General features: G+C 65.5%; 50 protein-coding genes and 2 pseudogenes (1 of these 52 running past the window's edge). 31 read left to right on the top strand and 21 right to left on the bottom strand.

Features of this window, described 5'->3' with window-relative positions:
* The coding region annotated (locus AC628_RS29020; RefSeq protein ID WP_143201862.1) for a tetratricopeptide repeat protein crosses the window boundary (this coding region is incomplete at its 3' end): on the bottom strand, positions 1-693 show 693 of its 920 nt. 227 nt of the annotated region lie to the left of the window's left edge.
* 185 nt (positions 694-878) lie between these two features.
* Here AC628_RS29020 and AC628_RS29015 point away from each other — a divergent pair.
* From AC628_RS29015 to ahcY, 3 genes are all read left to right on the top strand, one after another.
* Positions 879-2,234 (top strand): hypothetical protein, encoded by a 1,356-nt coding sequence (locus tag AC628_RS29015; RefSeq protein ID WP_074130184.1) that lies wholly within the window; start codon positions 879-881, stop codon positions 2,232-2,234.
* Between the two features lie 60 nt (positions 2,235-2,294).
* Entirely contained in the window at positions 2,295-3,491 is a 1,197-nt protein-coding gene (gene metK / locus AC628_RS29010) for a methionine adenosyltransferase (protein ID WP_074130183.1), read from the top strand.
* A gap of 193 nt (positions 3,492-3,684) precedes the next feature.
* The gene (ahcY, locus tag AC628_RS29005; RefSeq protein ID WP_074130182.1) at positions 3,685-5,112 is read left to right on the top strand and encodes an adenosylhomocysteinase; all 1,428 of its coding nucleotides are present in this window, start codon (positions 3,685-3,687) and stop codon (positions 5,110-5,112) included.
* Positions 5,113-5,458: 346 nt separating this feature from the next.
* On the opposite strand, the gene AC628_RS29000 is transcribed toward ahcY, so the two are convergent.
* The 4 genes and pseudogenes from AC628_RS29000 to AC628_RS28985 form a co-directional block, all read right to left on the bottom strand.
* Positions 5,459-6,253, bottom strand: a complete 795-nt coding sequence (locus AC628_RS29000; RefSeq protein WP_074130188.1) for an IclR family transcriptional regulator — start codon at positions 6,251-6,253, stop codon at positions 5,459-5,461.
* A gap of 29 nt (positions 6,254-6,282) precedes the next feature.
* Positions 6,283-6,962 (bottom strand): annotated as a pseudogene (locus AC628_RS28995) (SDR family NAD(P)-dependent oxidoreductase).
* Positions 6,963-7,033: 71 nt separating this feature from the next.
* Positions 7,034-8,752 (bottom strand): FAD-dependent oxidoreductase, encoded by a 1,719-nt coding sequence (locus AC628_RS28990; RefSeq protein ID WP_210190274.1) that lies wholly within the window; start codon positions 8,750-8,752, stop codon positions 7,034-7,036.
* Between the two features lie 10 nt (positions 8,753-8,762).
* The gene (locus AC628_RS28985) at positions 8,763-9,962 is read right to left on the bottom strand and encodes an ABC transporter substrate-binding protein (RefSeq protein WP_074130180.1); all 1,200 of its coding nucleotides are present in this window, start codon (positions 9,960-9,962) and stop codon (positions 8,763-8,765) included.
* Positions 9,963-10,315: 353 nt separating this feature from the next.
* On the opposite strand from AC628_RS28985, the gene AC628_RS28980 reads away from it, so the two are divergent.
* Positions 10,316-11,245 carry an aspartyl/asparaginyl beta-hydroxylase domain-containing protein gene (locus AC628_RS28980; protein WP_050423163.1) on the top strand — a complete coding sequence of 310 codons (930 nt, stop codon included), beginning with the start codon at positions 10,316-10,318 and terminating at the stop codon, positions 11,243-11,245.
* Positions 11,246-11,336: 91 nt separating this feature from the next.
* Here AC628_RS28980 and AC628_RS44300 read toward each other — a convergent pair whose 3' ends face one another.
* Positions 11,337-11,492 (bottom strand): hypothetical protein, encoded by a 156-nt coding sequence (locus AC628_RS44300; RefSeq protein ID WP_167350189.1) that lies wholly within the window; start codon positions 11,490-11,492, stop codon positions 11,337-11,339.
* Positions 11,493-11,951: 459 nt separating this feature from the next.
* On the opposite strand from AC628_RS44300, the gene AC628_RS28975 reads away from it, so the two are divergent.
* A complete protein-coding gene (locus tag AC628_RS28975; RefSeq protein ID WP_074130179.1) occupies positions 11,952-13,649 on the top strand; it encodes an NAD-dependent malic enzyme in 1,698 nt (565 codons plus the stop codon).
* On the opposite strand, the gene AC628_RS28970 is transcribed toward AC628_RS28975, so the two are convergent.
* Both AC628_RS28970 and AC628_RS28965 read right to left on the bottom strand, forming a co-directional pair.
* A complete protein-coding gene (locus AC628_RS28970) occupies positions 13,646-14,869 on the bottom strand; it encodes an MFS transporter (RefSeq protein ID WP_074130178.1) in 1,224 nt (407 codons plus the stop codon). The two genes, AC628_RS28975 and AC628_RS28970, sit on opposite strands and share 4 nt — an antisense overlap.
* 31 nt (positions 14,870-14,900) lie before the next feature.
* On the bottom strand, positions 14,901-15,359 hold the full coding sequence (locus AC628_RS28965) for a cupin domain-containing protein (RefSeq protein ID WP_074130177.1): 459 nt from the start codon (positions 15,357-15,359) through the stop codon (positions 14,901-14,903).
* An 89-nt stretch (positions 15,360-15,448) separates the two neighbouring features.
* Between AC628_RS28965 and pdxR the strand changes: the two genes are divergently transcribed.
* The 4 genes from pdxR to AC628_RS28950 all read left to right on the top strand — a co-directional run bounded on the left by pdxR (position 15,449) and on the right by AC628_RS28950 (position 18,750).
* A complete protein-coding gene (gene pdxR, locus AC628_RS28960; protein WP_349510137.1) occupies positions 15,449-16,615 on the top strand; it encodes a MocR-like pyridoxine biosynthesis transcription factor PdxR in 1,167 nt (388 codons plus the stop codon).
* Positions 16,616-16,662: 47 nt separating this feature from the next.
* The gene (locus AC628_RS44880) at positions 16,663-16,896 is read left to right on the top strand and encodes a hypothetical protein (RefSeq protein ID WP_210190272.1); all 234 of its coding nucleotides are present in this window, start codon (positions 16,663-16,665) and stop codon (positions 16,894-16,896) included.
* Between the two features lie 117 nt (positions 16,897-17,013).
* Entirely contained in the window at positions 17,014-18,354 is a 1,341-nt protein-coding gene (locus tag AC628_RS28955; protein WP_074130176.1) for an MFS transporter, read from the top strand.
* 24 nt (positions 18,355-18,378) lie between these two features.
* Positions 18,379-18,750: an SPW repeat protein gene (locus AC628_RS28950; RefSeq protein ID WP_074130175.1), complete on the top strand. Its 372-nt coding sequence runs from the start codon at positions 18,379-18,381 to the stop codon at positions 18,748-18,750.
* Between the two features lie 88 nt (positions 18,751-18,838).
* Here AC628_RS28950 and AC628_RS28945 read toward each other — a convergent pair whose 3' ends face one another.
* Entirely contained in the window at positions 18,839-19,111 is a 273-nt protein-coding gene (locus AC628_RS28945) for a hypothetical protein (RefSeq protein ID WP_074130174.1), read from the bottom strand.
* A 203-nt stretch (positions 19,112-19,314) separates the two neighbouring features.
* Between AC628_RS28945 and AC628_RS28940 the strand changes: the two genes are divergently transcribed.
* Together AC628_RS28940 and AC628_RS28935 are read left to right on the top strand one after the other, a co-directional pair.
* The gene (locus AC628_RS28940; RefSeq protein ID WP_074130173.1) at positions 19,315-19,545 is read left to right on the top strand and encodes a hypothetical protein; all 231 of its coding nucleotides are present in this window, start codon (positions 19,315-19,317) and stop codon (positions 19,543-19,545) included.
* Positions 19,546-19,722: 177 nt separating this feature from the next.
* Positions 19,723-20,007 (top strand): hypothetical protein, encoded by a 285-nt coding sequence (locus tag AC628_RS28935; RefSeq protein WP_074130172.1) that lies wholly within the window; start codon positions 19,723-19,725, stop codon positions 20,005-20,007.
* Between the two features lie 62 nt (positions 20,008-20,069).
* Here AC628_RS28935 and AC628_RS28930 read toward each other — a convergent pair whose 3' ends face one another.
* Complete coding sequence (locus AC628_RS28930) at positions 20,070-20,771, bottom strand: fumarylacetoacetate hydrolase family protein (RefSeq protein ID WP_050423170.1); 702 nt, start codon at positions 20,769-20,771, stop codon at positions 20,070-20,072.
* Between the two features lie 153 nt (positions 20,772-20,924).
* Between AC628_RS28930 and AC628_RS28925 the strand changes: the two genes are divergently transcribed.
* Positions 20,925-22,112 carry a dipeptidase gene (locus AC628_RS28925; protein ID WP_074130187.1) on the top strand — a complete coding sequence of 396 codons (1,188 nt, stop codon included), beginning with the start codon at positions 20,925-20,927 and terminating at the stop codon, positions 22,110-22,112.
* Here the strand turns inward: AC628_RS28925 and AC628_RS28920 are convergent, their stop codons facing one another.
* Positions 22,113-23,924 (bottom strand): ABC transporter ATP-binding protein, encoded by a 1,812-nt coding sequence (locus AC628_RS28920; RefSeq protein WP_074130171.1) that lies wholly within the window; start codon positions 23,922-23,924, stop codon positions 22,113-22,115.
* A gap of 108 nt (positions 23,925-24,032) precedes the next feature.
* Complete coding sequence (gene galE / locus AC628_RS28915; RefSeq protein ID WP_074130170.1) at positions 24,033-25,046, bottom strand: UDP-glucose 4-epimerase GalE; 1,014 nt, start codon at positions 25,044-25,046, stop codon at positions 24,033-24,035.
* A gap of 137 nt (positions 25,047-25,183) precedes the next feature.
* Here galE and AC628_RS28910 point away from each other — a divergent pair, with 137 nt between their 5' ends.
* Positions 25,184-26,224: a glycosyltransferase family 4 protein gene (locus tag AC628_RS28910; protein WP_074130186.1), complete on the top strand. Its 1,041-nt coding sequence runs from the start codon at positions 25,184-25,186 to the stop codon at positions 26,222-26,224.
* On the opposite strand, the gene waaF is transcribed toward AC628_RS28910, so the two are convergent.
* On the bottom strand, positions 26,206-27,270 hold the full coding sequence (waaF, locus tag AC628_RS28905; RefSeq protein ID WP_074130169.1) for a lipopolysaccharide heptosyltransferase II: 1,065 nt from the start codon (positions 27,268-27,270) through the stop codon (positions 26,206-26,208). The genes AC628_RS28910 and waaF overlap by 19 nt on opposite strands.
* A 135-nt stretch (positions 27,271-27,405) precedes the next feature.
* Here waaF and rfaD point away from each other — a divergent pair, with 135 nt between their 5' ends.
* From rfaD to AC628_RS28875, 6 genes are all read left to right on the top strand, one after another.
* Entirely contained in the window at positions 27,406-28,386 is a 981-nt protein-coding gene (rfaD, locus tag AC628_RS28900) for an ADP-glyceromanno-heptose 6-epimerase (protein ID WP_074130168.1), read from the top strand.
* A gap of 18 nt (positions 28,387-28,404) precedes the next feature.
* Entirely contained in the window at positions 28,405-29,877 is a 1,473-nt protein-coding gene (gene rfaE1 / locus AC628_RS28895) for a D-glycero-beta-D-manno-heptose-7-phosphate kinase (protein WP_074130167.1), read from the top strand.
* Between the two features lie 8 nt (positions 29,878-29,885).
* Complete coding sequence (locus tag AC628_RS28890; RefSeq protein WP_074130166.1) at positions 29,886-31,166, top strand: O-antigen ligase family protein; 1,281 nt, start codon at positions 29,886-29,888, stop codon at positions 31,164-31,166.
* Between the two features lie 83 nt (positions 31,167-31,249).
* Positions 31,250-33,163: a nucleoside-diphosphate sugar epimerase/dehydratase gene (locus tag AC628_RS28885; RefSeq protein WP_074130165.1), complete on the top strand. Its 1,914-nt coding sequence runs from the start codon at positions 31,250-31,252 to the stop codon at positions 33,161-33,163.
* Between the two features lie 48 nt (positions 33,164-33,211).
* Entirely contained in the window at positions 33,212-34,426 is a 1,215-nt protein-coding gene (locus AC628_RS28880; protein ID WP_074130164.1) for a glycosyltransferase family 4 protein, read from the top strand.
* Positions 34,423-35,364: an NAD-dependent epimerase/dehydratase family protein gene (locus tag AC628_RS28875; RefSeq protein WP_074130163.1), complete on the top strand. Its 942-nt coding sequence runs from the start codon at positions 34,423-34,425 to the stop codon at positions 35,362-35,364. Before AC628_RS28880 ends, AC628_RS28875 begins: the two co-directional genes overlap by 4 nt.
* Before the next feature lie 5 nt (positions 35,365-35,369).
* Here the strand turns inward: AC628_RS28875 and AC628_RS28870 are convergent, their stop codons facing one another.
* On the bottom strand, positions 35,370-36,380 hold the full coding sequence (locus tag AC628_RS28870) for an MraY family glycosyltransferase (protein ID WP_074130162.1): 1,011 nt from the start codon (positions 36,378-36,380) through the stop codon (positions 35,370-35,372).
* 49 nt (positions 36,381-36,429) lie between these two features.
* Positions 36,430-37,398 carry a lysylphosphatidylglycerol synthase transmembrane domain-containing protein gene (locus tag AC628_RS28865; RefSeq protein ID WP_074130161.1) on the bottom strand — a complete coding sequence of 323 codons (969 nt, stop codon included), beginning with the start codon at positions 37,396-37,398 and terminating at the stop codon, positions 36,430-36,432.
* A 351-nt stretch (positions 37,399-37,749) separates the two neighbouring features.
* Between AC628_RS28865 and AC628_RS28860 the strand changes: the two genes are divergently transcribed.
* From AC628_RS28860 to AC628_RS28835, 6 genes are all read left to right on the top strand, one after another.
* Complete coding sequence (locus tag AC628_RS28860; RefSeq protein ID WP_074130160.1) at positions 37,750-39,162, top strand: mannose-1-phosphate guanylyltransferase/mannose-6-phosphate isomerase; 1,413 nt, start codon at positions 37,750-37,752, stop codon at positions 39,160-39,162.
* 249 nt (positions 39,163-39,411) lie between these two features.
* The gene (locus AC628_RS28855; RefSeq protein WP_074130159.1) at positions 39,412-40,428 is read left to right on the top strand and encodes a Gfo/Idh/MocA family protein; all 1,017 of its coding nucleotides are present in this window, start codon (positions 39,412-39,414) and stop codon (positions 40,426-40,428) included.
* A 49-nt stretch (positions 40,429-40,477) separates the two neighbouring features.
* The gene (locus tag AC628_RS28850; RefSeq protein WP_074130158.1) at positions 40,478-41,629 is read left to right on the top strand and encodes a DegT/DnrJ/EryC1/StrS family aminotransferase; all 1,152 of its coding nucleotides are present in this window, start codon (positions 40,478-40,480) and stop codon (positions 41,627-41,629) included.
* 102 nt (positions 41,630-41,731) lie between these two features.
* Positions 41,732-43,261: a murein biosynthesis integral membrane protein MurJ gene (murJ, locus tag AC628_RS28845; protein ID WP_074130157.1), complete on the top strand. Its 1,530-nt coding sequence runs from the start codon at positions 41,732-41,734 to the stop codon at positions 43,259-43,261.
* A 128-nt stretch (positions 43,262-43,389) separates the two neighbouring features.
* On the top strand, positions 43,390-45,699 hold the full coding sequence (locus AC628_RS28840; protein ID WP_074130156.1) for a xanthine dehydrogenase family protein molybdopterin-binding subunit: 2,310 nt from the start codon (positions 43,390-43,392) through the stop codon (positions 45,697-45,699).
* Positions 45,700-45,826: 127 nt separating this feature from the next.
* The gene (locus AC628_RS28835; protein WP_074130155.1) at positions 45,827-46,273 is read left to right on the top strand and encodes a c-type cytochrome; all 447 of its coding nucleotides are present in this window, start codon (positions 45,827-45,829) and stop codon (positions 46,271-46,273) included.
* A 112-nt stretch (positions 46,274-46,385) separates the two neighbouring features.
* Here AC628_RS28835 and AC628_RS28830 read toward each other — a convergent pair whose 3' ends face one another.
* Complete coding sequence (locus AC628_RS28830) at positions 46,386-46,808, bottom strand: CHRD domain-containing protein (protein WP_074130154.1); 423 nt, start codon at positions 46,806-46,808, stop codon at positions 46,386-46,388.
* 165 nt (positions 46,809-46,973) lie between these two features.
* Between AC628_RS28830 and AC628_RS28825 the strand changes: the two genes are divergently transcribed.
* The gene (locus AC628_RS28825; RefSeq protein ID WP_074130153.1) at positions 46,974-47,912 is read left to right on the top strand and encodes a c-type cytochrome; all 939 of its coding nucleotides are present in this window, start codon (positions 46,974-46,976) and stop codon (positions 47,910-47,912) included.
* Between the two features lie 39 nt (positions 47,913-47,951).
* Here the strand turns inward: AC628_RS28825 and AC628_RS28820 are convergent, their stop codons facing one another.
* Both AC628_RS28820 and AC628_RS28815 read right to left on the bottom strand, forming a co-directional pair.
* Positions 47,952-48,305: a DoxX family protein gene (locus tag AC628_RS28820; RefSeq protein WP_143201861.1), complete on the bottom strand. Its 354-nt coding sequence runs from the start codon at positions 48,303-48,305 to the stop codon at positions 47,952-47,954.
* 20 nt (positions 48,306-48,325) lie between these two features.
* Positions 48,326-49,000, bottom strand: coding sequence for a hypothetical protein (locus AC628_RS28815; RefSeq protein ID WP_143201860.1), 675 nt, complete (start codon positions 48,998-49,000; stop codon positions 48,326-48,328).
* 124 nt (positions 49,001-49,124) lie between these two features.
* On the opposite strand from AC628_RS28815, the gene AC628_RS28810 reads away from it, so the two are divergent.
* The gene (locus AC628_RS28810) at positions 49,125-49,730 is read left to right on the top strand and encodes a TetR/AcrR family transcriptional regulator (RefSeq protein WP_074130151.1); all 606 of its coding nucleotides are present in this window, start codon (positions 49,125-49,127) and stop codon (positions 49,728-49,730) included.
* Between the two features lie 144 nt (positions 49,731-49,874).
* On the opposite strand, the gene AC628_RS28805 is transcribed toward AC628_RS28810, so the two are convergent.
* Positions 49,875-50,120, bottom strand: a complete 246-nt coding sequence (locus tag AC628_RS28805) for an Lrp/AsnC ligand binding domain-containing protein (RefSeq protein WP_016845986.1) — start codon at positions 50,118-50,120, stop codon at positions 49,875-49,877.
* A 204-nt stretch (positions 50,121-50,324) separates the two neighbouring features.
* Between AC628_RS28805 and thiD the strand changes: the two genes are divergently transcribed.
* From thiD to AC628_RS28785, 4 genes are all read left to right on the top strand, one after another.
* A complete protein-coding gene (gene thiD / locus AC628_RS28800) occupies positions 50,325-51,122 on the top strand; it encodes a bifunctional hydroxymethylpyrimidine kinase/phosphomethylpyrimidine kinase (protein ID WP_074130150.1) in 798 nt (265 codons plus the stop codon).
* A gap of 299 nt (positions 51,123-51,421) precedes the next feature.
* Positions 51,422-52,234 carry a UDP-2,3-diacylglucosamine diphosphatase gene (locus AC628_RS28795; protein WP_050423189.1) on the top strand — a complete coding sequence of 271 codons (813 nt, stop codon included), beginning with the start codon at positions 51,422-51,424 and terminating at the stop codon, positions 52,232-52,234.
* The gene (locus tag AC628_RS28790) at positions 52,231-53,322 is read left to right on the top strand and encodes a glycosyltransferase family 4 protein (RefSeq protein ID WP_074130149.1); all 1,092 of its coding nucleotides are present in this window, start codon (positions 52,231-52,233) and stop codon (positions 53,320-53,322) included. Before AC628_RS28795 ends, AC628_RS28790 begins: the two co-directional genes overlap by 4 nt.
* A gap of 56 nt (positions 53,323-53,378) precedes the next feature.
* Positions 53,379-54,368, top strand: a complete 990-nt coding sequence (locus AC628_RS28785; RefSeq protein WP_074130148.1) for a threonine ammonia-lyase — start codon at positions 53,379-53,381, stop codon at positions 54,366-54,368.
* Positions 54,369-54,443: 75 nt separating this feature from the next.
* Here AC628_RS28785 and AC628_RS28780 read toward each other — a convergent pair whose 3' ends face one another.
* Together AC628_RS28780 and AC628_RS28775 are read right to left on the bottom strand one after the other, a co-directional pair.
* On the bottom strand, positions 54,444-56,027 hold the full coding sequence (locus tag AC628_RS28780) for a caspase family protein (RefSeq protein ID WP_245321375.1): 1,584 nt from the start codon (positions 56,025-56,027) through the stop codon (positions 54,444-54,446).
* Positions 56,028-56,166: 139 nt separating this feature from the next.
* Positions 56,167-56,840, bottom strand: a pseudogene (locus AC628_RS28775) (hypothetical protein); the annotation flags it as partial.

The raw sequence follows: 56,840 nt of genomic DNA, 5'->3' as shown, positions 1-56,840 counted from the left end.
GACCGGCGCTTTCGCCTTCGCGAGCCGGATTGCTTCCGTCGTGTCCGCGATCGCGCGCGCGATGTCGCCCTTGGCGCGCCAGATCACGGCGCGGCGGATCAGCGGCTGCGGCAGTGACGGATCGATCCTGACCGCCTCGTTGATGTCGGCCAGTGCGCCGTCGAGATCGCCGAGCGCCTGCTTCGACGCGCCGCGGTTCTGATAGGAGAACGCCGATCTTGGATCGGCCTTGATCGCCGCGTCATAGTCGGCAATCGCCTTGGCGTAGTCACCCTTGCCGCGATAGGCGTTGCCGCGGTTGTGATAGATGATGCCGCTCGGCCCCATCCGCAGCGCGTCGTTGAAGTCGGCGATCGCGATGTCGTACTCGCCCTTGTCGTAATAGGCCGAGCCGCGCAGATTGTAGACGGCGGTGCTGGGCTTGAGACGCAGCGCCTCGGTCGCGTCTGCAATCACCTGCGGGTAGTAGCCCTTCTTGTTCCAGCCGACCGCGCGCCAGAAATAGATGGTCGCGAGCTTCTCGCCGGAAAACACCTTCAGCGCGATGATCTTGGTGCAGGCGTCGATCATCTGGTCGGCCGGCGTGGTGTCGGTCGTGCAGAGCGGGCCGAGCTGGGCGCGCGTCTGGGCGAAACCGGGCGCCGGCCACAGGATGGGAAGGAGCAGGCAGGGGATCAGGAGCAGGCGGCGCATCGGTCATCCGGACGTGGCGGCCGTCATCGTGATCGGCGACGGCGAGGTGGCTCTGGGGACGATCATGAATGTTTGGTGATTGGGCGGTAGAGGGGGTTCAACTGGTGGGAAAACGGTGATAAGACGTCGCCGCACACTATCTCTGCCCACTTTTGTCCCACTCGCTGCTGCCCACTCCAGGCGCTATGAAGAACGACGAAATCCTCAGCCAGATCACGGATTTCTGCCGGCGCTCCGACATGGCGGAGACGACGTTCGGCCGCCGTGCCGTCAATGACGGCAAGCTGGTGCACCGGCTGCGCGAGGGCAAGCGCATCACCATCGATACGCTCGATCGCATCAATGGCTTCATCGCGACGTCGACGCCGGGGGGCGTGGCGCCGCCGCGCGGCCTCGTGGTGCCGCCGGAAAAGCGCGATCCGAGGGGGAATTTCCGCTTCTTCGAGAACCGCCAGCGCTATCTGCTGTTCGTGCACACCTGCAGCGAGAAGCGGGTGATCGCCGACCGGGTCGCGCTGGAACTGGCCGCGATCCACCCCCGGCCGCCGGCGCTGCGGGTGTTCGACGCCGGAATGGGTGATGGCACCGTGCTGGCGCGCGTCCTGCGCGCCATGCATGGCCGCTTCCCACATATGCCGTTCTATGTCGCTGGCAAGGAACTGAGCCTGGAGGACGTTCGCCTCACCCTGGACAAGGTCCCCGATCGCCTGTTCGAGCACCCGGCCAGCGTCTTCGTCTTCACCAACATGTACTACGCCGAGGCGCCCTGGCTGACGCCCAAGAACTCCGCGGCGGCCGCCAGCATGATCTGGCACGAGGTGGCCCTGCGGGGAGCTTCCTCCGGTGATTTCGAGGCCCAGATCGCGGAACTCGGTCCATTCCTGGAGCAGAATTGGCGGGCCAACCTCAGCCCCGGCAATGCGATGCCGATCTATGAGCGGCCGGTGGCGCTGGTGCTGTACCGGGACGACCACCGCTTCCTGCTCGATTCCATCATTCCGCGGGCCGGCCGCACCGAAGCCAATTTCGATCTTGTGATCGCCTCCCAGCCCTACCGCGCCAAATCCTCGGTGAATTTCCGCGCCAAGCGGATCATCGCGCCGCTGGCCCGCGCGCTGCGCGGTGGCGGGCGGTTGATAGGAATCCACTCCCACGGCGGCGATCCCGGGCTTGAAATGATTCAAGCCGTCTGGCCCGGAGAAAATCCTTTCGCCGTCAGCCGTCATGAGATACTGCGCGCGGTGAAATACGAGTTGGGCTCGGCGGGTCGCGAGCTGAACTTCAATGCCTATGCCGATAACCGTTCGATCTTCCGATATGATATGGAAGCGCTGCCAAATGAGGTGACCGGCTCGATCGGAACCTCGACCGCCTTCGCCGCGTGGAATGCCGCGGTGTATGTCGCGCAGATCGAAGATGAGCGGTTGACCGAAACGACCGAAAACGGACGAGCTCTCGAGGCCACACGCGAAGTTCTCCGCAAACACAACGGGCTGTGGTTTTACGACGAATCCTACGTCATCTCGCGGCGACGAGACTGACATTCCGGGGACATATTCACCAACCAACGTCGGACTTCGACGAAACAAGGGGTTTGCTTGATGCGCGCGTCTTATCTCTTCACCAGCGAGTCGGTCTCGGAAGGCCATCCGGACAAGGTCTGCGATCGTATCTCGGATGAGATCGTCGATCTGTTCTACCGCGAGGGACCGAAAGCGGGCATCGACCCGTGGCAGATCCGCGCGGCGTGCGAAACGCTCGCGACCACCAACAAGGTGGTGATCGCCGGCGAAACGCGCGGCCCGAGCTCGGTCACCAACGAGCACATCGAGAGCGTCGTGCGCGGCGCAATCAAGGACATCGGCTACGAGCAGGACGGCTTCCACTGGAAGACCTGCGATATCGAGATCCTGCTGCATCCGCAGTCGGCCGATATCGCGCAGGGCGTCGACGCGCTGCAGCCGGGCGAGGTCAAGGAAGAGGGTGCCGGCGACCAGGGCATCATGTTCGGTTACGCCACCAATGAGACGCCCGACCTGATGCCGGCGCCAATCTTCTACGCCCACAAGATCCTGCGCCTGATCTCCGAAGCGCGCCACTCCGGCAAGGAGAAGGTGCTGGGTCCGGACTCCAAGAGCCAGGTCACCGTGCAGTACGAGAACGGCAAGCCGGTCGGCGTCCGCGAGATCGTGGTCTCGCACCAGCATCTGGTCGAGGATCTCTCCTCCAACCAGATCCGCGACATCGTCGAGCCGTATGTGCGCGAGGCGCTGCCGAAGGAGTGGATCAACGGCAAGACGATCTGGCACATCAATCCGACCGGCAAGTTCTTCATCGGCGGTCCCGACGGCGACTCCGGCCTGACCGGCCGCAAGATCATCGTCGACACCTATGGCGGCGCGGCTCCGCATGGCGGCGGCGCGTTCTCCGGCAAGGATCCGACCAAGGTCGATCGCTCGGCCGCTTATGCCGCGCGCTATGTCGCCAAGAACATTGTCGCGGCCGGTCTTGCCGACCGCTGCACGTTGCAGCTCGCCTACGCGATCGGCGTGGCGCGTCCGCTGTCGATCTACATCGACACCCACGGCACCGGTAAGGTGTCGGAGGACGAGCTCGAGAAGGCGGCCGCCAAGGCGATGGATCTGACGCCGCGCGGCATCCGCACCCATCTCGACCTCAACCGCCCGATCTACGCGCGCACCTCGGCCTACGGCCATTTCGGCCGTACGCCGGACAATGAGGGCGGCTTCTCCTGGGAGAAGACCGATCTCGTCGAGCAGCTCAAGCGCGCGCTCTAACTTTCTTACCTCGCCCCGCTTGCGGGGAGAGGTCGCCGCGAAGCGGCGGGTGAGGGGGACTCTCCGCGAGCTCAGCGCGCGGGTAGAGCCCCTCACCCCAGCCCTCTCCCCGGGGAGAGGGAGAAGATCGTGCAACATCGCGTTCCGCTCGCTTTGCAACTGACACGCTGGATTCACCCACTAGGAAACCGACATGAACGCCCCCACGAAGCCCGGCTTCACCGACTACGTCGTCAAGGACATTGCGCTCGCCGATTTCGGCCGCAAGGAAATCTCGCTGGCCGAGACCGAAATGCCCGGCCTGATGGCCACCCGCGAGGAGTTCGGCCCCAAGCAGCCGCTGAAGGGCGCGCGCATCGCGGGCTCGCTGCACATGACGATCCAGACCGCCGTGCTGATCGAGACGCTGGCCGCGCTCGGCGCCGACATCCGCTGGGTCTCCTGCAACATCTATTCGACCCAGGATCACGCCGCCGCGGCAATCGCCGCCGCCGGCATTCCGGTGTTCGCCGTCAAGGGCGAGACGCTGACCGAGTACTGGGACTACACCGCCAAGCTGTTCGACTGGCATGGCGGCGGCACCCCGAACATGATCCTCGATGACGGCGGCGACGCCACCATGCTGGTGCATGCCGGCTATCGCGCCGAGCAGGGCGACACCGCCTTCCTCGACAAGCCGACCTCCGAGGAAGAGGAGATCTTCTACGCGCTGGTCAAGCGCCTGCTGAAGGAGAAGCCGAAGGGCTACTTCGCCGAAATCGCCAAGAACATCAAGGGCGTCTCGGAAGAGACCACCACGGGCGTGCATCGTCTCTACGAGATGGCCAACAAGGGCACGCTGCTGTTCCCGGCGATCAACGTCAACGACAGCGTCACCAAGTCGAAGTTCGACAATCTCTATGGCTGCCGCGAGTCGCTGGTCGACGGCATCCGCCGCGGCACCGACGTGATGCTGTCGGGCAAGGTCGCGATGGTCGCCGGCTTCGGCGACGTCGGCAAGGGCTCGGCGGCCTCGCTGCGCCAGGCCGGCTGCCGCGTCATGGTCTCCGAAGTCGATCCGATCTGCGCGCTGCAGGCGGCGATGGAAGGCTATGAGGTCGTGACCATGGAAGACGCCGCGCCGCGCGCCGACATCTTCGTCACCGCCACCGGCAACAAGGACATCATCACCATCGACCACATGCGCGCGATGAAGGATCGCGCCATCGTCTGCAACATCGGTCACTTCGACAACGAGATCCAGATCGCGTCCTTGCGCAATCTGAAGTGGACCAACATCAAGCCGCAGGTCGACGAGATCGAATTCCCCGACAAGCACCGCATCATCATGCTGTCGGAGGGGCGCCTCGTGAACCTCGGCAATGCGATGGGCCACCCGTCCTTCGTGATGTCGGCCTCGTTCACCAACCAGACGCTGGCGCAGATCGAACTCTGGGCCAACAACAAGGACGGCAAGTACGCCAAGAAGGTCTACGTGCTGCCGAAGACGCTCGACGAGAAGGTCGCCCGCCTGCACCTCGCCAAGATCGGCGTCAAGCTGACCGAGCTGCGCAAGGACCAGGCCGATTATATCGGCGTCAAGCAGGAAGGTCCGTACAAGTCGGATCACTACCGCTACTGAGCTGCGCTGACTGCGATCGATGAAGTGAAGAGCCCCGGCATCGTCCGGGGCTTTTTGCTGACTCCGTTGCGCGCTCGTGGACTACTGCCGTGATGACGCCGATCCACCGATGTCGTCCCTGCGAAAGCAGGGACCCATACGCCGCGGCGGCTGTTGTTGAAGGGACTCGTCGGTCCAGCATCGCCAACAACGAGCATTTGTGGTTATGGGTTCCCCGCTTTCGCAGGGACGACAGTGAGTTTGTTGCACGGTCCGGGAGACATACGTCCGCATTCGCGCGACATGGTCTGCCCGAGCTTTGCTTGTCGTTCCGCCCTCTCATGAACAGAGGGCGCCGTAATCCGCCTCACCCCGGCTTCCGCGCCGTGCCGTGTCCGAGCTGCCGCGAGATATCGCCGGCGCAATCGCGCAGCGCGGCCGCGATGGCGCTGTCCCAGCCGGCGTCGAAGGTGCCTTCCGGGCCCATCGCTGTTATGACCAGGGCGACGTGGCCGGCGTGATCGAACACCGGGGCGGCGAAGGCATTGACGCCGGGGAGGGGATCGCCGATCGCGCGCGCGAGACCGCGGCTCTGAACCTCCGCAAGCATCTCCGTGGTCTTGGCGCTGATGGTCTCGCGCTTCGGATTGTAGCCGACGCCAAGGCGGTCGAGGCCGCTCTCGAGCGCGGTCTTGACGGCGTTCGGCGGCATGAAGGCGGCGAAGGCGCGGCCGGTCGCGGTCTCGAGCAACGCCACCACCGATCCGACGCGCATCGCGATATGCACGGGATGGCTCGGCTCCTCGAGCCGCACCACGGTCGCACCGTGGGTGCCCCACACCGACAGCGACACCGCGTGATTGATGCTGTCGGCGAGCGCGGCGATCTTGGGCGTCGCGATCCGCACCGCGGACTGCCGGCGCAGGCTGATCAGGCCGAGCTCGAGCGCCAGCGCGCCGATCTCGTAGCGGCCGGTGGTCTCGTCCTGCTCGATCAGGCCGATGCGCGAAAAACTGACGAGATAAGGATGCGCCTTGGCCGGCGGCATGCCGGCTTCGCGCGCGAGATCGCGCAGCATCATCGGCTCGCCGCTGCGGGCGAGCGCGCGAAGCAATTCTCCGCCGACCTCGATCGATTGTATGCCGCGGCTTTCTCTCGTCATCGCGTCCTGCCAGCTCTCCGACAACGTCCTTATACGGCGAGAAACCCTCCGTCGACCGGCATGGTCACGCCGTTCACATAAGACGCCAGCTCCGAGGCGAGGAACACCACCGGTCCGACCAGCTCCTCGGGCTGGCCGACGCGGCCGAGCGGCGTGCGGCCGAGAAATCCGGCAAGCCGGGCAGGGTTGCTTCGGTCATCGCTGTCTCGATCACGCCGGGCGCGATCGCATTGACCCTGATGCCGTCGGCGGCGAGCTCGCGGGCGAGCGCCTGGGTCAACAGCTTCACGCCGCCCTTGGAGGGCGCGTAGCCCAGCGTGTCGGCGACGCCGAGGAAGGAGGCGATCGAGCCGAGATTGATGATCGCGCCGCGCGTCTCGCGCAGCGCCGGCAGGAAGGCGTGGGTGACGTTGAAGGTGCCGGTCAAATTGACGTCGAGTACCCGCCGCCAATTGTCCTGCGCCCGCGGGGAAGAGATGCCCTCGCGGATGATGATGCCTGCATTGTTGACCAGGATCGCGATCGGCCCGACCTCGCGCGTCATCCTTTGCGCCAGCGCGTAGCAGGCCTCGGCGTCGGTCACGTCGAGTTCGAAGGACCATGCCGCGCGACCGCGCTGGCGGATGTCGGCCGCGGTTTGCTCGGCGCCGGCAAGATCGATGTCGGTCACGACAACATCAGCGCCATGCGCCGCAAGGCCGAGCGCGATGGCGCGTCCATTGCCGTGCGCTGCCCCGGTGACCAGAGCGCGCTTGCCGGTAAGTAGGTTCGGCAATGCGCTCATGCTGCGCTTCTCTCTGCCGCTGCGCCGGCGATGTGCTTGCCCGCGATATAGCCGAAGGTCAGCGCGGGGCCGAGCGTGATGCCGGCGCCGGGATAATTGCCGCCCATGATGCTCGCCATGTCGTTGCCGGCGGCATAGAGGCCGGCAATCGGCTGGCCGTCGGCGTCGAGCGCGCGGGCATTGGCGTCGGTCCGGATGCCGGCATAGGTGCCGAGATCGCCGATCACCATCTTGATGGCGTAGAACGGCCCGTGCTGGATCGGCGCGATGCAGGGATTGGGCCCGTGCAGCGCGTCGCCCTGATAGCGGTTATAGGCGCGCGAGCCCTTGCCGAAGGCGGGATCACGCCCCTCGGCCGCGGTCGTGTTGAATTCGGCGACGGTCGCCTCGAATGCTCCTGCGTCGATGCCCGTCTGCGCAGCGAGCTCTGCGAGCGTCGCGCCGCGCTTCAGATAGCCAGTCTTCAGATGATGACCGAGCGGCATCGGGCGCGGCGGTACGCAGCCGAGGCCGTATTTGCGCAGCGTCTCGTGATCGCAGACCAGATATGCCGCGATCTCCTCGCCGGACTTCGCTGCCCTGATCATCGCCTGCACGAAGTCGTGGTAGGAATTGCCTTCATTGGCGAAGCGCTTGCCGTCGGCCATCACAGCGATCACGCCGGGCTTGGCGCGATCGATGAAATGCGGCATCACGCCCTTCGAGCCGTCCTTGCGCGTGGTGACCGAGACCGGCACCCAGGCTGCGGCATTCGGCAGCGAGTCCTCGACGCGGCCGCCGGCGGATTCCGCAAGCCGCAAGCCGTCGCCGGTGTTCCCGGTCGGACCCGGCGAATAGTGTTCCTTGCCGGTCGGCGCATGCGGAAACATCTTCTGCCGCCGCGCGACGTCATGTGGGAAGCCGCCGCAGGCGAGCACGACGCCGCGTTTCGCGTTGACCCGGACGGTGCGGCCCTCGCGCACGACGATTGCGCCGCGCACGGCGCCGTTCTCGACGATCAATTCGCGCACCGGCGAGTTGAGCCAGAGCGGGATTTTGAGGTCGAAGGCGGATTTCGCCAGCCGGCCGGCCAGCGCGTTGCCGTTGGTCAGCGTCATGCCGCGGCCGTTGCGCATCACGTCTATAGCGTGCTTCGATAGCCGCTTGGCGACATAGGCCGCCGAGGTCAGCGACCGCGTCGCGCGCATGAAGTGCACGATCTCCTTGCCGGAGCCGAGCATCATGCCGAACACGGTGAGCTCGGGCAGGGGACTGCCGAGATTCTTCAGGGCGTCGCCGAGCTCGTGGGCGTCGAACGGCCGCGTCACCATCGAGCGGCCGCCCTGCGCGCCGCCGGGCGCTTCGGCATGATAGTCCGGGAAGGTCAGCGGCATGTCGAAACGAACCGCGGTCTTCGTCGTGAAGAAGTCGACCGCCTTCGGCCCTTCGGTCAGGAAGGCATCGACCCGCGCGGCGTCAAAACTGTTGCCGGCCTCGTGACGCAGATAGGTTTTGGCCTGGTCGGGGTTTTCTTCGATGCCCCAGGCCCTGGCCAGCGAGGTGCCGGGGATCCACAGCCAGCCGCCGGAGCGCGCCGTGGTGCCGCCGAACCGCGGCTCCTTCTCGACGACGAGAACCTTCAGGCCGTGATGGCCCGCGGTGACCGCCGCCGACAGCCCGGCGCAGCCGGAGCCGACGACGAGCGCATCGCAGTCATACGTTTCTTCATTGGCCACGCGATCGATCCTATTTCTTGAGCAGCGGGCACTTGGATTCGGAGACCGGACGGAACGCGTCCTCGCCCTTCACCGTCTTGATGATGTCGAGATAGTCCCACGGCTCCTTCGATTCCGAGGACTTCTTCACCTTCGCCAGATACATGTCGCGGATGACGCGGCCGTCCTCGCGCAGCTTGCCGCCGTGCACGAAGGTGTCCTCGATCGGCAGCTCGCGCATCTTGGCCATCACCTTCTGCGGATCGTCGGTACCAGCCGCCTTGATCGCCTTCAGATAATGCAGCACCGAACCGTAGACGCCGGTCTGGATCATGGTCGGCATCACGTTGGTGCGGGCGAAGAACTTCTTCGACCAGGCGCGGGTTTTCTCGTCCATGTTCCAGTACGACGCCGTCGTCATGTAGGTGCCCTGCGCGGCGTTGAGCCCGATCGCATGCACGTCGGTGTCGAACATCAGGAGGCCGACCAGCTTCTGGCCGCCCTGCACGAGGCCGAACTCGCCGGACTGCTTGATCGAATTGTCGGTGTCCTGGCCGGCATTGGCGAACGCCACCACATCCGCCTTCGAGCCCTGCGCCTGCAACGCAAACGAGGAGAAGTCGGCGGTGTTGGTCGGGTGCCGGACGCCGCCGAGCACCTTGCCGCCCATCTCGTTGATGAAGCGGGTGGCGTCCTTCTCGAGCTGCTGGCCGAAGGCATAGTCCGCGGTGATGAAGTACCAGGACTTGCCGCCTTCCGCGATCACCGCCGAGGCCGTCACCTTCGACAGCGCGTAGGTGTCGTAGGTGAAGTGCACGGTGTTGGGGCTGCACAGCTCGTCGGTCAGCGAGCTCGCGCCGGGACCGGACAGCAGCGCGATCTTGTTGCGCTCGCGCACCATGTTGTGCACGGCAATCGCAATGCCGGAATTGGGAATGTCGACGACGGCGTCGACCTTGCCGTTGTCGAACCAGCCGCGCACGATCTGCACGCCGACATCGGTCTTCATCTGGTGGTCGGCGGAGACGATCTCGATCGGCTTGCCGAGCACGGTGGGGCCGAATTCCTCGACCGCCATCTTGGCTGCTTCGACCGAGCCCGGGCCGGAATTGTCGCGGCCCCAGCTCGACAGGTCGGTCAGCACCCCGATGCGCACGACGTCGTCGGAAACCTGGGCATGCGCGGCCGTCGTCATGACAGCGAGAATGGCTGCCGCCAAAAATTGTCTCATCGTTCCTCCTCTGGGTGTCCGCGTTCTCTGGCGGGTCGACCTAGAATTAGGAATTATCAAATCTATTTGTCAATGGCGAATTTTGATGTGTGAATGTTGTCACACAGTGGCCGCCTCGAATGAGGCGGCGCTTCACATTTGGTGAGCATACGCTTACATGGCTGATCCGGGATGGCACTGCGGGGCTCCCAGCTCACGCCAGAGCTTGCGGCAGTACCAAGTCACTATGAACAGGGGAAGTTTCGCGGACGGCGATGCGCTTTGCCGCCCGCGCGGAGCCAGCCTTCATCGGGATCGGCTCTTGCGGGGGCGGTGCACGAACAGCGTCGGCGGACTGCGATCATAGACGGATCATGTTGAGACAGCTCTTCGCGCCGCAGCTCGTTATTCTCTACGTGCTGGCGGCGTCCACACTCTACGTCCACTTCCGCGGCAGACAGCGGCTGCGCTTCGCCCGCCAGCTCGGCGATCACTCGACCTATCTCGCACCCTACAATGTGCTGATGTATGCGGGCTCCGCGGTGCCGAATACGCCGGTGATTCCGGTCGAGCAGTTTCCCGAGCTGAAGAAGCTCTCCGACAATTGGGAGACGATCCGCGACGAGGCGACACGGCTGTTCGACGAGGGCTTCATCCGCGCCGCCGCCAAGAACAACGACTGGGGCTTCTATTCGTTCTTCAAGAGCGGCTGGAAGCGCTTCTATCTGAAATGGTACGACGACTTCCTGCCGTCGGCACGCACGCTGTGCCCGCAGACGGTGGAGCTGCTCAATTCGATCCCGAACGTGCACGGCGCGATGTTCGCTATGCTGCCGCCTGGCGGCAAGTTAGGGGCGCATCGCGATCCCTTCGCCGGCTCCTTGCGCTATCACCTCGGCCTGGTGACACCGAATTCGGACCAGTGCCGCATCCTCGTCGACGGCGTCGAATGCGTCTGGCGCGACGGCGAGGCCTTCATGTTCGACGAGACCTTCATCCACAGCGCCGAGAACAAGACCGACGTCAACCGCATCATCCTGTTCTGCGACGTCGAACGGCCGATGAAGTACGGCTTCATGACGAGGATGAACCGCTGGGTCAGCCACAACATCGTCAAGGCGTCGGCGACCCAGAATGTCGATGGCGAGCATGTCGGCGCGCTGAACAAGGTGTTCGGCAAGCTCTATGAGCTCCACCTCGGCAGCCGCAAGGTCAAGGAATGGAATCGGAACGTGTACTACACGCTCAAATATTCCGTGACCGCGCTGATCCTCGGCCTGATCGTGGTGTCGGCGCTGCGGTGATCGCGCACGGGCTCGCTGCCTTGAACGCAAAAGCCCCGGAGCGTGCTCCGGGGCTTTTTGTCTGGGGCGGGAGCTGTGAGGCGCTACAGCGTCAATCGCGTTCGAAGACCTTGGCACCGGGGTAGACCCGCCTGGCGTAGGCGACGACCCACTCCCGGTCCTGGGTTTCCAGGAACGGCGTTCGGATCTTGCACGACCCGACGATGAGGTGCCACAGGCCATCCAGCTTCTGAATGTTGACGATCATCTGAGTGTTCCTCGAGAACCCGCGTTCCAGTCGATACTTGCTGCCCGCGATAGTCGTGCGCTGCGCTCCCCGGAGCAGTGATCCTGATCACAGATTTCGCAACGCAAGTCGCGCCCACCGAGAATTCTGTCGCTGGTCGTGCCGGAAACAGCGACGTTGGCAGCCGTGCATCCGATGGAGTAGCCGCGAGTATAAGAATCACTCGCCATCGCTCTACTGTACGAGCGTAAGCGCAGGGCACCACAAGGAATCAGCGAGGCTATACCAAGGTATGCCGATGTTTGTCCGGCGATGTTGCAGCGGTGCATTACCTGAGTGACTTTTCCACGACGTCGATTTGACCGAGCCGCGATGCCGGGTACCGTTCAACTTTGCGCGGCCCGGCAGCTTTCGTGCTCAGATCCGTTACACGAGGGTGATACAGTTCCATCAGGCATTTCGCATTGAGGGGACCTTGGCATGTCGGAGACTGCAGGAGTTTTCGCCACCACCGCGCTGAGCGGCTACGAGCTGTTGGCCGATCCGCAGCTGAACAAGGGCACGGCGTTCTCCGGGGCGGAGCGCGAGGCGTTCGACCTGCACGGCCTGCTGCCGCCCAACATCCTGACGCTGGACGAGCAGGTCTCGCGCCGCCTCGAGGCGTTGCGCGGCTACGAGACCGACATCGAGCGCTATGCCTTCCTGCGCGAACTGCAGGACGCCAACGAGACGCTGTTCTACGCGCTTCTGGTCAGCAATCTGGAAGAGCTGCTGCCGATCGTCTACACGCCGACCGTCGGCGAGGGCTGCCAGAAATTCAGTCGGCTGTTTCGCAAGCCGCGCGGTCTGTTCCTGAGCATTCCGCACCAGCACCGGATCGACCGCATCTTCGCCCATCCGCGCTTCGATCACGTCGAGGCGATCGTGGTGACCGACGGCGAGCGCATCCTCGGCCTCGGCGACCAGGGCGCCGGCGGCATGGGCATCCCGATCGGCAAGCTCGCGCTCTACACCGGCTGCGGCGGCCTGCATCCGGCGACCACGCTGCCGATCATGCTCGACGTCGGCACCGACAATCCCGACTGCCTGGCCGATCCGCTCTATGTCGGCTGGCGCAACGAGCGCGTTCGCGGCCAGGCCTATGACGACTTCATCGAGGCGTTCGTCTCGGCGGTGGTGAAACGCTGGCCGCGCGTCCTGCTGCAATGGGAGGACTTCGCCAAGAACAATGCGACGCGGATGCTCGAGCGCTACCGCGACCGGCTCCTGACCTTCAACGACGATATCCAGGGCACCGCGGCGGTGGCGACCGGCGCCTTGCTTTCCGCGATCAACGTCACCGGCGTGCCGCTCACCGAGCAGCGCGTCGCTGTGCTCGGCGCCGGCTCCGCCGGCTGTGGCATCGCCAGCCTGATCCGCGCCGCGATGGTCGATGCCGGCCTGTCCGAGAGCGAGGCGGCGAAACGCTTCTACATGGTCGACCGCGACGGGCTGCTGCTCGAGGGCATGAGCGGGCTCGCGCCGTTCCAGCTTCCGTTCGTGCAGAGCAAGCAGGCGATCGCCGGTTGGCAGCTCAGCCATCCCGACAAGATCGCGCTGCTCGACGTCGTGCGCAACGCGAGGCCAACCGTGCTGATCGGCGTCTCCGGCCAGGCTGGCGCGTTCTCCGAGCCGATCGTGCGCGCGATGGCCGAGTGCAATGCGCGGCCGGTGATCTTCCCGCTGTCCAATCCGACCTCGCGCGAGGAAGCGACGCCGGTCGATATCGAGGCTTGGACCGAGGGGCGGGCGCTGATCGGCGTCGGCAGCCCGTTCCCGCCGATCACCCGCGACGGCGCGCGCTTCAAGGTCGACCAGACCAACAACTCCTACATCTTCCCGGGTGTCGGCGTCGGCGCGCTCGCGGTCGGCGCCAGCCGGGTCAGCGACGGCATGTTCATGGCTGCCGCCAAGGCGCTCGCTAGCGTCTCGCCGGCGCGCGACAACCCGAAACACAATCTGCTGCCGCCGGTCAGCGCGCTGCGCGAGGTGGCGCTGACGGTCGCGCTGGCGGTGGCGCTGCAGGCCCACAAGGAAGGGCTCGCCAAGGATATTCCGATCGACCAGGTCGAGGCGCGCATCCATGCCAAGGTCTGGACGCCGCGCTACGTTCCCTATCGGCGCAGCGATCGGCCCTAGGGCCGGACGGCTGCGTCCTGTCGGTCGCGCGCGCCTCGCTTTGACGTGATCCGGCCGACAATGATGGCGCCGAGGCCGAAGCAGACGCAGAGCGCGCAGACAGCTGTCCATCCGCCATGCGTCCAGGCAACGCCGGCCAGCGCGGAGCCTGCGGCTCCGCCGAGGAAGAACAACCCGGTATAGAGCCCGTTCAGGCGGCCGCGAATGTCCGGTCGCAAGCAATTGACGGCATGCCGTCCCAGTGTCTGATCGCCGATCACACCGAGATCGACGATGATCGCAGCCAGAACCAGCAGCAGCAACGCGGCGCCGCGGTGCATCGCTGGATCGAAGCCAAGTCGATCCGCGCCGAAGACGAAGGCGAGGCCGGATCCGGCAACCACGCAGACATGGGCAAGGCGCGTCGCGGTTTCGTCGAGATGCCGATCCGCGGCCCATCCGGCGACCGGCGCCACGATCGCTCCGCCGATACCGGCAAGGGCAAACGCGCCGATCCCGATCTGTCCCAGCCCAAAGGGAGGCGCCGCGAGCAGCAACGGCACGCCGGTCCAGAACGCGCCGAAGGCTCCCATGCACAACGCCTGGCACGCCGCGCGCCGCTTCAGCACCGGCTCGCTGCGCAGCACGATCCAGAGCGAGGTGATCAGTTCGAGAAAGCTCAAGCGGCTGGCTTGCGAACGCGCAGGCACGATGAATGCACAGGCAAAGCAGACCACCGCGAGCGCAGCGGCGTCGGCGAGGTAAGCTCCGCGCCAGCCGAAAAGGCTGGCCGAGAGGTTGGCGCTCGGTCGCGACAGCAGCACGCCGATCATCAGCCCGCTCATGACCCTGCCGATCACACGGCCGCGCGCCGCCGGCTCCGCAAGACCGGCTGCGAGCGGCACGACCATCTGCGTGGCGCTGGTCGTCAGTCCCACGACGAACGCGCTGAGCAGGAAGAGCGTCGCCGAGGGCGAGCAGGCCGCGGCCGCGAGCGCAATGGTGCCGGTCAGGAGCGTCGTCAACATGACGGAGCGCATCCGGAAGATATCGATCAACGGGACAAGCAGCACGAGCCCGGCGGTGTAGCCCAGCATCGGCATCATGGCGATCAGGCCGGCGGCGCTTTCCGTCAGCCCGAACGACGTGGCGATCGGAGCCGAGAGAGACTGCGCGGCGAACAGCGGCAGCACGATCACCGCGATCGCCGCGCTCAATGCGGCTGTGAGAGCACTCTGCATCGTCGTCAAGAGATCTCGAGGCGTTGGATGGTTACAGCGGCTTCATCAGATCCGCGGAGGTTGCGTCGCGCGGCGCGATATAGGTCGCGAGCAGGGTCGCCGGCTCGGTCGAGCTCGGATTGCGCGAGACGCGATGAATGGCGCCGGCCGGCTCCCACCAGGCTTCGCCGGCGCTGTAGGTTCGTTCGGGGCCGTCGCCGACCTGCGATGCCACCATGCCCGAGACGACATAGGCCATCACGCCGTTGGCATGGGCATGCACAGGCGATCCCGTTCCCGGAGGATACGTCACCTCCACGAGCGTGATGTCGCGCGCCGGATCGCCCGGCAGCCCCTGCTTGATCACGTCGCGCCGGGAGGACTGTTTCGCTCCCGCTGCAGAGTGTTGCGGCTGCGCATTGGCGTCCGATCCTCGAGCAGCGGCGAGGGCCGCGAGCAGCGCTGCGATCGAGGCGCGATTGAAGTCGCGTCGAAGGATGGTGGATGTCATGTCGAGGGCTCCTGATGTTGTCCAGGCGCACCATCTAGCGGCAGGATGGCCTATCCAAAAGGGCCAAGAGACTGCATATTGACTAGGCCATGACGAAGCGACGGAAGAGACGGGTGACCGGGTTGGTTCGCAGCGGCGGCATGCCGCTTTCGCGCCAGCTCTATGAGCGTTTCCGGCGCGCGATCGCGTCCGGGCAGCTACGGCCGGGCGACCGGCTGCCTTCGATCCGCGGTCTTGCCGCGGAGCTCGCCATGGCGCGCGGCACGGTCGACGCCGCCTATGCAATGTTGGCCGGGGAGGGCTATGTCGTCACGCGCGGTCAGGCGGGGACGATCGTGTCGCCGGAGCTGCGCGACGCCGCAGCGTTCGATGACGTCGCGACGTTTCCGGCCCGCTCCAGCAGCCGGCCGAGCGGGCGCGCCGAACCTCTGCTGCTGCAGATGGGGCTGCCTGCGATCGATCTCTTCCCGCGCAAGCTCTGGACCCATGTGATCGCGCGCGAGGCGCGGCGGAGCTCCGCTTCAGACATGATGTATCCGGATCCGGCCGGCTTCGAACCGTTGCGGCAGGCGATCGCGGCTTATCTCGCATCCTCCCGCGGGATCGCGTGCGACTGGCGCCAGGTGCTGGTGACCAACGGGTTTCAGGGCGGCCTCGATCTGGCGCTGCGCATCCTGCTGCGGCGCGGCGACCGCGCGTGGATCGAAGACCCCTGCTTTCCGCCCGTGCGGGCCGCGCTTGAACTGGCCCGCGCCGGACTGGTCGCCGTGCCCGTCGACTCCGAGGGGATGCGGGTCGGCGACGGCATCAGGCAGGCGCGGCGGGCACGGCTCGCGGTCGTCACGCCGTCGCATCAAAGCCCGCTCGGCGTATCGCTTTCGCTGCCGCGCCGCATGGAGCTGCTTCGGTGGGCGAACGAGGCGGACGCCTACGTCATCGAGGACGACTATGACAGCGAGTTCCGGTTCGTCGGCCGGCCGCTGCCGGCGTTGAAGAGCCTCGATCGCGGCCAGCGGGTGATCTATTCGGGGACGTTCAGCAAGACGCTCTTTCCTGGCTTGCGGCTCGGCTACCTGGTTGTGCCGGATCGTCTGCTCGACAGCTTCATCGCGGTCAGCGCTGGCCATAGCAACGGCCTCAATCCCTTCGCGCAGCGGGTCGTTGCGGGCTTCATGGCGGAAGGGCACTTCGCGCGCCATCTGAAGCGGATGCGGAAGCGTACGCGGCGCGCCGTGCCGCCCTGGCTGCCGCGCTGACCGCCGAATTCGGCGAGCGCATCAGGATCGAGTTGCAGCCGGGCGGCATGCACCTGCTGCTTCGGTTCATGGGCCGCGTGCAGGATGCAAGGCTCGCGCAGCTTGCCCGGATCGACGGATTTGGTGCCGAGCCGCTGTCGAGCCGCAGCGTTCGGCACGATTGCGGGCAGGGCCTGCTGGTTGGCTTTACCAATGCGGCCGAGGCCGATGCGCCTGCGATCGCGCGGCGGCTCAGGCGCGCAATCGAGCCCGTGACCGAGCGGCGAGCGCGGACCGACTAAAGTTCTAGGCGCTGCGTTCCATCCTGTTGGAACCTTCGGTACGGCCGTGTCGTTTGTACTCAAACGACCCGAATACTCGACATCCACCCGGGGGGCTCGTCCGAGGGAGACGCTCCCATGGTAACACTCGGCTCGACACTCGACGCCAACCAGCTCACACCAGCCGAACATCAGGTCCAACTGCGCCGCGCGGTGATCGCCTCCACGGTCGGGACCGCGATCGAATGGTATGACTTCTTCCTCTACAGCACCGTCACCGGTCTGGTGTTCGCAAAGCTGTTCTTTCCGCATTCCGATCCCTGGGTCGGCACGCTGGAAGCCTTCGCGATCTATGCGGTCGGCTTCATTGCGCGGCCCATCGGTGCTGCGATCTTTGGCCACTATGGCGACCGCATCGGCCGCAAGTCGACGCTGATCGCGACGCTGCTGTTGATGGGACTGGCCACCGCGGCGGTGGCATTGGTGCCGACCTATTCCAGCATCGGCATCTGGGGCGCGGTGATCCTCACCGTGCTGCGCTTCATCCAGGGCGTCGGTGTCGGCGGCGAGTGGGGCGGCTCGGTGCTGATGTCGATGGAATGGGCGCGCAACGATCGCTCGCGCGGACTGATCGCCTCCTGGCCGCAATTCGGCGTGCCCTGCGGGCTGTTCCTCGCCAATCTTGCCGTGCTGGCCTTCAGCCAGATGTCGGGCGACCAGTTCCTGGCATGGGGCTGGCGCATTCCGTTTGCGCTCAGCATCATCCTGGTCGGCGTAGGCCTCTACATCCGGCTCGGCATCCTGGAAACGCCCGTCTTCACTAGGCTGCTGGCCGAACGTCAGCTCGACCGCACGCCGATGCTGACCGTGATCAGGGACCATCCGAAGGAGATCCTGCTGTCCGCCTTCGCTCGTATGTCCGAGCAGGCGCCATTCTACATCTTCACCGCCTTCGTGTTCTCCTACGGCGTCGGAACGCTGCATGTTTCGCGCGACTTCCTGTTGACCGCGGTGCTCGCGGCCTCGGTACTGTCGTTCGTCTCGATCCCGCTGTGCGGGCATATTTCCGATCAGATCGGCCGCAAGAACATGTACATGATCGGCGCTGCCGTGACCGGCGTGTTCGGCTTCATCTATTTCGCGATGCTCAACACCGGATCGGAACCGATCATCTTCCTCGCGATCTTCCTGTCGCTGATTCCGCACGACATGCAGTATGGCCCGCAGGCCGCCCTGATCGCCGAGAGCTTTACCGGCCGCCTGCGCTACAGCGGCGCCTCGCTCGGCTATCAGCTCGCTTCGGTGATCGCCGGTGGTCCGGCACCGCTGATCGCGACCTGGCTGTTCGGCACGTTCCACTCGGCGACCGCGATCGCGGCCTATATCGCGGCTTGCGCCGTCATCACGCTGGTCGCAACCGCGCTGATGACCGACTACACCGGCAAGGACATCAACGCCGCGGCCGCGCATCAGCGGTGAGTATGAGAAGCATGGGAGAAGCAGATGGTGAAATGGCGAAAGGAATCGGCGCTTGATCTCTATAACCTTGCCGCGGCGATCTTCCTGCTCGCTGCGCCGTGGTTGTTCGCGCATGCCAACCCGACGGCGGCGATCGATCTCAGGATCAGTGGTGCCGCCATCGCGATCATGTCGCTGGCGGCGATCGCAGCGTTCGCGATCTGGGAGGAGTGGATCAATCTATTCGTCGGATGCTGGCTGATCGTCTCGCCCTGGCTGCTCGGCTTCACCCACACCCGCGCGATGCACTTTGCCATCGCCGCGGGTGCGGTGGTCGCGTTCATGGCGCTGCTCGAGCTGTGGCTCGAATACGAGAAGACGCATCTCGGCGCGCCACAGGCCGCCGAAAGACATTAGGAGCCGCCGCCGGCGCGATCGCGGATTGACCCTTTCTTTTGAGCATGATCTCTCCGGAAAACCGCTTCGCACTTTTCCGGATCATGCTCTAGCAACCGCGGCAAATGCCCCTGATCTTGCGGTCGACGATCGCATCCTCCTGATCGATGATCTGCTGCGACGCCGATGTCGCCGCCGGAATGTCGGCGGCGCGTGGCTGGCGATGGCCAACCGGCGCCGACCACGGTCGCGTCGCGGTTTCATTTGAAGCGTAGGCGTTGAGCTGCTGCACCGCCGATTGTGCGAAGGAGGAGGTCGCCATTGCCGCGGACAGGATTGCAGCGAGGCCAATCTGTTTGCCTAGGCGCCAAAGATCGCTCATCAGAAATCTCCATGTCGTCATCGCCGCGTTTGTGCGCGGCCCTGGTGAATGGAGCGCCTCCGTCATTCCAGTATTCCCGCTCCATCTGATGTGATGAGGCGATCGCGGTTCGGTGATCGCACGTGATGAAATATTTCTTGGCGAACACGGTCATTGATCACAGGAGCCGAGCTTGGTCGGCTTCATCCACGCGGAGAATTCCTATGACCAAATTGACCTTCGCTGCGCTTGCGCTGGTTGCGGCAGCTGCGTATTCGGCTCAGGCGTCGGCCGCCAACAACAATGCTGCGGCGCGGCGTGCCCATGCCTCGATGACGACGACGACGACACCGGTCAGCAGCAAGACGACTGATTGCGTGCGCGCGCCGAACGTCGGATCGTTCGCGACCGCGCCCTTCACCGAACCGCCCTGCATGCCCGGCACGATGCGCTGACCACACGCAGCGGAAAGCCCCGGACCTCTGGTCCGGGGTTTCCCGGCCATGCGCGGTCGTCAGGATGCGACCGGGATCGAGCGTGACCCACGTCACAGGCGGGCTGCTGCGATCATGCGAACAGTGCGGCGTCGGAGCTGGTGCATGGTGCCCGGCCCGAGTTCAAGGAGACGTCGCATGACACGCAATTCGCTTGTTGCTTTCGCTGCCGTCGTCGCGTTCGGCGTTGCCGCGCTGGGCTCCGCACAGGCGGGCGGACTTCACATGGCGCCGCCGAAGATGGTGGGCGCGAAACTGCCGCCGGGCGGCTCGAGCGGCTCGGGCGGTTCGGGCGGCCCGCATCGCCAGCCGGTCGATCCGCCGCCCTACCTCGGAACGGGTTACAGCGGTGACAGTGCCGGTGGCAGCGGAGGTGGCGGATATTTCGGCGACCCCAATCATCCCGGCCACGAGCAGTTCTGAAAACGCAAACGGCCCCGAACCAGGTTCGGGGCCGCGGTCTGCGAGCGGATTGGATCCGGAGTCTATTCGGGCTTGCCGATCGTCACGGCGAGCTTGCCGACGCCGTCGACGCCGCATTCGAGCTTGTCGCCGACCTGCAGCTGCGAGACGCCGGCGGGCGTGCCGGTCATGATGATGTCGCCGGCGGCGAGCTTCACCTGCTGCGAGAGCTGCCAGATGATCTCAGGCACGTTCCAGATCAATTCGTTGAGGTCGCCCTTCTGCGCTTCCTTGCCGTTGACGGTGAGCCAGATCTTGCCGCTCGAGGGGTGGCCGATCTTCGAGGCCGGCTGGATCGCGGAGCAGGGCGCGGAATAGTCGAACGACTTGCCGATCTCCCAGGGCCGCTCCTTCTTGCGCGAGGCGATCTGCAGGTCGCGGCGGGTCAGGTCGATGCCGACGGCATAGCCGTAGACATGCTCGAGCGCCTTGTCGGCGGGAATGTTGAGCCCGCCGCTCTTCATCGCCACCACCAGCTCGACCTCGTGATGCAGGTCCTTGGTCAGCGGCGGATAGGGGATCGTCGCACCATCAGGCACCAGCATGTCGGCATGCTTGCCGAAGAAGAACGGCGGCGCACGCTCGTCATTGCCCATCTCCCTGATATGCTCGAGATAGTTGCGGCCGACGCACCAGATGCGACGGACCGGATAGGTGCCGGATTCGCCGACGACGGGAAGCGAGGGCTGCGGGGGAAGCGGAATGACGGTGGAGGCGGCGTTCATGAACGGGTCCCGGAGGGTTGAAGGAGGGAGCGCGGGCGGTTTTTACGCGCTTAAGCCGCTCAGGGCTAGGGGCTGCGATTGCGTCAGGCGCAGAGGTGAGGCCAGCTTTCCGCCGAGCGCGGCCGGCTTCGGCCAGCGAGGGCGGTGATGCCGATGCGGAGGTGGCTTTCGATCGGCCTTGCCCTGATTGCCGCGGTCCTGTTCGTCTCCGCCGTGCGGTTCTTTGTGGTGACCCCGGAACGGATCGATCGGGGGCAGAACAAGGTCCAGCGCGTGGTCGTGGACATCACGCCTGCCGCGCAGGCCTTGCAGGCGACGCTCGATGTCGCGGACATGCATGCGGACAGCCTGCTGTGGAAGCGCAACCTGATCGCGCGATCGGATCGCGGCCATATCGACCTGCCGCGCCTGATCGAGGGCCGCTACGCGCTGCAGGTGTTCTCGTCGGTCACCAAGTCGCCGAGGGGCCAGAACTACGATGCCAACGCCGGCGACACCGACACGATCACCAACCTTGCCATCATTGATCTGCAGCCGATGCGGACGTGGTTCTCGTTGCTGCAGCGCTCGCTATGGCATGCCGAGAAATTGCACAATTTCGCGGACAAGTCCGCCGGACGGCTGCGCGTGATCACGACCACGGCCGACATCGACCGCCTGCTCGCGGACCGCAAGAACGGCGTGACGGTGGTTGGTGGAATGCTCTCGATCGAGGGCCTGCAGGATCTCGAGGGCAACATCGACAATCTCGACGTGCTCTACGCCGCCGGATTCCGGATGGCCGGTCTCGCGCATTTCTTCGACAATGATGTCGCTGGCTCGATGCACGGCGTGGCCAAGGGCGGGCTGACGCCGCTCGGCCGGCAGGTGGTGCAGCGGATGGAGGCGATGGGAATGATCGTGGACCTCGCCCATGCGAGCCACGCTGCGGTCGCCGACGTGCTGGCGATGGCAACGCGCCCGGTGGTCTCGAGCCATGGCGGCGTTCAGGCGACCTGCGAGGTCAACCGCAATCTCACCGACGATGAGGTGAGAGGCGTCGCACGCACCGGCGGCGTGGTCGGCATCGGCTTCTGGCAAGGCGCGGTCTGCTCGCTCGATCCGAACAACATCGCACGCGCAATTGCCCATGTCCGCGACTTGGTCGGGATCGACCATGTCGGCCTCGGCTCGGATTTCGACGGTTCGACCACCACGGGATTCGATGCGAGCGGGATTGCCGCCGTGACCCAGGCGCTGATGTCGAGCGGGTTCTCCGAGGACGACATCCGCAAGGTCATGGGCGGCAACGTCCTGCGCGTGCTGCGCGCAGGCATTGTCGCCAAGGACGGCAAGGGATGATCAGCCCGTCGCGCTGATCGGCGCCAGCGCCAGCGGCGATGGATCGTGGTGGTGCTGCAGGCGGAAGAACGAGGCGTAGCGGCCGCCGCGGCGCAGCAACTCCTCGTGACGCCCGCGCTCGACGATCTCGCCGCCCTCGACCACCAGGATCGCATCGGCATGCATGATGGTATGCAGGCGGTGCGCGATCACGATCGTGGTGCGGCCCTGGCAGAGATGCTCGATCGCCTCCTGCACCTGCTTCTCCGATTCCGAGTCGAGCGCGGCGGTGGCCTCGTCGAGCAGGATGATCGGCGCGTTCTTGATCAGGGCGCGGGCGACCGCGATGCGCTGGCGCTGGCCGCCGGAGAGCTGCGTGCCGTGCTCGCCGACCGGCGTGTCGTAGCCGAGCGGGAAGCTCATGATGAAGTCGTGCGCGCAGGCGGCCTTGGCGGCGTCGATGATCTCGGCCTCGCTGGCGCCTTGCTTGCCGAACGTGATGTTGGCGCGGATGGTGTCGCGGAACAGATAGACGTCCTGGCCGACATAGGCGGTCTGCTGGCGCAGCGACTTGCGCGACACCTGGGAGATCGACTGTCCGTCGATCAGGATCTCGCCGTCGCTCGTCTCGTAGAAGCGCAGCAGCAGGGCAAGCACCGTCGATTTGCCGCCGCCGGAGGGACCGACCAGCGCGGTCACCTTGCCGGGCTCGGCCACGAAGCTCATGCGGTTCAGCACCGGCTCGCCGGGTCGATAGGCGAAGCTGACGTCGCGCAGTTCGATCCGCGCGTCGGAGAGCTTCAGCGCCGGCTTGTCGTCGTCGGCCTGCTCGCTCGCCGGGCTGTCGACGACCTCGAGCAGCATCCGCGCGCCGACCAGTTGGCTGTTGAGGTCGATGTTGAGCCGCGCCAGCCGCTTGGCCGGCTCGGTCGCCATCAGGAAGGCGGTCAGGAAGGTGAAAAACTGACCCGGCGTGGAACCGAGGGCCACCACGCTGTAACCGCCATACATCAGGCAGGCGGCGACCGCGAAGCCGCCGAGCATCTCCATCAGCGGGTTGGAGCGGTTGGCGACGCGCGCCATCTTGTTGGCGTTGCCCTCGACGATCGAAATGTTCTCGTCGATCCGCTGCTGCATGGTGTCTTCCAGCGTGAACGCCTTCACGGTGCGGATGCCCTGCAGCGATTCCTGCATCGTCTCCATGATGTCGGCGGTGCCGGTGAACTGGTTGTAGGCGAGGCCCTTGATCCGCTTCACCAGCCTGCGCAGCATCAGCATCGCCGGCGGTACCGCCACGAGCCCGATGAACGACATCAGCGGGTCCTGCCAGACCATGACGGCGAGCATGCTGATCAGCATCAGGAAGTCGCGGCCGATCGCATTGACCAGCATGTTGAGCACGTCGGTGATCGATTTGGCGCCGGCGGTGAGCCGCGCCAGGAACTCCGACGAGTGCCGCTGCGAGAAGAAGCCGATGCTTTCGCTCATCAGCTTGGCGAACAATTGGCGCTGGTTCCGCGCCAGGATCGCGTTGCTGATCTTCGACAGGATCACCATGTGGCCGTAGGTCGCCACGCCCTTGATGAACAGCAGCACCACCGTGACCCCGGCGAACATGGCGATGCCGGGGATGTTCTTGTCGACATAGGCCTGGTTGATGACCTGGCCGAGCACGTAGGTGGCGGCCGCCGTCGAGCCGGCCGCAACCGCCATCAGGGCGAACGCCGTCAGATAGCGCCGCCAGTAGGTGATCCCCTGTTCCGTGACCAGGCGGCGGATCAGGATCGCCGCGCCGTAGGGATCGTCGGTAATTCTCTTTGGAAACTGAGCCATCCGCGTTCCATTGACGGCGGGCAGCGCCGGCCGTCAGGGTTGCGGACCTCCTTGCCCGCTTGGCGGGGCTTTTTCAAGCACAATAACGGCTTGATAACGGCTTGATTTTTAGGCCGATTCTGCCTGTCGCGCAGCGCCGCCGCGCTCCCGGAACAGCTTCTCCTCCCAGGCCAGCGCGTGGCTCGCGATGGTCTCGAGATCATCGTAGCGCGGGGTCCAGTCGAGCAGCGAGCGGATCCGGGTTGTATCCGCCACCATGGTCATGATGTCGCCGGGCCGGCGCGCGGCATAGGCGACGGCGAAATTGCGCATCGAGACCCGGCGCACCGCCTCGATGGTCTCGAGCACGGAATAGCCGCGGCCGTAACCGCAGTTCATCGTCACCGATTGCCCGCCGGCGCGCAGATAGGCCAGCGCCGAGCGGTGCGCCTCGACGAGGTCGCTGACATGGATGAAGTCGCGCACGCAGCTGCCGTCCTGGGTCGGATAATCGGTGCCGAACACGTCGATCTTGGCGCGCTGGCCGGTCGCGGCCTCGACCGCGATCTTGAGCAGATGGGTGGCGCCGATGGTGGCAAGACCGACCCGGCCCTTAGGGTCGGCGCCTGCGACGTTGAAGTAGCGCAGCACGACATAGCTCATGCCATGGGCGGAGGCGACATCGTGCAGCATGATCTCGGTCATCAGCTTCGACGAGCCGTAGGGCGACAGCGGACGGGTCGGTGCGATCTCCGGCACCGGCACCTGGTCCGGATTGCCGTAGACGGCCGCGGTCGAGGAGAAGATGAAGCGGCTGACGCCGCCCTTCACCGCGGCATTGAGCAGGCTGCACGTCGTCATGGTGTTGTTGCGGTAATAGCCGAGCGGATCGCGCATCGAGTCCGGCACCACGACGGAGCCGGCGAAATGGATGATGCTGTCGATGCCGTGCTGTGCGATCACGCCCTCGACGAGGTTCTCGTCGCCGGCATCGCCGATGAACAGCGGCACACCTTCGGGCAGGAACGCGGAGAAGCCGGTGGAGAGATTGTCGACGACGACGACGCTCTCGCCGGCATCGACCAGCGCATGAACCATGTGACTTCCGATATAGCCGGCACCGCCGGTCACGAGCACGGTCATGGATAGAGCTCTCCCGATATCTTTAACGGGCGATGCTAGCGGCAGTGCGGTGAAGAGGGGGTTTCGCCGCGGCCGAACTGGCCACTATGCTTAATGTTGCGTATAGGAACTGGCGCGAAACGGAGACTTGCGTGCCGATCGAGAACACACCTGCCGGCGAGCTGCAGCTCATCGTGCCGAACCTGCACCGACGCTATTCGGGTGTCACCGCGACCAACCGCATGGTCGCGCCGAAGCTTGCAAGGATGTTTCGCGCAGGCTGGCTCGGCTCGCACCGGCCCGACGGCATCGATGCGATGGGACTTGCCGATCTGATGCGGCTATGGCGGCGCGCGCAGCCGCTGATCTGGCACGCGCGGCGCAACGACGAGATGATCGCAGGCCTCGTGCTGCGCGCGCTCGGCTGGCCGCTGAAGCTGCTGTTCACCTCGGCCGCGCAGCGTCATCACACCTGGCTGACGCGCTGGCTGATCCGCAACATGGACGCGATCATCGCGACCAGTCCGCTGTCGGCCTCGTATCTGAAGCGCGAAGCCACCGTGGTGATGCACGGCGTCGACACCGACCGTTATGCGCCGCCGGTCGATCGCGCGAGCGCCTTCGCCGAGAGCGGATTGCCGGGGCGCTATGCGATCGGCTGCTTCGGGCGGGTGCGCGCGCAGAAGGGCAGCGATGTGTTCGTCGAGGCGATGTGCAGGCTGCTGCCGCGCTATCCCGATTTCACTGCCGTCCTCGTCGGCGCCGTGGTGCCGGAGCAACTGGCCTTCGCGGGCGAACTGAAGCGCAAGATCGAGTCCGCCGGCCTGCAATCGCGCATCATCATCACGGGTGAATTGCCGATCGAGGATGTCGTGCGCTGGTACCAGCGGCTGACGATCTACGCCTTCACCTCGCGCAATGAAGGCTTTGGCCTCACCTTGATCGAGGCGATGTCGGCAGGCGCCGCGCTGGTGGCCGCGCGGGCGGGCGCTGCCGAGTTCGTGGTCGAAGACGGCGTCACCGGCGTGCTGACACCGCCTGGCGATGCCGACGCGCTGGCGGCCGCGCTCGAGCCGTTGATGCGGGATCCGGCAGCGGCCGAAGCGATGGGGGCGCGGGCGCGCCAACGAGTTGTGGATAAGTTCAGCCTCGATGCCGAGGCCAATGCCATCGCCAAGGTCTATCGCGCGTTGATCTGAGCCAGCACGCGCTCGGCGATGCCAACGACCTCCTCGGCCGCGATGTCGCGCATGCAGCGATGGTCGTTCATGGTGCAGACCGTGCGCTGGCACGGCTGACACGGCAGCTTGCTCTTGGTCTGCCGCACGGTCGCGGCGAGGCCGTTGAGGGGGGCCCAGAGATAGGGATCGGTCGGGCCGAAAATGCCCATGGTCGGGGTGCCGATCGCGGCCGCGATGTGCATCAGCCCGGAGTCGTTGGAGATGGCGACACTGGCCGCGGCCATCGCCAGCACGCCGTTGCGCAGATCGGTGCCGGTCAGATCACGAACCCGGGCCCCGCCGGCGGCCACAATCTCCTGTGCCAGTGCCTTCTCGCCGGGCCCGCCGACCACCCAGACGTCGAAGCCGCGTTCGGCGAACAGCCGCGCGGCTTCCGGATAATAGGTCCAGCGCTTCGAGACCCCGACCGAGCCGGGTCCGAGCGCGATGGCCGGACCGCTGCCGAGGCCGTTGGCCTGCCGCCATCGGCTGACGTCGTCGGCGGGAACCCGGAGCTGCGGCACCGGCCATTCCGGCGGGCGGGCGGCGCCATCGGGCAGTGCCAGGATGGCGTTCTTGTCGATGAAGCGCGGCTGCTGCTTCTCGCCCCATCGCATCGCGTTGATCAGGCCGAACCGCGCCTCGCCGAAGAAGCCGACCCGCTCCGGGATGCCCGCCAGGGCCGGCGCGATGGCCGCCTTCCAAGTGCGCGGCAGCACCAGTGCGGTGGCATAGTTCCGCGCCCGAAACTCGGCCGCCAGGGCCCGCTGTCGGGCCAGCGCCAGCCGGCTGCGCGGCAGGTCGAACACGATCCCGGCGCGGACACCGGGCATATAGTCGACCAGAGGAGCGCAAAGCCTTGACGTCAGGAGGTCGACCGGCCGGTTGGGCCAGCGCTTGCGGAGCACCCTGACCACGGTGTGGCCGCGTACGAAATCGCCGATCCATAAATAGGGCACGACGAGGATGGGTCTGGTATCCTCGGCATCCTGGGTTTCGATATCAGATATTGAATCAATATTCATTTCTAAAGGGGCCAAGGCCGGACCGGCGCGGCCAAGTCGGTAACTGGTTCGCGATAAGAGGTAAAGCCGTCGTTGCCTGTGGCGCGGGAGTGGGGCAAAGCTGGCGGCTGCAAAGGAATCTGGCGGGATTTCATCATGTTTCTGGTAACCGGGGGCGCCGGTTTTATCGGATCGAACGTCGTGGCTGCGTTGAATGACGCCGGGCACAGCGACGTGGCGGTCTGTGACATTCTTGGGAACGACGGCAAGTGGCGGAACCTGGCCAAGCGCCAGCTGGCCGACGTTGTTCCCCCGGCCGAGCTCAGCGACTGGCTGAAGGGGCGACGGCTTTCCGCCGTCATCCATCTTGGCGCCATCTCCGAGACCACCGCGACCGATGGCGATCTGGTGATCGAGACCAATTTCCGTCTCTCGATGCGGCTGCTCGACTGGTGCACCGCGAACGCCACGCCGTTCATCTATGCTTCCTCCGCCGCGACCTATGGCGACGGCGATCAGGGCTTTGACGACGACGCGTCGGTCGAGGCGCTGAAGCGGCTGCGGCCGATGAACCTGTACGGCTGGAGCAAGCAGCTGTTCGACCTTGCGGTCGCAGGGCGCGTCGCGAAGGGCGAGCCGCTGCCGCCGCAATGGGCCGGGCTGAAATTCTTCAACGTGTTCGGCCCGAATGAATATCACAAGGGCTCGATGATGAGCGTCTTGGCGCGCCGTTTCGACGACATCAAAGCGGGCCGCGTCGTGCAGCTGTTCAAGTCGCATCGCGAGGGGATCGCCGACGGCGATCAGCGCCGCGACTTCATCTATGTCGACGACGTCGTGCGGGTGATGATGTGGCTGGTCGCGACGCCGCGCGTCTCGGGGCTGTTCAATGTCGGCACCGGCAAGGCGCGTAGCTTCAAGGATCTGATCGTCTCGGCCTATGGCGCGCTCGGGCTTGAGCCCAACATCCAGTATGTCGACATGCCCGAGCAGATTCGCGGCAGTTACCAATACTTCACCGAGAGCGTCGTCGATCGTCTCGCGCACGCCGGATACAATGGCGGATTCACCCGCCTGGAAGACGCGGTCGGGGCCTATGTGAACGGCTTCCTCGATCGCGCGGATCGCTATCGCTAGAGCGGATGACGGTGACTGATGTTCGATTTTGAAGCGATCTCCCGTGCAATGTCCGGCCAGACCGTGCTCTGCGTCGGCGACCTCATGCTCGACGAGTTCGTCTATGGCGAGGTGTCGCGGATCTCGCCGGAGGCGCCGGCGCCGGTGATCGCGGTCAGGCGCAGCGAGATCAATATCGGCGGCGCCGGCAACGTCGCGCGCAATATCGCCTCGCTCGGCGGGCGCTGCATCTTCGTCGGCCTGATCGGCGAGGATGCCGCCGGCACGGTGCTCTCGGAGGCGCTGGCGAAAGAGGCCGGCATCGAGACCGTGCTGGTGCGCGACGCCGCGCGTCCGACCACGCGCAAGGTGCGCTTCGTCTCCGAGCAGTTCTCGACCCACATGCTGCGCTCCGATTGGGAGCTCGCGGCGCCCGCGGCGCCGGCCATCGAGCAACAGCTGATCGACGCCATCCTGCCGCGTCTTGCGCAGGCCGACATCGTGCTGCTGTCCGACTACGCCAAGGGCGTGCTCACCGCGCGCGTGATCCGCAACGTGATCGACGCCGCGCGTCACGCGAAAAAGCGCGTGATCGTCGATCCCAAGAGCGCCAATCTCGCGATCTATCGCGGTGCGACCGTGCTGACGCCGAACCGCAAGGAATTCGCCGAGGCGACCCGCAGCCGCGCCGACAGCCAGGACAGCATCGCGCAGGCGGCGCCCGATGCGATGGTCCTCGCCGATTGCGAGGCGATGCTGGTGACGCAGGGCGAGCGCGGCATGACGCTGGTGACGCGGGACGGCGGATCGATCCATGTGCCGGCGCTGCCGGTCAAGGTGCGCGACGTCTCCGGGGCCGGCGATACCGTTGCTGCGGCGCTGGCGCTCGCGCTCGCCGGCGGTGCTGACTGGGATGGCGCGCTGCGGATCGCGAGTGCCGCGGCGGCGGTTGCGGTCGGCAAGACCGGCACCGCAACCGTCAGGTCCGCCGAACTGCGGCGAAGGATCCTGCCGCACGCGTCGCTTGCGGCCGAGGAGAAGATCGTCCCGGCCGGCGGCGATATCGATGCGTATCTCGAGGAATGGCGCCGGCAGGATCTGCGCATCGGCTTCACCAATGGCTGCTTCGACATCCTGCATCCCGGTCACGTCAAGGTGCTGACCGCCGCGCGCAGCGCCTGTGACCGTCTGATCGTCGGATTGAACAGCGATGCCTCGGTGAAGAGGCTGAAGGGCGAGGGGCGTCCGGTGCAGAACGAGCGCGCCCGCGCCGAGGTGCTGGCGGCGCTGGAGGCCGTCGACCTCGTCGCGATCTTCGAGGAGGACACGCCGATCAACCTGATCACGAAGGTGCGGCCGAGCGTGCTGGTCAAGGGCGGCGACTACACCCGCGAGCAGGTGGTCGGCCACGAGATCGTCGAGGCCGCCGGCGGCGAGGTGGTGCTGGTCGAGATCCTGCAGGGCCACAGCACGACGTCGCTGGTTGCCCGGGCCCGTGAGGGCAAGGCGTGAGCGCGAGCATGGCATCCCCGGCAGGCGCCGCGGCGTGTCCGGCCTGGCGCGACCCGGCGCGCTGGCAGACCACGACCGACGTGGTCGCAGTCCTGATCGCGCTGTCGCTGCCGTGGTCGACCTCGCTGGTCGGCATCTTTGGCGTGGTGTTGCTGATCGCGATTGCGCCGACCGTCGACCTCCGGGCGTTCTGGACGCTGCTGAAGCGGCCGATCTGCGTGGCGCCGATCGCGCTGTTCTGCCTCGCGCTCGTCGGCACGCTGTGGTCGGACGCGGCCTGGGGCGCGCGACTATACGCCGTCGGGCCGACCGCGAAGCTCTTGGTGCTCCCGGTCCTGCTCTATCATTTCCAGCGCTCGACCCGCGGCACGTGGGTGTTCGTGGCCTTCCTCGTCTCCTGCACGCTGTTGATGTTGATGTCCTGGCTGGTGCTGGCCTATCCGCACCTTGCGCTGCGGGCGCCAGGGCCGGGCGAGCAGGGCGTCTTCGTCAAGAATTACATCGACCAGAGCCAGGAATTCACGCTGTGCGCGGTCGCGTTGGCCTATCCGATCGTGATGCTGGTGCGGGACAAACGCTTCTTGCCGGCCGTGCTGCTGGTCGCCATTGCGCTCAGCCTGTTCGCCAACATGGCGCTCGTGGTGGTGTCGCGGACGGCGATCGTGACGGTTCCGATCATGTTCGCGGTGTTTGCGCTGCTGCATCTGCGCTGGCGCAGCATCATCCTGATCCTTTGCGCGGCCGCAGCGTTGTCCGTGGTGGCGTGGTATGGATCGTCGCCACTGCGACGGACGGCCGAGTCATTCGAGCGTGACTATAAGCTCTACATGGAGCGCAACGAGCCGACGTCGCTCGGCTTGCGGCTCGAATTCTGGCGCAAGTCGCTCGGCTTCTTCGCCGAGGCCCCGGTCATCGGCCACGGCACCGGAGCGACGCGGGGCCTGTTCGAGCGCGTCGCGACCGGTGGACTGAACCAGGCATCCGGGGAGGTGATCGGAAACCCCCACAATCAAACGTTGAACGTCGCCGTGCAGTGGGGCATTGTGGGTGTGGCGATACTGTATGCGATGTGGCTCCTGCACCTGTTGCTGTTCCGCGGCGACGGTCTCGTCAACTGGATCGGGCTTCTCGTCGTGGTACAGAATATTTCAAGTTCGTTGTTTAATTCACACATCTTCGACTTTCACGAAGGCTGGATGTATGTGCTGGGCGTCGGGGTTGCGGGCGGCATGGCGTTGAAGGGCCGATTGGGGACCGATTTGGAACCCGAGCCTCCGATCCGTCCATGATCGCTGGCAAGGGCTCCGCAGATACGCTACAGCCTGCCAATGTCCTGTCGCCAACTCCCAGTTGCCAGCAACCCGTCTGTTAGATGACGCGCCTTTCACAACTCACCCTGCGCAACTTCCTGATTCTGGCACATGACGCGCTCGCGACGACGTTTGCGTTGCTGGCGAGCTTTTATCTGCGTTTCGAGGGCAGCCTCCTTACCGATCGACTGCCGCATCTGCTGCGCATTCTGCCCTGGTTCGTGCTGTTCAGCATCGTGGTCAGCTATTTCTCCAATCTGACCACGGCGAAATGGCGCTTCACCTCGCTGCCGGACGCGGTGAACATCCTGCGGGTGGCGGCGGTGCTGACGCTGGCGCTGGTCGTGCTGGACTACGTCTACTTTTTCACGGGAGCGGCTTCTCTAAGCCCGGTGTTCCTCGGCCGGGTCACGATCATCCTGTTCTTCTTCCTTGAAGTGTTCGCGCTGAGCGCGTTGCGGCTGGGCTATCGCTACTTCCGCTATTCACGCACGCGACTTCATGCCCGGTCCGACAATGCCGCGCCGGCGCTGCTGGTCGGACGCACGGCCGACGCCGAAGTTGTGCTGCGCGGCATCGAGAACGGGGCGATCAAGCGGCTCTGGCCGGTCGGCGTGCTGTCGCCGTCGGTCGCGGACCGCGGCCAGATGATCCGCAACATTCCCGTGCTCGGCGGCGTCGATGACATCGAGGCCGTGATTCGGGATTTCGAGAGCCGACAGCGGCCGATCAAGCGCGTGGTCATGACGCCCTCGGCCTTCGAGCCGGACGCGCACCCGGAGAGCCTGCTGATGCGCGCCAAGCGGCTCGGCCTGATGGTCAGCCGCCTGCCGTCGCTGGAGGGCGGCGATACGCCGCGGCTCACCAATGTCGCGGTTGAGGACCTGCTGCTGCGCCCGAGCCAGAAGATCGACTATGCCCGGCTCGAGACGCTGGTGAGGGGTAAGTCCGTCATCGTGACCGGCGGCGGCGGCTCGATCGGCGCGGAAATCTGCGAAAGGGTCGCGACCTTCGGCGCAGCGCGCCTCCTGGTCGTCGAGAACTCGGAGCCTGCGCTCTATGCGGTCACCGAGGCGCTGTCCGCGCGCGACACCGGCCCCGAGATCGAGGGCCGGATCGCCGACATCAGGGATCGCGAGCGCATCACGCGCCTGATGAGCGAGTTCAAGCCCGACATCGTGTTCCATGCCGCGGCGCTCAAGCATGTGCCGATCCTGGAGCGCGACTGGAGCGAAGGGGTCAAGACCAACATCTTCGGGACTGTGAATGTCGCCGACGCGGCGCGTGCCGCGGGTGCGAGCGCCATGGTGATGATCTCGACCGACAAGGCGATCGAGCCGGTGTCGATGCTGGGCCTGACCAAGCGGTTCGCCGAAATGTACTGTCAGGCGCTGGACCATGACCTGATGACCGAAGCCAAGGGCAGGTCGCATATGCGGCTGATCTCGGTGCGGTTTGGCAACGTGCTGGCGTCCAACGGATCCGTGGTGCCGAAGTTCAAGGCGCAGATCGAGGCCGGCGGACCGATCACCGTCACGCATCCGGACATGGTCCGTTATTTCATGACGATCCGCGAAGCCTGCGATCTCGTGATCACGGCCGCGACGCACGCAATGACGCCGGCGCGGCCTGACGTCTCGGTCTATGTGCTCAACATGGGGCAGCCGGTGAAGATCGTCGATCTCGCCGAGCGGATGATCCGCCTGTCGGGCCTGCAACCGGGCGTCGACGTCGAGATCGTGTTCAGCGGCATCCGTCCGGGCGAGCGGCTGAACGAGATCCTGTTCGCAAGCCAGGAGCCGACGCTCGAGATCGGCGTTGCCGGCGTCATGGCCGCCAAGCCGAACCAGCCGCCGATGTTGACGCTGCGCAAGTGGCTCGCGGCGCTCGAAGATGCGATCGAGCGCGATGACCGCGTGACCATCCGTGCCGTCCTTCAGGACGCGGTGCCCGAGTTCGGATCGAATGCCGCCTGACCGCGCCGTCCTGCGGACGACGAGGCAGGACCATTTCGAAAGCCATTGATGCCCAGTTCTCGAAAAGTCGTGGTCGCCAGCCAGCACTATCCGCCGGACCACAGCACGACCGCCGCGATCATGTCCGCGATCGCCGAACGGATCGCGCAGGAGGCGGAGGTGGTGGTGGTCTCGGGGATGCCGGGCTCGGCGAGGGCGCCGGCGCCGGGGCGGCCCACCGTCGTCGAGGTCAGGAACTGGCTGCCGGGAAAGGCGGCGCTGATCAAGCGCGCACTGGCCGAGGCGCTGTTCACCGGCCGGATGTTCTTTGCATTGTTGTCGGGGCTGAAGCGGGGCGACGTGGCGCTGACGGTGACCGCACCCTTCGCGCTTCCTTATGCGGTTGCCGCCGCGGCGAGGTTGAAGGGCGCCAAGTCGGCGTTGATCCTGCACGACCTGTTTCCGGATGTTCTCGTGATGGCCGGACTGCTGCGGCCGTCTTCGCTGGTCGCGCGGGCGATGCGCGGCATCAACACGCTGATGTTCCGTGCCTTGAACGCCGTCATCGTGATCGGCCGCGACGCCGAGAAGCTGCTGCTGCGCTACGGCGGAATGACGCCGGACAAGATCAGGTTCATCCCGAACTGGGCCACGCTCGTTCCCGGCAATCGTCCCGTCAGCCCCGACAATCCGTTTCGCAAGGCCATTGCCGCCCGCTTCGTCGTCGGCCTGTCCGGCAATCTGGGCTTCACCCACGATCCCGACATCGTCTTCCAGGCCGCGCGGCTGTTGCGCGACGAGCGCGATATCCATTTCCTGCTCTCGGGGTGGGGCATGGGCTTCGCGCGCTTGAAGGAGATGCAGGCCGCGGCGCAACTCGCCAACGTCACGCTGGTCGACCGCGTCGCGGACGGCGAGCTGGATGCGCTGCTCTCCAGTGCGGACGTCTGGCTCATCCCCTATCGCAAGGACGTTGCCGGTGTATCGGTCCCGAGCCGGTTCTATAATCTGCTCGCAGCCGGCCGGCCGGTCATCCTGGTCTCCGAGCCTGAGGCCGAGGCAGCCCTGACCGTCAGCGAGAATAGGCTGGGCTGGGTCGTCACACCGGGGCGGCCCGATCAACTCGCCGATGCCGTCAGGCTGGCGTCGCGATCGCAGGACGCGGAGATGGCCGAGCGCGCAGTTGCGACCGCACGGACCTTCAGTGCCGAGCGGGCCCTGTCGAGCTATGCTGCGCTGGTCGTGGAGCTGCTATCCAATCACGATGTGGAGCGGACAGCATGACTGATCGTCGCCCGACGGTTCTAGTGACAGGTGCGAGCGGCTTCGTCGGTCGCCATGTGGTGCCCGAGCTGGCGCAGAATGGCTGGCTGGTGCGGCGCGCGGTGCGAACCGCGCCGCAGGATGCAAACGACGTGGCGATCGGCTCGCTCAGCCCCGCCACCGATTGGCGCGCCGCGCTCGAGGGCGTGGACGCCGTCGTTCATCTTGCGGCTCGCGTTCACCAGCAGTCCGATGAACAGGCGATCGAGCTCTACCGCAACGTCAATATCGAAGGCACGCTGCATCTGGCGCGTTCGGCGGTTGCGGCAGGTGTTCGGGACTTCGTCTTTGTCAGCACCATCCTGGTGCACGGACGCAGCAATTACGGGCGCCCTCCGTTTCGCGAGGACGATGTCCTGACGCCCCGCGGGCTCTACGGAAACTCGAAGGCGGCCGCCGAAGTTGGCCTCAAGGAGATCGCGCCGGGCAGCGGCATGAGGGTGACCGTGATCAGGCCGCCGCTGATCTACGGCGCGGGTGCGAAGGGAAATTTCGCCTTGCTCAAGCGCGCGGTGCTCAATCGCATGCCGCTTCCGCTCGCCTATGTGAAGAATCGCCGCGCGTTCCTGTCGGCGGAAAACCTGGCGTCGTTCATCCTGTACCGCTTGTCGCAACCGGGAAACGATTTCGACGTGTTCCTGGTGGCCGATCGCGAGCAGGTCTCGACGCGGGAGTTCGTCGAACGGCTGGCCCGCGCGGCAGAAACCTCGCCGCGCCTGTTCTGGCTGCCGCCGCCGCTCTTGAAGGTGTCGCTGACGATGGGCGGCCGCAAGGAAGCCTATGACAGCCTGTTCGCCTCGCTTGAACTCGATCTGTCCAAGATCGCGAGCACGGGATGGCAGCAGCCGATCAGCCTCGATGAGGGGCTGAGGCGCGCGCTGAGCCGAACCGATATCTGAGGTGATCAGAACGCGCGCGAGAACCGGCGCAGCTGCCAGGCGACGGCGACCGCGCCGGCAAGTAGCAGGGCGAGGTCGGCAGCCAGCGAGTTGAGGGCGACCGAGGCGAATGCGAGCAGCGCCAGCACCACGTTGAGCACAAAGACTTCGCCGACCACGCGCCACACCGTGAATCCGTTGTCGGTCGCGCGTTGATAGAAGTGCGAGCGGTGCGCGGCCCAGAACGGCTCGCGCCGCGCCATGCGGCGAAACAGCGTGACCGTCGCATCCGTCAAATAGTACAGCGGCAGCAGCAGCGCGGCGGCGAATTGTTGGCGCAAGGCGAGCTCAAGCAGGCACCAGCCGAGCAGCAGGCCGATCGGCAGGCTGCCGACATCGCCGAGGAATATCTTTGCGACCGGCCGGTTGAACGGCGCGAAGCCGAGCAGCGCGCCGCAGAGCGCCGCCGCGACCAGCGCCGGAGCGACCGGGACATGGCCGAAGCTGCCGAGCAGGGCGACCGCCACCGTGATCGGCACGGCCTCGGCCGCGGTCATCAGGTCGAGCCCGTCCATGAAGTTGACGAGGTTCACGAACCAGAGGCCGGCGATCAGCAGCAGGCCGCGTTCGAGCCAGAGCGGGCAGGCCGGGACCAGCCTGAGCTCGCCTGGCACCGAGAACAGCACGGCCGCAACGGCGGCAGCCTGCAGCAGCAGCCGCGGGACCACGGGCAGGGAGCGGATGTCGTCGGCAAAGCCCACTACCGCGATGAACAGGCAGGCCGAGAAGACGGTGAATGGGATCGTCAGGAAGGGCGATCCGACCAGCACGATGACGATCCCGCCCGCGAGCAGCGTGGCTGCGGTGACCGCGATGCCGGCGCCCTGCGGCGTGGGAATGCGGTGCGACGAGCGCGCATTCGGCTTCGCCAGCGCCACGCGCAGCAATAGCGGCCGCGTCAGCTGGATCAGGACGGCCGAGATCGCTGCGGCCAGAACCGCAGCGATCAACAACAGGAGGGTTTCGAAAACGCTCATTCTGGTCCGGTCATTGCGATCCCGGGACTCACGCTTGTGATCCCGGGACTCACGATTGTGATCCCGGGACTTCGATCGGCTCTGCGCCCTTGGCGGCCTTTTCCGGGCTCAGGATCCACACCAGGCCGCCGAATACGCCGACCACGAACGACACCGCGCCGAACAGCAGCGAGATGTTGACGCCCTCATTGGCGATCAGTCCGGCAAAGCCGAAGGCCAGCGCCATGGTGGCCTCGCGCACGCCCCAGCCGGCGATCGAGATCGGCATCATCGTGATCAGCATGACCGGCGGCAACAGCTGGAAGATCTGGCCGAAGGTGACCGGGGCGGTGATGGACTTCACCACGCACCAGGCGATCACGACGGTCACCACGTGAATGGCGATCGAGAGGGTTGCCACCCGCAATCCGTGCTTGCGGCTGAACAGCACCCGGTTCGCGATGACCGCGCAGGCGTGGATGTGGTGCGTTGCCCACCACTGCTTCAGCCAGGCCCACGGCAACAGGCCGATCACCAGGAAGCCGAATCCGGCCGCGAGCGCCGCGAGATCGAGCAGCAGCAACGCGGTCCAGCCGTTGGGATCGGAGATCAGGCGGTAGCTCCAGGGCAGGGTGGCCGCGATGACGACGGCGAGCGCGATCAGTCCGACCGCGCGGTCGACGAAGATCGAATAGGTGGCCGCGCGCCAGCCCGCACCGGCGCGCGCGACGAGCCAGAGCCGCACGGCGTCGCCGCCGATCGAGGACGGCAGGGTCTGGTTGAAGAAGGTGCCGATCACGTTGAAGCGCATCGCCTGCGCGGTCTCCAGCGGCGCGCCGCATTCGACGCTGATCTCGCGCCAGCGCAGCACCCCGAGAAAGATCTGCAGCAAGGTGACCGCTATCGCGAGGCCGAGCCAGCCCAGGCTCTCGACCTGGATGCGGGAGGCCAGATCGTACAGATTGACCTTGCGCAGCGAGAAATAGAGCAGCGCGGCCGAGATCAGGATCTTGACGGTCGAAAGCAGGATTCGGCGCATTTCCGTTCGCGCTGCCAGGTTTCAGGATGTGTCAAAACAGCGCAAAACGCTTTCGCGCGCCCAAATTCGCCGCCTTGGTATGGTTTCCGCATCGATCTGGCAATACCCGTACTGGTCCCTATTGCGGCAGGTGCGAAGGGGCGGCTAAAGAGGCCGGAGCGGGGACGCCCCGCCGCTCACCGGGGGTTTACGATACCGGTAAAATCCGACCAGACGCGTGGGGGCGCGTGACTGCTCGGACAGTGCTTCCCAAGGTAAAAGGGGGCTGCCGGCCGCGGCGGCCCGGGCCAGTTTGGTATGCCGTCCACGGACGGGTACCATTGGACCTGCACGACAGGACTTGAGGCATCGATGGACCGACGAATTATCCCCCTGATCATGTGTGGCGGCGCAGGCACGCGGCTCTGGCCGGCGTCACGCGAGGTGCATCCGAAGCAGTTCCTGTCGCTGTTCGGGGCGCGCTCGACCTTCCAGGAGACGCTGCTGCGGGTCTCCGATGCCGGCCTGTTCGAGCGGCCGATCGTGATCACCAACGAGGCCTATCGCTTCATGGTGCTGGAGCAGCTGGCCGAGATCGGCCGCGAAGCCGACGTGCTGCTCGAGCCGATGCGCCGCGACTCCGGGCCTGCCATTGCGGCCGGTGCGGCATTCGCGCAGAGCCGTGACGGCGAAGCGATCGTGCTGGCGCTCGCCGCCGACCATCTGGTGCGGGACACGCCGGCTTTCGTTGCCGCGTGCCGCGGCGGGTTGGTGGCGGCCGAAGCCGGCCGCATCGTGACCTTCGGCGTCAAGCCGGAACGGCCCGCCACCGAATACGGCTACATCAGCCCGGGTGAAGTGGTCGCCGGTGAGGTGCGCGCGGTGGCGAAATTCGTCGAGAAGCCGGATGCTGCGACGGCGGCAGGCTATATCGATGCGGGCTATCTCTGGAACAGCGGCAACTTCATGTTCCGCGCCAGCGTGCTGCTCGACGAGTATCGCAACGTCGATGCGGACAGCATTGCCTCGGTGGAGCAGTCGGTCGCATCAGCGACGCGCGATCTCGGCTTCGTCAAGCTCGATGCATCGGCATTCGCCGCGGCAAAGGCGATCTCGATCGACTACGCGGTGATGGAGAAGACGTCGCTTGCCGCGGTGGTGCCGGTGGCGTGCGGCTGGTCCGACATCGGCTCGTGGCGTCAGGTCTGGGAGCTGTCCGACAAGGACAGCCTCGGCAACGCGGCGCGCGGTGCAGCAGTGTTCGAGGACTCCCGCAATTGCAACGTCGCGACCGACCGGGCGCTGGTCGCGCTCGAAGGCGTCGACGACCTCGTCGTGGTCGCGACCCAGGACGCCGTGCTGGTGTCGCGCCAGAAGGACGCCAACGGGCTGAAGCGGCTGGTCGCGAAATTGAAGGTGGCCGCACCCGAGGTGACCGAGAACCACATCAAGGTGCATCGCCCCTGGGGCTCCTATCAGTCGGTCGACAATGGCGACCGCCACCAGGTCAAGCGCATCATCGTCAAGCCGGGCGGGCGGCTTTCGCTGCAGAAGCACCATCACCGCTCCGAGCACTGGATCGTGGTGCGCGGCACCGCGCAGGTCACCGTCAACGAGCTGATCAAGACGGTGCACGAGAACGAGTCGATCTACATCCCGATCGGCGCGGTGCATCGGCTCGAGAATCCCGGCAAGATCCAGCTCGAGCTGATCGAGGTGCAGACCGGCAGCTATCTCGGCGAAGACGACATCATCCGCATCGAGGACGACTACCGGCGCAGCTGAGGCGGGCCGGTTCCCGCGCGAATCATCGGGCGTGGGACGATGTAACTCTTTGAATCAAAACGTGTCCGGATTTCGTCCTTGGCATTCGCCACATTTGTGACGCCGTGCTATAGCGGCTGCCAACGAAGCGGGGTGATTTGCGCCAGAGGCGCAGATCGGGACGAGGGGCCTTGGTCTGATTCCCTCGGAGCCGGGATGGCTCCCTGAGGAGCCGGGACAACCGCCAGAACGCTACTTGGGGTCTACGATATGAATGCAAAATTGTCCGCAGCCGGCGCGAGGGCCGATATCGGCCGCGCCTTGCGTGTCGGCGTGATCGGCGCCGGCGTGATGGGCAGCAACCATGCCCGCGTGCTGGCTGGACTGCCCGGCGTCACGCTGATCGGCATCGTCGATCCGCTGCCCGAACACCGCACGCGCGCCATCGACCTGGTCGGCTGCCGCGCCTTTGAGACCCTCGATCAGCTGTTCGCCGAGGGCATCGATGCGGTGACGATCGCAGCTCCCACCCATCTGCATCACGAGATCGCGCTCGCCTGCATCGCGCGCAACATCCACATCCTGGTCGAGAAGCCGGTCGCATCCACGGTCGAAGAGGGCCGCGAGATCGTCGCCGCCGCCGAGCGGGCCGGCGTCACGCTGATGGTCGGCCATGTCGAGCGCTTCAATCCGGCGGTCGCCGCGATCAAGCAGGCGATCTCGGGCGAGGACATCCTGTCGATCGGCATCACCCGGGTCGGCCCGTTCCCGCCGCGGATGTCCAATGTCGGCGTCGTGATCGATCTCGCCGTGCATGACATCGACCTGATCCGCTGGTTCACCGAGTCCGACATCGTCGAGGTGCAGCCGCAGCTCTCAAGCGCGGTCGCCGAGCGCGAGGACATCGCGCTGCTGCAATTCCGCACCGCGTCCGGCGTGCTGGCCCACATCAACACCAACTGGCTGACGCCGTTCAAGGCGCGCAACGTCACGGTCGCGACCCGCGGCAAGTATGTGATGGGCGACCTGCTGACGCGCCAGGTCACCGAATGCTTCGGCTTCAAGCCGGACGGCAGCTATTCGATGCGCCATCTGCCGGTCGGTCACGACGAGCCGCTCCGCGCCGAACTGATCGCCTTCCTCGATGCCGTGCGCAGCGGCAAGCTGCCGGCGGTGTCCGGCGACGAAGGCGTCGCCAGCCTCGAGATCGCGATCCGCTGCCTGGAATCGCCCGCGCGGCCCGCCGCCTCGACGATGCGCAAGGGACCGCGCCGCGTTGCCGGCTGATTGTCTTCACCGGCCGATTTCATCCATTCAACACGTGCAAAGAGCTTCCATGAACCAGCATATGCAGCTTGAGCCCATTCCCTTCATCGATATTTCCGCGCAGCGCCGGCGGCTCGGCAAGTCGATCGATGACGCGGTCGCGCGCGTGCTCGACCATTGCCAGTTCATCAACGGGCCCGAGGTCACCGCGCTGGAGAAGGCGCTGGCGGACTATACCGGCGCCAAGCATGTGGTGAGCTGCGCCAGCGGCACCGACGCGCTGCTGATGGTCCTGATGGCGAAGAATGTCGGCCCGGGCGATGCGGTGCTGTGCCCGACCTTCACGTTCTGCGCGACCGGCGAGGTCGTGACGCTGACCGGCGCCACGCCGGTGTTTGTCGATGTCGACGAGGAGACCTTCAACATCGACATCAACTCGCTGAAGCGCGGCATCGCAACGGCGCGCGCCCGCGGGCTGAAGCCGGTGGCCGTGATCCCGGTCGATCTGTTCGGCCAGAGCGCCGATCACGATGCGATCAGCGCGGTCGCCGAGGCCGAGGGCCTTTTTGTGCTGGATGACGCCGCGCAGGGCTTCGGCGCGACCTACAAGAACCGCAGGCTCGGCACCTTCGGGCTCGCGACCGGGACCAGCTTCTTCCCGGCCAAGCCGCTCGGCTGCTTCGGCGACGGCGGCGCGATCTTCACCGACGACGAGGAACTCGCGCGCACGCTGCGCAGCATCCGCGTCCATGGCCAGGGCTCGGACAAGTACGACAACGTCCGGCTCGGCCTGACGGCGCGGCTCGACACCATGCAGGCGGCGATCCTGCTCGAGAAGCTGAAGATCTTCGACGACGAGATTGCGGCGCGCAACAAGGTCGCGGAACGCTATTCGCGCGCGCTCGGCAACCTCGTCGCGGTACCGCGCGTTGCTCCCGGCTGCACCTCGGTGTGGGCGCAGTACACCATCCGCCTGTCCGAGGGCATCGACCGCGACGCCTTCGCGGCCGCGCTGAAGGCGCAGGGCGTCCCGACCATGATCTACTATCCGAAGTCGGTCCATCAGCAGACGGCCTACAGCCACTATCCGGTCGCCGACGGCGGCCTGCCGGTCAGCGAGCGGCTGTCGAAGGACGTCATCGCCCTGCCGATGCACCCCTATCTCGACGAAGCGGCGCAGGACCGCGTCATCGCGGCTGTGCGCAGCGCGCTACAGGCATGATCCCGAAAAGTGGTTTCCGGTTTTCGGGCTCGATCATGCCTAAATCGTTAACGGCCTGATACGAAACTTTTTCGTAACGCAATCATGCGCTAGAAGCAGCGCATGCTTGGGCGCATCTTCACCGTCGGCGGCTATACCCTGCTCTCGCGGGTCACCGGGTTCGCACGCGACATCATGCTCGCGGCGATCCTCGGCGCCGGGCCGGTCGCCGACGCTTTCTTCGTGGCGCTGCGGCTGCCCAATCATTTCCGCGCGATCTTTGCCGAAGGCGCCTTCAACGCCGCCTTCGTGCCGGCCTATGCCCATGTCCATGGCGAGCGCGGCGAGGCCTCGGCGCGGCTGTTCGCCGACCGCATCTTCACGCTGCTGTTCGCCTCGCAGGTGATCCTGCTTGTCGTGGCGATGGCGTTCATGCCGCAGGCGATGAGCATCCTCGCGCCGGGCTTCACCGACGACGCAGCCCAGCGCAAGCTCGCGATCGAGCTGACGCGGATCACCTTTCCCTATCTGCTGCTGATCACGCTGGTGACGCTGTATGGCGGCATGCTCAACGTGATGCATCGCTTCGCCAGCGCGGCCGCGGCGCCGATCTTCCTCAACCTCGCGATGATGATGACGCTGGCACTTGCAGCGTTCTTCCCCAGCGCCGGCCATGCCGCGGCCTGGGGCGTCCTGATCTCGGGCTTCCTGCAATTCTTCCTGCTCGCCGGCGACCTTGCGCGTCACGGCGGCCTGCCGCGGTTTGCGCCGCTGAGGCTGGACGAGGACGTCCGCGCCTTCTTCCGCGCGCTGGGACCGGCAACGCTGGGCTCGATGGGCACCCAGGTCGCGTTGTTTGCCGACACCATCATCGCGACCTTCCTCCCCGCGGGCGCGCTGTCGGCGCTGTATTATGCCGACCGCCTCAACCAATTGCCGATCGGCGTGATCGGGATCGCGATCGGCACCGTGCTGCTGCCGGAGATGTCGCGGCGGCTGACCGCCGACGATCACACCGGCGCCATGGCCGCGCAGCGCCGCGCCTTCGATTTCACGCTGCTGTTCTCGGTGCCGTTCGTGGCGGCGTTCCTGACGGTGGCCGATCCGATCATGCGCGCGATGTTCGCCCGCGGCGCGTTCTCGAAGGCCGATGCCGCAAACGCGGGCGCGACGCTCGCCGCCTATGCGGTCGGGCTGATTCCCTTCGTGATGATTCGCAGCGCGGTTGCGACCTTCTACGCCCGCAAGGATACCGCAACCCCGGTGAAGGCGGCGCTGACCGGGGTCGCGGTCAACGTTGCGCTGAAGATCGCGCTGGTCGGCACGCTGGCGCAGGTCGGGCTGGCGCTCGCGACGGCGGTCGGCGCCTGGGTCAACCTGCTGCTGGTGCTGATGTTCGCCGTGCGCCGCGGCTATCTCGCGCTCGATCGCGCGCTGGTCCGCTCGTTCGGCACCTTTGCGCTGTGCGGCGTGCTGCTCGCGCTCGCGCTGTGGCTGACCTCGCATTTCGCCTATGTGTGGTTCGCGCCGATGCAGATCTTCCGCGACGAGATGATCCTGCTGCTGCTGATTGCGGTCGGCGTCTTCGTCTATGCCCTGCTGATCCTCACACTGTTCGGCCGCGGCTGGCTGTTCGCGCTGCGGCGCGTATAGTTTTACCTGTCAAATCAAATGCATAGGAGCTGATTGTGCGATAGCGCCGCGTGCGGCGGAAAGCGGTTTGCGCTTCGCGGACAACCACGCCAATATGCGCAAAACACACCAAGGCAATTGGAGAGACGATGGCAGCTCCCATCAAATTCGGCGTCGGACAAAGTGTGCGGCGCAAGGAGGATGACGCTCTGATTCGCGGCAAGGGCCGCTATACCGACGACGTCGCACCGTCTCCCGCATTGCACGCGTTGATGCTGCGCTCGCCGCATGCGCACGCCACCTACACGATCGACGCCGGCAAGGCCCGCGGCATGCCCGGCGTGGCGCTGATCCTGACCGCGGCCGATGTCGCCGAGCTCGGCGGCCTGCCGTGCCTGTTCAACCTCGAAACCGATCCGTTCACCGCACCGCCTTATCCGATCCTCGCCAAGGATGAAGTGCGCCATGTCGGCGACGCCGTGGCCTTTGTGGTCGCCGATACCGTCGATCATGCCCGTGACGCGATCGAGGCGATCGACGTCAAGTGGACGCCGCTGCCGGCGGTGGCGGGTCTCGTCAATGCGGTGAAGAAGGGCGCGCCGCAGGTGTGGCCGGACAAGCCCGGCAACGTGCTGTTCGACGTCTCGATCGGCGACAAGGGCGCCGCCGAGGCCGCGTTCGCCAAGGCGCATGCTGTGGCCGAGATCACCATCGTCAATCCGCGCGTCATCACCAATTTCATGGAGACGCGCGCAGCGGTCGCCGAATACGACGCCAAGAGGGATCACCTGACGCTGACGATCGGCAGCCAGGGCAGCCATCGGCTGCGCGAGATCCTCTGCGACATGATCCTGAAGATGCCGAAGGAGAACATGCGGGTGATCTGCCCGGATGTCGGCGGTGGATTCGGCACCAAGCTGTTTCCCTATCGCGAATATGCGCTGATCTCGGTCGCGGCGCGCAAGCTCAAGAAGTCGGTCAAATGGACTGCCGAGCGCTCCGACCATTTCATGGGCGACGCGCAGGGCCGCGACAATCTCACCACCGCGAAGATGGCGCTCGCCGAGGACGGCAAATTCCTCGGCATGGATGTCGATCTGATGGGCGACATGGGCGCCTATCTCTCGACCTTCGCGCCCTATATCCCGCATGGCGGCGCCGGCATGCTGCCGGGCCTCTATGACATCCAGGCCTTCCATTGCCGGGTCCGCACCGTGTTCACCAACACGGTGCCGGTCGATGCCTATCGCGGCGCCGGCCGCCCGGAGGCCGCCTATGTGATCGAGCGGCTGGTCGACGCGGCCGCGCGAAAGCTCGGCATGACGCCTGACGCCATCAGGCGGAAGAACTTCATTCCGCCGAAGTCGCTGCCGTACACGACCGCGACCGGAAAGGTCTACGACTCCGGTGACTTCGTCGCGCACATGAAGCGCGCGATGGAGATCGCCAACTGGAAGGAGTTTCCAAAGCGCGCCAAGGCGGCCAAGAAGGACGGCCTGGTGCGCGGCATCGGCATGGCGAGCTATGTCGAGGTCTGTGGCACCATGGGCGAGGAGACCGCCAATGTGGCGCTCGATTCCAATGGCGACATCTCGATCCTGATCGGCACGCAGTCGAGCGGGCAGGGCCACCAGACAGCTTACGCGCAGATCGTCGCCGAGCAATTCGGCGTGCCGCCCGAGCGCGTCCATGTGCTGCAGGGCGACACCGACAAGATCGCGACCGGCCTCGGCACCGGCGGCTCGGCATCGATCCCGTCCGGCGGCGTCAGCGTGCAGCGCGCAACGCACGAGCTCGGCAACAAGCTGAAGGAGCTGGCGGCGCAGGCGCTGGAAGCCGGCACCGGCGACCTCGAAATATCCGACGGCCGCATCCGCGTCGCCGGCACCGACCGTTCGGTCAGCTTTGCCGATCTCGCCAAGCGTCCCGGCGGCGATACATCGAAGATGAATGCGAGCGCGACCTTCGCCAGCGCCGACGGCACCTATCCGAACGGCACGCATCTCGCCGAGGTCGAGATCGATCCCTCAACCGGTATCATCAAGATCGTCAGCTACGTCATCGTCGACGATTTCGGCGTCACGCTCAATCCGCTGATGCTCGCGGGCCAGGTTCATGGCGGCGCGATGCAGGGCATCGGGCAGGCGCTGATGGAGCAGGCGGTCTACAGCCAGACCGACGGTCAGCTCGTCACCGGCACTTTCATGGACTATGCGATGCCGCGTGCTTCGGACGGGCCGTCCTTCGTGTTCGAGACCCACAACGTGCCGTGCACGACCAACCCAATGGGCGTGAAGGGCGCGGGCGAGGCCGGCGCGATCGGCTCATGCCCGGCGGTCGTCAACGCGATCGTCGAGGGGCTGCATCGCGAGTTCGGGATCGACCACATCGACATGCCGGCCACGCCGGAGCGTGTCTGGGTCGCGATCCGCGAGGCGCAGCGCCGCCATACTCTCTGATACTTTGTGCGGGCAGGAAAGGAATGAACCGGATCGAGCGGTGTTCGCTTGATCAGGCCACGCGCCGCAAATTCGCGGCCGATCGCCAGGATCGGTTCATTTCGATCCTGAACATGGAGAACAGTCGATGTTTCGAACGGGTATTGTCGCAGCAACCTTGCTGCTTGGCGTTGGTGTCGTGGCTGCGGCGGAAGACCAAGTTGCCCTGACGCAGACTGCGATGAAATCCAACCTCAAGAACGCGATCGTGCTCTACGACATGACCAAGGGCAAGACGACTTACGATCAGACCGCCGTTGACGCGGCGCTTGTCGGCCTGGAGGACGTAGCCAAGCGCTTCCCTTCCTTTTTTCCCGAAAGCATCAAGGACAAGAGGCCAAAGGGCGACTACTACGCGTCGACGAAGGTGTGGACCCAGCGAGCGGATTTTGAGGCCCATGCGGCCACCTTTGCCAAGGTCGTGGGCGAGGCAAAGACCAAGGTCAAAGACCTTGATAGCCTGAAGACGGAGTTCACTGCCATCAACGACGCATGTCTTGGCTGTCACGAGACCTACCGCGTCAAGGCGCATTGAGAAGAGCCAGGAGAAGGCTGGAAGAAATTTCTGCTCAAAAAGGGCGGAAACCGCGAGGCGTCCGCCCTTCTTGCTGTGTCGGCCTTTTCGTGTCGGACTTACTTCGTGAGCTTTACTTCGTGACTTGGCCGCGGATCTCACCGCCCGGGTTCGCCGCGGTGTGGATGTTGACGTAGTACTTGCCGGCGAGGAGGTCGGCGGCCTGCGCGTCGGTCAGCGTGGCGCTGCCTTCGACCGGGCTCGATGTCGCGTTCGGGATTGCGACCGCGACACCGGAATTCTTGCCGGCCTCGGCGGGACCGTGGAAATGCGCGGCGGTCGCAGGGCCCGACAGGCCGGAATAGGTCAGTTTCCAGCTGAGCTTCTTGGTGGCCGCATCGTAGTCGATGTCGGCAGTGCCGGTGCCGGCGCTGGCGTTCGCAGGCACTTCGGACTTGGCGTCCAGCTTGGCGTGCAGCTTTTCGGCAAAGGCCGGACCGGCGAGCGCGATCGCGGCGCCGAGCGTCAGCGTGGCAAGCAAGGTCTTGTTCGACATGGTTCTCTCCCCTTTGACGTCACACGATGGTTGCAATCTTCAAACCGCGGCTCACCGGATTTATTCCCAAAATGATCGTGAGTGCGGCAAATTTGATGCGAGCTTGTGCGACCGGTTGCCATCATACTGGTTGATGAACTGACGCGACCAATGACGGATCGGTGAATGTTGCGACGAATTCTCCTCCTGGCCGGTCTGGCTGGCCTCATCGGCTTTGGCGTGTTCTGGTGGCTGACGATCCCCGCGACCGTCGCCGCAAGCGCGTTGCCCGCTTACCAGCCTAACCTCGCCAACGGGCTCACAACGTTCAATGCGGGGGGATGTTCCTCCTGCCATGCCGTGCCGAAGCAGGATGACCGCACCAGGCTCGGCGGCGGGCTCGCGATACCGTCGCCGTTCGGCACCTTCTACGCGCCGAACATCTCGCCCGACCCCAACGACGGCATCGGGCGCTGGAGCGAGGCTGATTTCGTCACCGCTGTCATGAAGGGCACCTCGCCGTCGGGGACGCATTACTTCCCGGCGTTTCCGTACACGTCCTATCAGCACGCCAGGGTCAATGACGTGCGCGACCTGTTCGCCTATCTGAAGACCTTGCCGCCGGTCGCCGGCAAGGTGCGCGATCACGATGTGCCGTTTCCTTTCAACATCAGGCGCGATGTCGGGGTCTGGAAATTCCTGTTCATGGACGGCAAGCCGTTTATCGCGGATGCAAGCCGCTCGTCGCATTGGTATCGCGGCGCCTATCTCGTCAACAGCTTCGGCCATTGCGCCGAGTGTCACAGCCCGCGGAATTTCCTCGGCGGCATCGTCAGCTCGCAGCGCTTCGCCGGTGGGCCGAATCCGGAGGGCGAAGGCTGGGTGCCCAACATCACGCCGCGTGGGATCGCGGACTGGAGCGCGAAGGATATCGCCTATTTCCTCGAGAGCGGGCAGACGCCGGATGGCGATAGCGCCGGCGGATCGATGGTGCGCGTGATCCGCAACACCTCGCAGCTCTCGCCTTCCGATCGCGACGCGATCGCCGACTACATCAAATCGCTGCCGCCGGTCGACGGGCCGCCGAAGCCGACGCGCAAGGCGGACAAGACGGATCCTTCCTGATTGCGCGTATGATGCTTGCTGTCTGCGATGCTTGGCCGGCTATCCGCGCCACGCACCGGCGGCAATGACCATCAAGCCACCGGCAAGCGCGAGGTCCTTGAAGAACAGCGTTCGTTCCGCCTTGTCAGCGAGGTCGAGGTGAAAGCCGAATGCGGTCGCGAGGCAAAACAGCGCCAGCGCGCCGGCGGCAAACGACGACTGCCAGCCGATCAGCAACGCCAGGCCCGCACCAAGCTCGGGCGCGATGACCAGCGGCAGCAGCACGCCGGGAATATGGTGTGCCGCCATGTGGTCGAGGAACGGCTTCGGGCCAGCGATCTTGGCTGCGCCGGCAAGGATGAACAACAATGCGAGCAGGCTTCGTCCGGCAATCGTGACCATCGAGATCGGCATCAGGGGACCCTCCGGGCTTGTTATTGACGGTTCCGCGCGTGGCTTCTGGCCTGTGAAGCGAACAGGACGGCGGACAGGATGAAGGCAAAGACGAAGAAGATCGTCCGTCCCAGGACCAGCGCCTTCGCCTGCTCCACCGGCGTAACCGAAATCAGGACCCCGAACGGGATGTAGCACCACAGCACCACCGCGATGGTCCTGCCGAGCCTGCCGAACTGCAGGAAGCCGAACGAGAACAGCAGGGCTGCGAGATAGCTGGCGTGAAACTTGACCTGGGAGGCGATCATCTGCAGCTCCCCGTCGGCCGGCGACAGCGGCAATCCGTTCTGGATCGCATGCACCATGGTCATGATGTGGTGGTTCTCGACGCAATCGAGGACGACCGTGAGCATCATGGCGGCCAGCGCAATGCCCAGCAGATAGGGGTCCATCATGGTGCGCAGCCGGGCGGCCAGCACGGTGAAAAATGCGCCGTAGAAGATCATGAAGAGATTATCGAGCCCGAGGTTGAGCCGCAGACCGAACGGCACGAGGGGGGTCCCCAGATGCGCGCCATAAGCTTCGACGGAGCGGGCGGTCTGGAAGAAGTCCTGCGAACCCTTGGTGGTGAGGATCCCGATCACCATGGCGCCGACGGTCGCCGCCGCGAGCGTCGCCAGAATAGCGAGCGTACGGTCCATTGGACTGCTCTGCATGATATAGCTGCTCCCCGCGCGTTCGTCCGACGCGCTGATTTACAGATACCGACTGCTATCTGAAATAGATATCATTCGGTATCTGAAAAGCAAATGATTTTTGTAGATCCGGGAGTCCGATCCGTTGCCCAGGCTAAATCGCGAGGAAAGTCAGGCCCGTACGAAGAGCCTCCTGATCGAGGCGGCGCGCGAGGAGATCATCAAGAAGGGGTTTGCGCAGGCCTCGGTGCGCGACATCGCCGACGCCGCCGGATTTTCGCAGGGCGCGTTCTATTCGAATTTTCCCGACAAGGAGGCGATCCTCCTGGAACTGGTGCAACAGCACCAATCCGAGGAGCGTGCAAAAATCGAAGGCGTATTGGGGCAGGCATCGGGCGAGCCGGCGAAACTGATGGCCGGCCTCGAAAAATGGGCCGCCACCGCCAATTCGGATCCGGGGTTCGCCGTGCTGGCGATCGAGCTGCAATTGCAGGCGCTGCGCAGCCCGACTTTCGCGCAAGGCTATAACGAACTCAACCGCAAGCACCGCCGGGCCCTGGGCGTGCTGGTGACGCGGCTGTTCGAGTTGCTTGGCAAACAGCCGCCGGCCGATCCCGTGGAGATCGCCACCGGCTTCATCGCATTGGGCCGCGGCATGGCGCTACTGTCGAGGGCCGGCGAAGTGAGCCGCAGCGGCCGGATCGTCGTCACGTTCCTGAAGGCGCTGATCGACGCGGCGCCGTCCGCCTAGAGTATGATCCGGAAAAGTGCGAAGCGGTTTTCCGAAAAGATCATGCTTGGACAAGAATCCAAAGCGCGATGATGATCCAACCTGATCTCATCGCGCTTTAGCGGCGCGCGCCTCGCCAATCGGGCATGTACGAAGATCGATGCGCTACTTCGCGCCGAACGCCTTGAAGGTGATGATGGTTAGGGTGTCCTGGATGCCCGGGATCACCTGAACCTTCTCGTTGATGAAATGGCCAATGTCGGTGTCGTGGTCGACGTAGAACTTGACCAGGAGATCGTAATTGCCCGCGGTGGAATAGATCTCGGACGCAATCTCGGCTTCCGCCAGCGCGTTGGCGACGGTGTAGGACTGGCCGAGCTTGCATTTGATCTGGACGAAGAAAGGAACCATCAAAGTCGTCTCCGGGGATTTCCGCGACTATAGGCCAAAAACGGGCGGCCAAGGCAAGGGGACAAGAAGGGGCAAGGGAACGCCAACTCGCGGTAAAGTCAGGCGAACTTGCTGCCGATGGGCGGCCGGGCTAGGACAGGCGCAAGGACAGACGATGGTCTCATTCGTGATGGTCTCATTCCAACCAACCACCGGTGCCGCAAGATGACGCCGGTCGCGCTCACCATTGCCGGCTCGGATTCCTCGGGCGGGGCGGGCATCCAGGCCGACCTCAAGAGCTTTGCCGCGCTCGGGGTCTATGGCGCCTCGGCGATCACGGCGCTGACCGCGCAGAACACCACGGGGGTCAGCGGCATCCATCCGGTGCCGGCGTCTTTCGTCACGGCCCAGATCGATGCGGTGTTCTCTGATCTCGACGTCGGCGCGGTGAAGATCGGCATGGTGGCGCAGGCCGAGACCATCGTGGCGATCGCCGAAGGGCTGAAGCGCTGGGCGCCGCGCCACATCGTGCTCGATCCGGTGATGGTCGCAACCTCGGGCGATCGGCTGCTTGCCGCCGAGGCGGTCGATGCGCTGAAGGCAAAACTGTTTCCACTGGCCTCGCTGATCACCCCGAACCTGCCGGAAGCGGCGGCGCTGCTGAACGAGCCGGTCGCCGCGAGCGAGGCCGACGTCGAGCGGCAAGGCAGGCGATTGCTGGCGATGGGCTGTCGCGCGGTGCTGGTGAAGGGCGGTCACGGCCACGGCGCCGAGAGCATCGACTATCTGATCGAAGGCGCGCGCAGCATCGCGCTCGCGGCGCCGCGCATCGCGACATCAAACACCCACGGCACCGGCTGCTCGCTGTCGTCGGCGATCGCGGCGGGACTCGCGAAGGGTGAGAGCATGGAGACCGCCGTGCGCAACGCCAAGGCCTGGATCTCTGATGCGATCGCCGCCGCCGATCGCTTCGCCGTCGGTCGCGGCCACGGACCGGTGCATCACTTCCACAAGTACTATTGAAGCCGTGTAGCCCGTAGCCTCGTAGCCCGGATGTAGCGAAGCGAAATCCGGGAAGGACCCTGGATTACGCTGCGCTTCATCCGGGCTACGCATTCGTCACGTGCGCGTTGTTCCACTGCGATATGCAGCAACACCACGCCTGTTCCTCACAGCGGCGAGCGCCGATGTCGCCAGATTGTCGCATGCGGCTGTTATCCGCAGGGCAGGGGCGCGCTGCTGATTCTCGTTAACTTTTTGTGGAGCCTCAGGTCGCGGGGATCGTCATCGCCTTGTCACAGGAATCTGTTAGGTGCACAGGCATGGGAAGTGACTCCTTGAGTGAAGAAAGCCCCGAGCGGCGCTTTCGCACTTTGTTTATCTCCGATGTCCATCTCGGAGCCCGCGGTTCGCAAGCCGACCGCCTGCTGGACTTCCTCCGCTCTCACGATGCCGACACGATCTACCTCGTTGGTGATATCGTCGACGGCTGGGCGCTGAAGTCGAACTGGTACTGGCCGCAGACTCACAACGATTTCGTGCAGAAGATGCTGCGCAAGGCGCGCAAGGGCGCCAAGGTGATCTACGTCCCGGGCAACCACGACGAGTTCCTGCGCAAATATTACGGCACGCATTTCGGCGGCATCGATGTGGTGGAGAACACGGTCCACACCGGCGCCGACGGCAAGCGCTACCTCATCATCCACGGCGACATCTTCGATCTCGTCGTGCAGAACGCGCGCTGGCTCGCCCATCTCGGCGACAAGGCCTACGACTTCGCGATCCAGATGAATCGCTTCGTCAACTTCTTCCGCAAGATGTTCGGCGTTCCCTACTGGTCGCTGTCGCAATGGGCCAAGCTGAAGGTCAAGAAGGCGGTGAACTATATCGGCGCGTTCGAGGCGACGCTTGCGGGCGAGGCGCGGCGTCACGGCTGCGACGGCGTGATCTGCGGCCACATCCACTACGCGACGATTCATGACGAGCACGGCATCCGCTACATGAATTGCGGCGACTGGGTGGAGAGCTGCACCGCGCTCGCCGAGCATGAGGACGGCCATTTTGAAATCATCACCTGGACCGACCCGGTGCGCCGGATCGCGCCAGTTCCGCGAGTGACGGCACGCGCTGCATGACGCATATCCTGGTCGCGACCGATGCGTGGCATCCCCAGGTCAACGGGGTTGTCCGCACGCTGACCATGATGGCACAGGCGGCAAACTCGCTCGGCGTCGAGGTCAGCTTCCTGACGCCGGACGAGTTCCGCACCTTCGCGATGCCGAGCTATCGCGACCTCCGGCTGGCGTTGCCGTACCGGGCCAAGGTCGCGAGCCTGATCGAAGCGGCCAAGCCCGACAGCATCCATATTGCGACCGAAGGCCCGATCGGGCTTTCGGTTCGCCGCTATTGCCGCAAGCGTGGCCTGCCGTTCACGACGAGCTTCCACACCCGCTTCCCCGAATATGTCTCGGCCCGGACGCCGGTTCCGGAAGCCTGGGTGTGGCGCGCGCTGCGCTGGTTCCACAAGCCGAGCCGGGCGGTGATGGCGGCAACCCCGGCGCTGGCCGCCGAACTGCGTCAGCGCGGTTTTCGCAACGTGGTGCTGTGGTCGCGCGGCGTCGATACCGCGCTGTTCCATCCGCGCGATGTCGACCTCTGCCTGCCGCAGCCGGTCTATCTCAGCGTCGGCCGGGTGGCGGTGGAAAAGAATCTCGAGGCATTCCTCGATCTCGATCTGCCCGGCACCAAGGTCGTGGTCGGCGACGGCCCGGCGCGGGCGGCGCTGGAGCGGAAATATCCCGAAGCCGTCTTCCTCGGCGCCCGCCATGGGGAAGAACTGGCTGAGATTTATGCCGCGGCCGATGTGTTCGTTTTCCCCAGCCGCACCGATACGTTCGGTTTGGTGCTGCTCGAGGCATTGGCGAGCGGCCTGCCGGTCGCCGCTTTTCCGGTCACCGGACCCCGCGACGTGATCGGCGCGGCACCGGTCGGCGTGCTCGACGATGATCTGCGGCATGCCTGCCTGGAGGCGCTCAGCATCCCACGTCAGGCCTGTGTCGATTTTGCCGCGCTCCACACCTGGCAGGCGTCGGCCAGGGTGTTCATCGAGCGCTGCATGAACGTCCGTCCGGCTGCGCCCGATGGCGAGGGGGAGGCGATCGAATTCGGTGCCGAAGAGCACCATTTTGCAGCCCTGCCGGCCACACACCCCACCTCACGCTAGACAAGTCACGCTAAAGCGTCTTGCCGGGCTGTGGCCCGCCGCGATACAAATTGCGGATGACGGACACCGTTTTAAATCCACCCGTCGCTGCCGCGGACATCGATGCCGCCGCAAGGGTGGTCGCGCCGTTCGCGGTGCGCACGCCGCTCCTGACCTTTCCCGTTCTCAACGAACGCGTCGGCAGCCGGGTCTTCCTCAAGCCCGAAATGCTGCAGCGGACCGGATCGTTCAAGTTCCGCGGCGCCTTCAACAAGCTCGCCTCGATCCCGCAGGACAAGCGGAGCGGCGGCGTCGTCGCGTTCTCCTCGGGCAACCACGCCCAGGGCGTCGCCGCGGCGGCCAGGATCCTCAACATGCAGGCGACCATCGTGATGCCTGCGGACTCGCCGCTCACCAAGCGCGAGCGGACCAAGTCGTACGGCGCCGAAGTCGTGCTCTACGATCGCGATCGCGACGACCGCGCGGCGATTGCGAGCGGCATCGCCAGCAAGCGTGGCGCGACCCTGGTGCCTCCCTATGACGATCCGCTCGTGATCGCGGGCCAGGGCACCGCCGGCCGCGAGATCGCCGAGGACATGGCCGCGCTCGGGCTGACGCCTGATATCGTGGTCGCGCCGGCTTCGGGCGGCGGACTGATCGCGGGCGTTGCCACCGCGGTTAAGGCGAAATATCCGCAGGCCCAGGTGATCGTTGCCGAGCCCGCGGGCTATGACGATCACGCTTTGTCGCTCAAGGTCGGCCATCGCGAGGCGCATGCGGTTGCGCCGCGCACCATCTGCGATGCGCTGATGGCGATGATGCCGGGCGAGCTCACCTTTGCGATCAACAGCAAGCTGCTCGCGAACGGTGTCAGCGCTTCCGACGACGAGGTTGGTGCGGCCGTTGCTTTTGCCTATCGCGAGCTGAAGCTCGTGGTCGAACCCGGTGGCGCCATCGGGCTCGCCGCACTGCTTGCGGGGCGGATCGACGCCAGGGACAAGAACGTCGTCATCGTGCTCTCGGGCGGCAATGTCGACGCCGACCTGTTCGCGAAGCTCGTCGCCTGAGATCGGCGTTTTTGAAAAGCAGCGGGGGCAGGGCGGTGGTCGCTCTGCCCCCGTTTCGTTGTCCGGCGTGGCCGATCAGTGCCTGAAGCCGCCGTGATGGCCGCCGCCCATGCCGCCGACATGCGAGCCGGACGGAGTTGAGCGGAACGCTGCATGGTCACCACCGCTTGATCGCGTCCGGTCGACTTGCATGCTCTGCCGCCCGGCGCGGAAGCGGTGTCGGTCGCTGTCTTTCATGATCGGGCTTGATGCGTTCTTGCCGGCATTTGCAGCCGGAAGGCTCGCGATGTTGCCTTTGCCGATCGTGTTCGGCATCCCGACCGGCTTCGCTCCGGGCGCGGGCATGTTGACGATCCTGCCGCCGCCGATCTGGCCATTGCCGCCGGCGCCCTGCAGGCCCGCATTGATCGGCTGCAGGGCCTGACGATTTGACAGCCGCGTGAATTGCATCAGCGGCACCGCCTTCGGCTGGGCCTGCAGCTTCAAGGCCTGCTGCGCGTAGGGGCCGCCGGCGAAATTGTCGTGGAAGGTCTTGTAGGCGAACGGCGTGTTGGCAAGCACCGCCTTGTGCCAGGCCGCGACCTGCAGCCAGTTGGTCAGCAGGAAGCGAATGCGGTCGCACAGCGGATCGCGCGGATAGAGCCGGATGAACTCCTCGTAGTATTCCGGCCGGCCCTCCGACAGCACGAAATCATAGGCCTGGCGCACCGAACGGTTCGGCAGGTTCGATGCCATCTGCACGACAGGGGCGTTCGCGGGCGCACGCGCCGACGCGACAGCGGTGTCGCCGAAGAAATAGAAATCGGAGGTCAGCGACGAGCTTTCCCACGGCGTCTGCCGGCCGTCGGTCGTCGAGTTGACCTCGAGGCGAACGCGCTTGAACAACTGCTCGATCGGCAGATTGGGCTCGCGCGCCAGCCGCAGGAAGGCGTTGGTGTAGGGGCTGTGGCCGTTGTTGCCGTCCTGCGCCTCCATGCCGGGCGCGGTCGAATAGCCGACGATCGAGCCGTTCGGCGCGTCGACGACGGCAAGGCCGCGGCCGGCGTCGTTGACGCTGGGAAACGGGTTGTTGCGGCAGGCATCGAGCACCACGATGCGCATCCGGCTCGGGATGTTCTCGAGCGTGCCCATCACGTCGACGAGACGCACCGAATTGCCGTCGAGATCGGACGGCGTCGCGATCTTCGCATCGACCGGAATCAGATAGTTCTCGCCGGCGAGCTGCACGCCGTGGCCGGCATAGTAGATCATGGCGACCGTGCCTGGGCCCCGCGCCGCGACCTTGTCGGAGAAATCCCGCAACACCTTCATCATGTTGCCCTGCCTGAGGTCGGTTGCGGAGATCACCTCGAAGCCGGCCGCGTTCAACAGCTCGGCCATCGACTGCGCGTCATTGCCGGGATTAGCGAGTTTTGGCGCATTCTCGTAGTTCGCATTGCCGATCACGAGTGCCACGCGCTGCTCGGGACCGCGGAGCGCCGCCGGTGTCGCTACGGCTGATGTCGCCGGCGAAGCGGCCTGGTCGATGGATGGCGCCGGCGTCTGCGCTGCATTGCCGACGGTGACGGCGCCGGTCTCTGCAAGCGCTATGCTGGGTGTGCCGAGGCTGAACAGGCCCAGCAATGCGGCCGATATCATCATGGATGTCAGGCGGACCATCGCGCGCTCCCAAAAGCTGATCCCGGTGCGAGACCGGTCGCGGGGAGGCTAGGCGTAAATGCGGGCGCGGTACGTGAGCTGGGTCACGGAGCGTGGGAGGTCAATCGGAGGTGAACGCGTCGCGTGAACACGTCCGCGCCTACGAGAAGAACGCCATCTTCTCGGCCTGGCTCATGCGGCGGATCGGCGCGAGCGGGTCGTTGGCGGCGACGTTCGGCTTTTTCAAGAGGCCGCTGGCGATGATGGTAGAGCCGAGCGAGACCTCTGCAGCAGGAGCAGGGGCAGGCTCAACGGTGGGCGTGAGAGGCGGCGGCACGGCCGCAGGCGCTTCGGCAACCGCCGCTGCAGCGACCAGTGCGGGTTCAACCTTGATCTCGGCCTTCGGCTCGGGTGCCGGGGCCGGCTCGGGCTGAGTGGCCGGTGCATCCATTTCGGGCTCGGCGGCCATCGCCTCGGCGACACGCAGCTCTTCGGCAGCGCGCATTTCCTCGGCGATCGTCTCTTCGTCGATCGGATCCGGCGCGCCCATCTCCATCGCGATCAGGTCGAGCACCGCTTCGTCATGCGCGTCGGCGGCGGCCTCGTCGGAGACGCGGGCAAGTTCGGCAGCCTCGGCTTCGGCCAGCGCGGCTTCGGCCTTGAGCCAGGCTTCGCTCGGCTGCGGGATTGCCGCTGCGGCAGCCTCGGCGGGCGGCGTTGCAGCGGGCATTGCGGCTTCGGCGTTCGGCGTCGCAACGGCTTCCTGAGGCGGCACTGGCGGCGTGGCGGCCATCGTCGCGTCGGGGGCCGCGCTCTCGGCGGCAGCGCTTTTGG

Source organism: Bradyrhizobium sp. NAS96.2, from assembly GCF_001908235.1.
Taxonomy (GTDB): Bacteria; Pseudomonadota; Alphaproteobacteria; order Rhizobiales; family Xanthobacteraceae; genus Bradyrhizobium.
This window is presented reverse-complemented; position numbering and strand designations above follow the sequence as displayed.

Excerpts from the sequence above, each read along its gene's own strand:
- AC628_RS28980 (WP_050423163.1), top strand. The coding sequence starts at position 10,316 with ATGTTGAGACAGCTCTTCGCGCCGCAGCTCGTTATTCTCTACGTGCTG.
- AC628_RS28925 (WP_074130187.1), top strand. The coding sequence starts at position 20,925 with ATGCGGAGGTGGCTTTCGATCGGCCTTGCCCTGATTGCCGCGGTCCTG.
- pdxR (WP_349510137.1), top strand. The coding sequence starts at position 15,449 with ATGACGAAGCGACGGAAGAGACGGGTGACCGGGTTGGTTCGCAGCGGC.
- AC628_RS28890 (WP_074130166.1), top strand. The coding sequence starts at position 29,886 with ATGGCATCCCCGGCAGGCGCCGCGGCGTGTCCGGCCTGGCGCGACCCG.
- waaF (WP_074130169.1), bottom strand. The coding sequence starts at position 27,270 with ATGAATATTGATTCAATATCTGATATCGAAACCCAGGATGCCGAGGAT.
- AC628_RS28945 (WP_074130174.1), bottom strand. The coding sequence starts at position 19,111 with ATGAGCGATCTTTGGCGCCTAGGCAAACAGATTGGCCTCGCTGCAATC.
- AC628_RS29015 (WP_074130184.1), top strand. The coding sequence starts at position 879 with ATGAAGAACGACGAAATCCTCAGCCAGATCACGGATTTCTGCCGGCGC.
- AC628_RS28880 (WP_074130164.1), top strand. The coding sequence starts at position 33,212 with ATGCCCAGTTCTCGAAAAGTCGTGGTCGCCAGCCAGCACTATCCGCCG.
- AC628_RS28850 (WP_074130158.1), top strand. The coding sequence starts at position 40,478 with ATGAACCAGCATATGCAGCTTGAGCCCATTCCCTTCATCGATATTTCC.
- AC628_RS44880 (WP_210190272.1), top strand. The coding sequence starts at position 16,663 with ATGCACCTGCTGCTTCGGTTCATGGGCCGCGTGCAGGATGCAAGGCTC.
- AC628_RS28855 (WP_074130159.1), top strand. The coding sequence starts at position 39,412 with ATGAATGCAAAATTGTCCGCAGCCGGCGCGAGGGCCGATATCGGCCGC.
- AC628_RS28780 (WP_245321375.1), bottom strand. The coding sequence starts at position 56,027 with ATGGTCCGCCTGACATCCATGATGATATCGGCCGCATTGCTGGGCCTG.
- murJ (WP_074130157.1), top strand. The coding sequence starts at position 41,732 with ATGCTTGGGCGCATCTTCACCGTCGGCGGCTATACCCTGCTCTCGCGG.
- AC628_RS28805 (WP_016845986.1), bottom strand. The coding sequence starts at position 50,120 with ATGGTTCCTTTCTTCGTCCAGATCAAATGCAAGCTCGGCCAGTCCTAC.
- AC628_RS28875 (WP_074130163.1), top strand. The coding sequence starts at position 34,423 with ATGACTGATCGTCGCCCGACGGTTCTAGTGACAGGTGCGAGCGGCTTC.
- AC628_RS28795 (WP_050423189.1), top strand. The coding sequence starts at position 51,422 with ATGGGAAGTGACTCCTTGAGTGAAGAAAGCCCCGAGCGGCGCTTTCGC.
- AC628_RS28840 (WP_074130156.1), top strand. The coding sequence starts at position 43,390 with ATGGCAGCTCCCATCAAATTCGGCGTCGGACAAAGTGTGCGGCGCAAG.
- AC628_RS28950 (WP_074130175.1), top strand. The coding sequence starts at position 18,379 with ATGGTGAAATGGCGAAAGGAATCGGCGCTTGATCTCTATAACCTTGCC.
- AC628_RS28785 (WP_074130148.1), top strand. The coding sequence starts at position 53,379 with ATGACGGACACCGTTTTAAATCCACCCGTCGCTGCCGCGGACATCGAT.
- AC628_RS28865 (WP_074130161.1), bottom strand. The coding sequence starts at position 37,398 with ATGCGCCGAATCCTGCTTTCGACCGTCAAGATCCTGATCTCGGCCGCG.
- AC628_RS28965 (WP_074130177.1), bottom strand. The coding sequence starts at position 15,359 with ATGACATCCACCATCCTTCGACGCGACTTCAATCGCGCCTCGATCGCA.
- AC628_RS28920 (WP_074130171.1), bottom strand. The coding sequence starts at position 23,924 with ATGGCTCAGTTTCCAAAGAGAATTACCGACGATCCCTACGGCGCGGCG.
- AC628_RS28955 (WP_074130176.1), top strand. The coding sequence starts at position 17,014 with ATGGTAACACTCGGCTCGACACTCGACGCCAACCAGCTCACACCAGCC.
- AC628_RS28975 (WP_074130179.1), top strand. The coding sequence starts at position 11,952 with ATGTCGGAGACTGCAGGAGTTTTCGCCACCACCGCGCTGAGCGGCTAC.
- ahcY (WP_074130182.1), top strand. The coding sequence starts at position 3,685 with ATGAACGCCCCCACGAAGCCCGGCTTCACCGACTACGTCGTCAAGGAC.
- AC628_RS28885 (WP_074130165.1), top strand. The coding sequence starts at position 31,250 with ATGACGCGCCTTTCACAACTCACCCTGCGCAACTTCCTGATTCTGGCA.
- AC628_RS28790 (WP_074130149.1), top strand. The coding sequence starts at position 52,231 with ATGACGCATATCCTGGTCGCGACCGATGCGTGGCATCCCCAGGTCAAC.
- AC628_RS28970 (WP_074130178.1), bottom strand. The coding sequence starts at position 14,869 with ATGCAGAGTGCTCTCACAGCCGCATTGAGCGCGGCGATCGCGGTGATC.
- AC628_RS28930 (WP_050423170.1), bottom strand. The coding sequence starts at position 20,771 with ATGAACGCCGCCTCCACCGTCATTCCGCTTCCCCCGCAGCCCTCGCTT.
- rfaE1 (WP_074130167.1), top strand. The coding sequence starts at position 28,405 with ATGTTCGATTTTGAAGCGATCTCCCGTGCAATGTCCGGCCAGACCGTG.
- AC628_RS28820 (WP_143201861.1), bottom strand. The coding sequence starts at position 48,305 with ATGCCGATCTCGATGGTCACGATTGCCGGACGAAGCCTGCTCGCATTG.
- galE (WP_074130170.1), bottom strand. The coding sequence starts at position 25,046 with ATGACCGTGCTCGTGACCGGCGGTGCCGGCTATATCGGAAGTCACATG.
- AC628_RS28825 (WP_074130153.1), top strand. The coding sequence starts at position 46,974 with ATGTTGCGACGAATTCTCCTCCTGGCCGGTCTGGCTGGCCTCATCGGC.
- metK (WP_074130183.1), top strand. The coding sequence starts at position 2,295 with ATGCGCGCGTCTTATCTCTTCACCAGCGAGTCGGTCTCGGAAGGCCAT.
- AC628_RS28815 (WP_143201860.1), bottom strand. The coding sequence starts at position 49,000 with ATGCAGAGCAGTCCAATGGACCGTACGCTCGCTATTCTGGCGACGCTC.
- AC628_RS28940 (WP_074130173.1), top strand. The coding sequence starts at position 19,315 with ATGACCAAATTGACCTTCGCTGCGCTTGCGCTGGTTGCGGCAGCTGCG.
- thiD (WP_074130150.1), top strand. The coding sequence starts at position 50,325 with ATGACGCCGGTCGCGCTCACCATTGCCGGCTCGGATTCCTCGGGCGGG.
- AC628_RS28985 (WP_074130180.1), bottom strand. The coding sequence starts at position 9,962 with ATGAGACAATTTTTGGCGGCAGCCATTCTCGCTGTCATGACGACGGCC.
- AC628_RS28835 (WP_074130155.1), top strand. The coding sequence starts at position 45,827 with ATGTTTCGAACGGGTATTGTCGCAGCAACCTTGCTGCTTGGCGTTGGT.
- AC628_RS28860 (WP_074130160.1), top strand. The coding sequence starts at position 37,750 with ATGGACCGACGAATTATCCCCCTGATCATGTGTGGCGGCGCAGGCACG.
- AC628_RS28830 (WP_074130154.1), bottom strand. The coding sequence starts at position 46,808 with ATGTCGAACAAGACCTTGCTTGCCACGCTGACGCTCGGCGCCGCGATC.
- AC628_RS29000 (WP_074130188.1), bottom strand. The coding sequence starts at position 6,253 with ATGACGAGAGAAAGCCGCGGCATACAATCGATCGAGGTCGGCGGAGAA.
- AC628_RS44300 (WP_167350189.1), bottom strand. The coding sequence starts at position 11,492 with ATGATCGTCAACATTCAGAAGCTGGATGGCCTGTGGCACCTCATCGTC.
- AC628_RS28935 (WP_074130172.1), top strand. The coding sequence starts at position 19,723 with ATGACACGCAATTCGCTTGTTGCTTTCGCTGCCGTCGTCGCGTTCGGC.
- AC628_RS28870 (WP_074130162.1), bottom strand. The coding sequence starts at position 36,380 with ATGAGCGTTTTCGAAACCCTCCTGTTGTTGATCGCTGCGGTTCTGGCC.
- rfaD (WP_074130168.1), top strand. The coding sequence starts at position 27,406 with ATGTTTCTGGTAACCGGGGGCGCCGGTTTTATCGGATCGAACGTCGTG.